Source organism: Agromyces sp. P2_B3 (genome assembly GCF_056404815.1).
On sequence record NZ_JBFUDH010000015.1, the window covers coordinates 1 to 56,297 of the forward strand.

The window sequence follows — 56,297 nt, forward strand, 5'->3', positions numbered from 1 at the left end:
GACCGCCGCCGCGCGCCCCCGCCCGCCGCGCCGCCCGCCCGACCACGCGAGGTGACGCGAATCGACCTTCCCGAGCGCCGGAAGGTCGATTCGCGTCATCTCGACGACGCGCCGACCACGCTGACGGCCGACGATCGCCAGACGCCCGCGCGGGGCGCCCGAATCCCGCGTCAGGCGTCGCGTGCTGGCGCGGGCAGCGACACGTCGAGCAGCGCCGCGGCGACCGACCGGATGAGCGCGGTGACCTCGCCGTGGGTCTTGGTGCCCGCGAGGATGTCCATCACGAGGCCGTCCTCCAGCGCGACGAGCGCCCAGGCCACCTCGGTGACCTGGATGCGCGGATGGAAGACGCCGTCGGCGACGCCGTCGTCGAGGATTCCGACATAGATCTCGACCTGGCGACGGTCGAGGGCGTGGTCGGCGTCGTTGAGCGACTCGTCGCGCAGGCCGGCCGGCCAGAACTCGTAGAGGATGCGCGACTCGTCACCCTCGAGCCCGCCGGTGCTGCCGGCCTCGATGGCGGCCGTGAGCCGCTGAGCCGGAGTACTTGCCTCCGTGACCGCCCGGCTGATGGTGTCGATGAACCGGTCGCTCGCCGCATAGACGAGCTCGCGCACGATCTCGTTGAGCCCCGTGAAGTAGTAGAGCACCGCCGACGGCTCCATGTCTGCGGCGGTCGCGATGGCACGCAGCGTGGTGCCCTCGGCGCCTTCGCGTACGGCCACGTGACGGGCGGCGTCGAGGATGGCGAGGCGACGCTCGGCCTTGCGGTTGGGACGGGGCACCCGTTCATTCTGCCGCGATCGGCGGCGAAGGCGTCCCGCGCACGCCGTTCTCTGAATCACGTACGGAGAACACTTGACGTTCGACCGCCTGATTGTTTGAATGCCATTCAACTGAGTTGTCTGAAGATCGTTCAGACAACGCTCGCAGTCGAAGGAGACTCGATGAGCCCGACACCTCTCGCCCCGGCGGCGTTGCCCACGGCGGGCGCACCCGACAAGGGCCTCCAACGCAACGCGCTCGGCCTCGGCCGCATCGTGGCACTCGGCCTCGCCGCCGTCGCCCCGGCGTACAGCCTCGCGGTCACGCTCGGATACGTGGTCGGGGCCGTCGGTGTGCAGACCCCGGCCGCCTTCCTGCTCGGCTTCGTGCCGATCCTCTTCACCGCGTTCGCGTTCCGCGACCTGAATCGGGCCATGCCCGACTGCGGCGGCGTCTTCGTCTGGATCTCGCGGGCGCTCGGCCCGTTCGCGGGATGGTTCTTCGGGGGATGGGTGCCGCAGGTCGCGACGTTCATCGCCACGGCTGCGCTCGCCGAGGTCGCCACGGTGTACCTCCTCGACGCCGTCGGACTCGGGTTCATCACCGACGATCCCGTCGCGACGATCGCGATCGCGATCGGCCTCATCGCGCTCAGTGCCGCGGTCGCCGTGCGAGGGATCGAGCTCGCGGCCTGGATCCAGTACGCCCTCATCGCGCTGCAGATCGTGGCGATCGGCGGATTCTGCGTGGCCGCGTTCTCGGCGATAGCCGCCGGCACCGCGCCCTCGACCGGCGAGCCGGTGAGCCTCAGCTGGTTCAACCCGCTGGCCGTCGGCGATCCCGCCGGACTCGTCGCGGGCGTCATCCTGTGCCTGTTCATCTACTGGGGCTGGGACGCGCTCATCTCCGTCAACGAGGAGACGACGGAGCGTTCCCGTACGCCGGGTCGTGCCGTGATCATCTCGACGGTCATCCTGCTCGTGCTCTACTGCGGCGCCTCGGTCGCCGCGATCGGCTACGGCGGGGTCGACCTGATCACGTCGGATGCCGCCATCGACGACGTGCTCTCGGTTCTCGGCCCGCTCGCCACGGGCGAGGTCTTCGGGCGGGTGATCACCCTCGCGATCGGGCTGTCCGCGCTCGCGGCGCTCTTCACGGTGGCAGTGAGCACGCCCCGCACCTGGCTCAGCATGGCCACGTACCGCGCCCTTCCCGCGAGCGTCGGCCGGGTGCATCGCGTGCACCGCACCCCCCATATCGCCACCTACTGGTGGGCCGGACTCAGCGTCGCCACGATCGTGGTGCTGACGCTCGTCTCGAGCGACTTCATCGGCCTCGCGATCCTCGCGATCGGCTTGATGGTCGCCGCCTACTACGCCGCCACCGCGATCGCGGCGATCGTCTACTTCGCTCCCGACCTGCGTCGCGGGCCCGGGCCCTTCATCGTCGCCGGTGTCCTGCCCGCGCTCGGCGCCCTGCTCATGATCGTGGCGTTCGTCGTGAGCGCGATCGACATGGCCCGACCCGAGTACGTGGGGGAGTCCGTCCTCGGCGTGGGCACCGTGTTCTGGATCGGCGTGGGCGCCCTGGCGCTCGGCATCATCGTCACGCTCCTGCTCCGGCCCGCGTTCCCCGAGTTCTTCGCCCGACGCGTCATTCCCGTCGGCACGGTTCGAGATCACGACTTCGTGATCGCCGATCCAGCGGATGCCGCGCCCGCCGTTGCAGCGCCCATCGCCGCCGAGACCGACCCGGCCCGCCCCGCAGACCCCACCCGAGAGGAGCGCTGATCGTGCGGACCCTGTCCATCGCCGCCATCCAGACCACCGCGGTCGCGCGCGACCTCGACGCCACGTGGCAGCGGTTCGCCGGCCAGGTGCGCGCCGCGGTCGCCATGCGGCCGCACGTCGACCTGGTCGTCGTGCCCGAGCTGCTGCTCGCGGCGCCCGGCCCGCTGCTCGTCGATGACCCGCAGTTCGACGAGCGGGCCGCGACGAGCATCCCCGGCCCGGTCACCGACCGGCTCGGCGACCTCGCCCGCGAGCTCGGCGTCTGGCTCGTGCCCGGATCCCTCGTCGAGCGAGACGACGAGGGCCGGCTCTTCAACACCGCCGTCGCGATCTCACCCGAGGGCGAGGTCGTCGCCCGCTACCGCAAGCTCTTCCCATGGCGGCCGTACGAGGCGCTGGAGCCGGGCAGTGACTTCGTCACGTTCGACATCCCGGGCAAGGGCCGGGTCGGGCTCGCGATCTGCTTCGACGGCAGCTTCCCCGAGGTGGCGCGGCAGCTGGCGTGGCTCGGCGCCGACGTGATCATCCAGCCCACGCTGACCACCACCCGCGATCGCGAGATGGAGGTCGTGATGTCGCGTGCGAACGCCTTCGCGAATCAGGTCTTCGTCGTCAACCTGAACGGCGCCTCGCCCGCCGGCGTGGGGGCGAGCGTGCTCGTCGACCCCGAGGGCACGATCATGCAGCAGGCCGGCGAGGGCGAGGAGGTGCTGTTCGGGGTGCTCGACCTCGAACGTGTGCGACTCGTGCGGGAGCACGGCACGTTCGGCCTGAACCGTCCCTGGACCCAGCTCGCCGACCAGTGCGCGCTCGTGCGGTACCCGATGTACGGCGGGGCGACCTTCCAGCCCCCGGCCTGGGCGGTCGATCCCATCCCAGCGTGACCGCCACCCCGGCGGCCCCGCCCGCCGGCCCGCGCACGGTGACGCGAATCGACCTTCCCAAGCGCCGGAAGGTCGATTCGCGTCATCTCGGCAGCTAGGTGCCCGGGTACGGCGGGGCGGATGCCGCGTGCGGGGCGGATGCCTCGTGCGAGGCGGATGCCGCGGCGCCGGCGTGCGCGGGGCAGGCGGCGGTGTCGCACGACGCGCACACGACGAGCTGCGTGCGGCACGCGGCATCCGTACAGTTGGCGGTGCGGTTCGTGGCCGCGCCGCACACCGTGCAGGTGCCGATCACCGCGGCGTGGTCGCTGAAGTCGACCGAGCCGCGCCCGTCGAAGACGTAGAGCGAGCCGTCCCACAGGCCGTCGTCGCCGTAGCGCTCGCCGTAGCGCACGATGCCGCCCTCGAGCTGGTAGACCTCGCCGAAGCCGCGGCTCGCCATCAGGCTCGACAGCACCTCGCAGCGGATGCCGCCGGTGCAGTAGGTCACGACGGGGCGCCCCTTGAGCTCGTCGTACTCGCCCGAGTCGAGCAGTCCCACGAAGTCGCGGGTGGTCTCGACGTCGGGCACGACGGCCCCGCGGAAGCGCCCGATCGCCGCCTCGAGCGCGTTGCGTCCGTCGAAGAACACCACGTCGTCGCCGCGTTCGGCCACGAGCTCGTGCAGCGCCTCGGGGGTCAGCCGGGTGCCCCCGCCGACCACGCCCGCGTCGTCGACGCGGAGCTCGCCGGGCGCCCCGAACGAGACGATCTCGTCGCGCACCTTGACGACGAGCTTCGGGAAGTCGAGGCTCGCGCCCGCCTCGTCGAGCCCGGTGCCCTCGCTCCACTTGAAGTCGATGTGCTTGAACGCCGGGTAGTCGCGGGTCTTGCGCACGTAACGCTTGAGGGCGCGCAGCTCGCCGCCGAGCGTGCCGTTCAGGCCGTCCTTCGAGATGAGGATGCGCCCGCGCAGCCCGAGCGACTCGGCGAGGTCGCGCTGCCAGAGGCGCACGGCGTCGGGGTCGGCGAGCGGGGTGAAGACGTAGTAGAGGAGGATCTTGGCGACGGCCACCCCGAGATCATACGGTCGGATGCCGCGAGCCGGCCGAGCGCGGCCGGCACCCCCGACTCTCCGACCCGCCCGTCAAGGGGGTCGCCCCGGCGCGCCCGCCGCATAGGCTGGCGGCGACCGCAGACGACCACTCCCGAGGAGGATCGCGATGCTCGACGTCGACCCGTACCAGGCACTGCAGGGCTTGCGGCCCGTGGACTCGTTCACCGTGACGAGCGCCGACTTCGAGGAGGGCGGGCCGCTCGGCCGCCCCCAGTGGAGTTCGGCCGCGGGTGGCGTCGACCGCTCGCCGCAGCTGTCGTGGTCGGGGTTCCCGGCGGCGACGCGCAGCTTCGCGGTGACGTGCCTCGATCCCGATGCGCCCAGCGGATCGGGCTGGTGGCACTGGTCGCTCGCGAACCTGCCGGCGTCGGTGACGAGCCTCGAGGCCGGTGCGGGCAGCGCCGGCGGCCCGCCGCTGCCCGACGGCGCACTCGTGCTGCGCAACGAGGAGGGCTCGCGCGGGTTCATCGGCGCCGCGCCGCCGCGCGGAACGGGCGTGCACCGCTACCTCTTCGTCGTGCACGCGCTCGATGTGCCGGGCCTCGAGCTCGACGCAGACGCCTCGCCCGCGATCCTCGGCGCCCGGTGCTTCTTCCACGCGATCGCGCGCGGCATCCTCACGGGGACGGCGACGCGCGACTGACCCGGGCCCGACGCGCCTCACGCGCAGCCCGCGCGCCGGGCGCCCCGAGACCCATCGGGTAGCGTGTGTGCATCATGCGCCCGATGCCGTTGGAGCCGAACAGTCGCCGTGTCGCCATCGGCTCCCGCCTGCGCGCCGCCCGCCAGGCCCAGCAGCTCACCATCGACGAGGTCGCGCGCATCACGGGACTGACCAAGGGGTTCCTCTCCCGGGTCGAGCGCGACATGACCTCGCCCAGCGTCTCGTCGTTGATCACCCTGTGCGAGGTGCTGTCCATCTCGGTCGGCTCCCTGTTCGAGGCGCCGGACGTGCAGTTCGTGCCCTCGGGCACCGGCCCGCGCATCAACCTCGGCGGCGTCGACACCGAGGAGCGACTGCTCTCGCCGCGCTCCGAGTCGCGCGTGCAGGTGATCCGGTCGGTGATCGAGCCGGGCGGCCACGGCGGCAAGGAGCTCTACGCGGTCGCCGCCGACGTCGACGTGCTGCACGTGCTGCAGGGCTCGGTCGTCGTGCGATTCTCCGACCAGGACTGGGAGCTCGGCCCCGGCGACAGCATCACCTTCAACGGTCACGAGCCGCACAGCTGGCAGGTCGCCGGCGACGGCGGCGCCGAGGTGATCTGGGTGCTCGTCCCGGCGCTCTGGAGCTCCTGACCGCGAGCCCTGCCGGCTCGAGCGCGAACGAGCCCGACGATGCCGGATGCCGGCTGCCCGCGGCATCCGTCTCGATGCGGTCTTGACGCGCGGGCGCATCGAGGCTATTTTGTGTGCAGTCGTAGTTGCCCCTGTAGCAACAAAAGATTCACAAGAAGCAACAAGCCAAGCAACAAGGAGGTTGCGAGATGACGCAGCCGATCGGTCCCATCGACAGCTCCAAGACGCCGCGCTACGCGGGCCCCGCCGGGTTCGCGCGGCTGCCCCGCCTCGACCAGGTCGACCACGCCGACATCGTCGTCGCCGGCGTGCCGTTCGACAGCGGGGTCTCCTACCGCCCCGGCGCGCGGTTCGGCCCGACGCACATCCGTGAGGCCTCGCGCCTGCTCCGGCCGTACAACCCCGCGCTCGACGTGTCGCCGTTCGAGGTCGCCCAGGTGGCCGACGCGGGCGACATCGTCGCGAACCCGTTCGACATCGGCGAGGCCATCGACGCCATCCAGGCCGCCGCGCTCGACCTGACCGCGAACGGCACGCGCCTCGTCACCCTCGGCGGTGACCACACCATCGCCCTCCCGCTGCTCCGCGCCGCGGCCGAGCGGCACGGGCCGGTCGCCCTGCTGCACTTCGACGCGCACCTCGACACCTGGGACACCTACTTCGGGGCCGAGTACACGCACGGCACGCCGTTCCGCCGGGCGTTCGAGGAGGGCATCATCGACACCGAGGCGCTGAGCCACGTCGGCACCCGCGGCCCCCTCTACGGCAAGAAGGACCTCGAGGACGACCGCCGCTTCGGCTTCGGCATCGTCACGAGCGCCGACGTCTACCGCCAGGGCGTCGACGAGGTCGTCGCGAAGCTCCGCGATCGCATCAGCGACCGCCCCCTCTACATCTCCATCGACGTCGACGTCATGGACCCCGCGCACGCACCCGGCACCGGAACTCCCGAGGCGGGTGGCATCACGAGCCGCGAGCTCCTCGAGATCCTCCGCGGGTTCCGTGGCCTCAACCTCATCGGCGCCGACGTCGTCGAGGTCGCCCCGGCCTACGACCACGCCGAGATCACCGGCGTCGCCGCGTCGCACCTGGCCTACGACCTGGTCTCGCTGCTCGCGATCCGGCACGAGGCGACGGATGCCGCGGGCGGCACGCCCTCGGCCGAGCAGCTCCTGCGCGAGGCATCCGTTGTCTGAGTCGATGATCGACGCGCGCGCGGTCGAGGCGACGGGCACGGCCGAGGCCACGGCCGTCCCCACCGCCACCCCCGACGCCCACGTCCGCAACGGCGGCGACGTCGTGGTCGAGTCGCTGGCCGCGCTCGGCGTCACGCACGTGTTCGGCATCCCGGGCCAGCACGCGCTCGGCCTGTTCGACGCGATCCGCCGCAGCGAGCTCGAGTTCGTGAGCTCGCGCGTCGAGAACAACTCGGCGTTCGGCGCCGACGGCTACGCTCGCGCGACGGGCGAGGTCGGCGTGCTGTTCCTCTCGACCGGCCCGGGCGCGCTCACCGCGCTCGGCGCACTGCAGGAGGCGTACGCCACCGGCGTCCCGGTGCTCGTCATCACGAGCCAGATCCCTCGCCGCGGACTCGGCGGCGCCCGAAAGGGCCTGTTGCACCAGCTCGACGACCAGCAGCAGAGCGCGCGCAACGTCACCAAGTCGACCGCGCTCGTCCGTGAGGCCGCGCACATCCCATCGGCCCTCGCCGACGCATGGTCGCTCGCCCAGGCGGCTCCGGCCGGTCCCACCTGGGTCGAGATCCCCGAGGACGTTCTGCTCGAGCCCACCGACGTGCCGCCGGTGCAGTCGGCGATCACGTCGATCCCCGAGCGGATGCCGCGACCCGAGCTCGTCGATGAGGCCGCCGCGCTGCTCGCGAGCGCCGAGCGCCCGGTCATCCTCGCCGGCGGGGGAGTGCGCCGCTCGCAGGGCGGCCGCGCCGCGCTCGTGCGGCTCGCCGAGGCCCTGGACGCCCCCGTCGTCTCGACCGTCGGCGGCAAGGGCGCGATCCCGTTCGACCACCCGCTGTCGGCGGCATCCTGGATCGAGGACCGCCACACGACCGACCTGCTCGAGCAGGCCGACGTGCTCCTCGCCGTCGGCACCGCCATCGGCGAGGTCACGAGCAACTACTTCACGTTCGCGCCGCGCGGCCGGCTCATCCAGGTCGACGCCGAGGCCCGCGTGCTGGGCTCGAACTTCCCGGGCCTCGGCATCCACGCCGATGCGGCCCTCGCCCTGGCGGCCATCGCCGACCGACTTCCGGCACGGCGCGAGGAGGAGCCCAGAGCCGAGCGACCGGATGCCTCAGCCGGCCGCGGCGCGTCCGGCGCCGAGACCGCGGCACGCCTCCGCGCCGACGTCGAGGCCCGCCTCGCCGCCCAGGATCTCGCACCCGAGCGCACGCTGCTCGCCGACCTCCGCGCCGCCGTGCCCGCCGACGCCCACACCTTCTGGGACATGACGATCGCCGGCTACTGGGCCTGGTCGGCCTGGGATCCCGAGCAGGGCGAGTTCCACTCCGCCCAGGGCTCGGGCGGCCTCGGCTTCGCGTTCCCCGGAGCGCTCGCCGCGGCGATCGGCTCCGGCCGGCGCACACTCGCCGTCTCGGGCGACGGCGGCGCGATGTACTCGATCGCCGAGCTCGCGACCGCCCGCCAGCACGACGCCGACGTGACCTGGCTCATCGTCGACGACGGCGGCTACGGCATCCTCCGCGAGTACATGACGGAGCAGTTCGGCCAGGCCACGGCCACCGAGCTCGCCCGCCCCGACTTCGCCGCGCTCGCCAGGGCGTTCGGCGTGACCGCCCATGAGGCGACCCTCGAGACCGTGGGCGAGACCATCGCCCGCACCTTCCGCGAGCCCGGCCCCGCTGTCGTGGTCGTGCCCGCCGTGTTGCGCATGTTCGCGCCGACACACCTGCAGTAACCCGACGCACCAGCCGACCCTCGACCGAGACCTGACGCAAAGGATCCAACGATGGATATCGCGATCATCATCATCTACCTCGCCGCCATGCTGCTGTTCGGCTGGTGGGGCAAGTCCCGCACCAAGAACTCGAGCGACTTCCTCGTCGCCGGCCGGCGCCTCGGCCCGACGCTCTACACGGGCACCATGGCGGCCGTCGTGCTCGGCGGCGCCTCGACCGTCGGCGGCGTCGGCCTCGGCTACAAGTTCGGCATCTCGGGCATGTGGCTCGTCGTCGCGATCGCCGTCGGCCTCTTCCTCCTCAGCATCCTGTTCGCGAGCCGCATCGCGAAGCTGAAGGTCTACACGGTCGCCCAGATGCTGAAGCTCCGCTACGGCGTGAACGCCACGAGCGCCTCGGGCTTCGTCATGATGGCCTACACGCTGATGCTCTCCGTGACCTCGACGATCGCCTACGCGACGATCTTCAACGTGCTGTTCGACACCGACCGCACGCTCTCGGTGATCATCGGCGGCGTGATCGTGATGCTGTACTCGTCGATCGGCGGCATGTGGTCGATCACCCTGACCGACATGGTGCAGTTCGTCCTGAAGACCATCGGCGTCTTCTTCCTGCTGCTCCCCTTCGCCTGGATCCACGCGGGCGGCTACGAGGGCATCGTCGACCGGCTCGGCGATGCGGCGTTCGACTTCACAGCGATCGGCGTCGACACGATCATCACGTTCTTCGTCATCTACACGTTCGGCATGCTCATCGGCCAGGACATCTGGCAGCGCGTCTTCACGGCGCGCTCGCCGAAGGTCGCGAAGTGGGGCGGCACCGCGGCATCCGTCTACTGCCTGCTGTACGGCGTGGCCGGCGCGCTCATCGGCACCGCCGCCGCCTCGTTCATGCCGGGCATCGAGGCGAAGGACGACGTCTACGCCGCCGTCACCCAGCAGATCCTGCCGATCGGCCTCAGTGGCATCGTGCTCGCGGCCGCCGTCGCCGCGATGATGTCGACCGCCTCGGGTGCGCTCATCGCCACGGCCACGGTCGCCCGCGCCGACGTCATGCCCATCGTGAAGCGGCTCTTCGGTCGCAGCGCAGCGGATGCCGCGGCGAACTCGAATCCCGAGCACGACATCCGCTCGAACCGCCTCTACGTCGTGGTGCTCGGGGTCGCGGTCATCGTCATCGCCGCCATGCTCAACGACGTGGTCGCCGCACTGACGGTCGCCTACGACATCCTGGTCGGCGGTCTCCTCGTCGCCATCCTCGGCGGCTTCGTCTGGAAGCGTGCGACCGGGGCCGGCGCGCTCTGGTCGATGGGGGTCGGCACGGTCGTGACGCTCGGCACGATGTTCGTCGTGCCCGGCGGCGTGATGGCGAACGAGCCGATCTACTTCGGCCTCGCCGCCAGCCTCGCGGCGTACATCATCGCCAGCCTGCTGACCCCGCGCACGCCGGCGTCGGTGCTGCAGATCTGGAACGACCGGCTCGCCGGCCGCGCCGAGCCCGAGGCGGATGCCGCCGAGCCCGACGCCGCGGTCCCCGCAGCGAGCCCCGGCGAGCCCATCGCCGCGACGCGGCCCGCCGCCGAGTAGGCCGGCGGCGGCACCGAGACTGGAACGGCGGATGCCTCGTGGGGGCGAGGCATCCGCCGTTCCGCCTGTCCGAGCGCATGTCTCAGCGCGCGCTGCGGTGCGTGTTCTCCGTCAGTGCTTGTTGCCCGTGAGGGCGAGCACCCCGCCGAGGCCGATCATCATGACGCCGCCGGTCGCGGCGAGGTGCGCCGCACGCTTGGGCGAGCGCGCGAACCAGTCGCGGGCCGCGCTCGCCGCGAGCGCCCAGACCGAGTCGCAGAGCAGCGCGAGCACGATGAACACGACGCCGAGCTCGAAGAGCTGCAGCGGGATCGATCCGGCGGTGAAGTCGACGAACTGGGGCAGCACGGCGACGAAGAAGGCGATGGTCTTGGGGTTGGTGACGCCCACGACGAAGCCCTCGCCGAGCTGGCGCCAGTGCGAACGGGGGGCGACCTCGCCGTTGACGGCGGCCGCGGCATCCGCTCGGTGCCGGATCGCCTGGATGCCGAGGTAGACGAGGTACAGGGCGCCGGCGAACTTGATGATCGTGAAGAGCACCACCGACTGGGCGACGAGCGCGCCGACGCCGAGGGCGACCGCCGCCACCAGCGGGATCATGCCGATGGCGTTGCCGAGCACGCTGAGCAGGCCGCCGAGGCGGCCGAGCGCGAGCGACCGCCCGATCACGAACAGCACGCTCGGACCCGGGATCACGATCAGCACGATCGACGTGAGCACGAACGCCCACAGGTTCTCGAGGGGGACCACCCGTGCATGCTACTCCGCGGGTGCGGCTGCGCCTCGGGCGGGTCCTGCTGCGCGTCGGGCGGGAGCTACTCCTCCTCGGGCGGCGGCGAGATCGCGGCGCCGAGCCGGATGCGCGTGCCGAAGGGATCGGCGATGAGCGAGGTGCGCTCGCCCCACGGCTGGTCGGTCGGTTCCTCCATCACGGATGCCCCGGCGCCGGCGAGCTGGGCCGTCACCCGGTCGACGTCGTCGACGTAGAACCAGAGCAGCACGTTGCCGGGCGGAGGCGGGTTCTCGGACAGCCCGAGGCCGAGCGACGACGAGCCCACCGCCAGCGACGCGTAGACGACCTCGCCGCCTTCCGGCGGAACGGTGAAGGTGTACGTGACGACCCCGCCGAGCGCGTCGCGGTAGAACGCGAGCGCCGCGTCGACGTCGGGCACCTCGAGGATGGGGAACGCGGATTCGATCATGAGGCCTCCTCGACGCGAGGCTACGCCGCGGGTCGGGATGCCGCTACGGTGGCAGTCGTGAGCGACCAGATCTCGGTGACCGTCGTCGACGGGCTCGGCCATGTGACGCTCGATCGACCCCAGGCCCTCAACGCGTTGAGCTACTCGATGATCCGCGAGCTCACCGACGTCTTCGAGTCGTGGCGCCACGACAGCGAGGTCGGCGTGGTCGTGATCGACGGGGCGGGGGAGCGCGGCTTCTCCGCCGGCGGCGACATCCGCGAGCTCTACGGCTACGCCGTCGACGGCAACGCGGGGGAGGCTCGCGAGTTCTTCCGCGCCGAGTACCGACTCGACGCCATGATCGCGCGCTACCCCAAGCCGGTCGTGGCGATCATGGACGGCATCACCATGGGCGGCGGCATCGGCCTCGCGGGGCATGCGGCCATCCGCATCGTGACCGAGCGATCGCGCGTCGCCATGCCCGAGACGCGCATCGGCTTCACACCCGACGTGGGTGGCTCGTGGCTGCTCGCCAAGGCGCCCGGCGAGCTCGGCGTGCACCTCGCCCTCAACTCCCGCACGATGGATGCCGCCGACGCGCTGCACGCCGGCTTCGCCGATTCGTTCGTGCCGTCCGAGCGCCTGCCGCACCTCATCCAGGCCCTCGCCGAGCGCGCCGACCCCGGCAGCCCGGCCGAGATCGTCATGCTGTTCGACGAGACGCCCGGCCCGTCCGCGCTCGCCCTCGCGCGCGACTGGGTCGACGCCTGCTACTCCGCGCCGACGGTGCAGGAGATCATCGCGCGGCTGCGGGCGTTCGCCGAGGGGCGCCAGACGGCGGCGAACCCCGCGGCATCCGCCTACGCAGCGGCGGCCGCCGACGAGCTCGAGACGCTCTCGCCGACGGCGCTCACCGTCACCCTCGAGGCGGTGCGTCGCGCACGCACGCTGCCGAGCCTCGAGGACGCCCTGGAGCAGGAGTTCCGCCTGGTGTCGTGGTTCATCGAGCAGCACGACCTGCGCGAGGGGATCCGCGCCCAGGTCATCGACAAGGACCGTTCGCCGAAGTGGAGCCCGGGCACGCTGGCCGGCGTCGATCCGCACCTCGCGGCCCGGGTCATCGAGGCGCGCGTGCACGAACCCGTCTGGCCCGATCGCCTCACGGCCTGACGCCCGCCGCGCGCCAGCGCCGCCGCCGCCCGAGGGGCGTCCCTCGCACGCCGCCCCCCGATCGGCAACCCCCGCCGCAGTTCGCGCGCCCCGGGCCATCCACAGGCCCCATTCGATACGGTGGGCACGTGAAGACCCACCACCTGCGCACCCACCGAAGCGACGAGAACCTGGTCCGCGAGGGTCAGCTCGCCTGGCAGCTGGCGGGGGTCGCGACCGACCCCGTCGAGCTCGACGACGACGTCGTCGACATGGTCGTGAACCGGGTGATCGACAACGCGGCCGTCGCGGCCGCCTCGCTCGCCCGCAAACCGGTCGTCTCGGCGCGCAGCCAGGCGCTCGCGCATCCGGTCTCGATCGGCGGCGACGGTGCCACGGTCTTCGGCGCGGATGCCGCACGCCGCACGTCGCCCGAGTGGGCCGCCTGGGCCAACGGCGTGGCCGTGCGCGAGCTCGACTTCCACGACACCTTCCTCGCCGCGGAGTACTCGCACCCGGGCGACAACATCCCGCCGATCGTGGCCGTGGCCCAGCACCTCGCCGCCGCCCGCGGCCTCACCGGGCGCGACATCGTGCGCGGCATCGCCACCGGCTACGAGATCCAGATCGACCTCGTGAAGGCCATCTCGCTGCACAAGCACAAGATCGACCACGTCGCGCACCTCGGCCCGTCGGCCGCCGCCGGCATCGGCACCCTGCTCGGGCTCGACCAGGAGACGATCTTCCAGGCCATCGGCCAGGCGCTGCACACCACCACCGCCACCCGGCAGTCCCGCAAGGGCGAGATCTCCACGTGGAAGGCGCACGCCCCCGCCTTCGCCGGCAAGATGGCCGTCGAGGCGGTCGACCGCGCCATGCGTGGCGAGACCAGCCCGGTGCCGATCTACGAGGGCGAAGACGGCGTGATCGCCTGGCTCCTCGACGGGCCGGATGCCTCCTACGAGGTCACCATCCCCGAAGACGGCGAGTCCAAGCGCGCCATCCTCGACTCCTACACGAAGGAGCACTCGGCCGAGTACCAGGCCCAGGCGTGGATCGACCTCGCCCGCAAGCTCCACGACGAGTACCCGCTGATCCTCGACGACCCCGACGGCATCGAGTCGATCACCCTGCACACCTCGCACCACACGCACTACGTGATCGGCTCGGGCGCGAACGACCCGCAGAAGTACGACCCCGACGCCTCCCGCGAGACGCTCGACCACTCGATCCCCTACATCTTCACGGTCGCGCTGCAGGACGGCACCTGGCACCACGCCGACTCGTACTCGCCCGAGCGCGCGCACCGCGACGACACCGTGGCGCTGTGGAAGAAGGTCTCCACGGTCGAGGACCCCGAGTGGACGCGCCGCTACCACTCCAACGACATCGCCGAGAAGGCGTTCGGTGGTCGCGTGGTCATCAAGCTGTCTGACGGAAACGAGATCGTCGACGAGATCGCGGTCGCCGACGCGCATCCGCTCGGAGCCCGGCCCTTCGCCCGCGAGCAGTACGTGCAGAAGTTCCGCACCCTCGCGGAGTGGGTGCTCGAGGAGGCCGAGATCGAGCGGTTCCTCGACCTCGCGCAGCACCTTCCCGAGCTCGGCCCCGACGAGCTCGGCGGCCTCACCATCACCGCGGCGCCGGGCGCGCTCGTCGGCGTCGACATCCCCACGGGGCTGTTCTAGCCATGGCGCGTGCCGACGGCGCGGGGCAGGTCGCGCTCATCACCGGCGCCTCGTCGGGCATCGGCGAGGCCACCGCGGTCGAGCTCGCCCGTCGGGGGTTCGTCGTGTACGGCGCTGCGCGCCGGGTCGACCGCATGGCGGCGCTCGCCGGCCGCGGCGTGCAGGTCATCGAGATGGACGTGACGGATGACGCGTCGATGACGTCGGGCGTCGAGCAGGTGCTGCGCGAGCAGGGCCGCATCGACGTGCTCGTGAACAACGCGGGCTACGGGTCGTACGGCGCCCTCGAGGACGTGCCGCTCGAGGAGGCGCGCCGCCAGTTCGAGGTCAACGTCTTCGGCCTCGCGCGCCTCACCCAGCTCGTGCTCCCGCACCTGCGCGCGCAGCGCAGCGGACGCATCGTGAACGTGTCGTCGATCGGCGGCAAGATGTACGAGCCGCTCGGCGCCTGGTACCACGCCACGAAGTTCGCGGTCGAGGGCCTCAGCGACTCCTTGCGCGTGGAGCTCGAACCCCACGGCGTGCACGTCATCGTCATCGAGCCCGGCGCGATCCGCACCGAGTGGGGCGGCATCTCCGCGGAGAGCGCGCTGACCCGCTCGGGCGACACCGCGTACTCCGCGCAGGCGCAGGCGCTCGCGAGGATCTACGGCGTGGCCGACCGCCCCGGCGTCGGGGCCGACCCGCGCGTCGTCGCGGCGGCGATCGGCAAGGCGGTCACCGCCCGTCGGCCCCGCACCCGCTACGCGGTGCCCACGAGCGCGAAGGCCATCCTGCTCGCGCGTCGGCTCCTCAGCGACCGCGCCTTCGATGCCGTCATCACGCGGGCCTACGGCATGCGCTGACGCCGGTCGAGCGGATGCCGCGCGCGGCGCCTGCTGCGCGGGATCGCCCCGAGCGCGGCATCCCCTGCCTGCGGCATCCGCCCTGCCTGCGGCATCCGTCCTGCCTGCGGCATCCGTCCTGCCTGCGGCATCCGCTCGGCCCTGGGGCATCCGCTCGAAGCTAGGCTGGATCGAAGGAGGCCCACCATGCTCTACGCCCAGACTCCCGCCCACGAGAAGCGCCGGCTCTTCCGCGAGCGCCTCGCCAGCGGGGAGATCATGCGGTTCCCGGGCGCGTTCAACCCGCTCTCGGCGCGGCTGATCGAGCAGAAGGGCTTCGAGGGCGTCTACATCTCGGGCGCGGTGCTCTCGGCCGACCTCGGCCTGCCCGACATCGGCCTGACCACGCTGACCGAGGTGGCAGGCCGGGCGAAGCAGATCGCGCGCATGACCGATCTGCCCGCGATCGTCGACGCCGACACCGGGTTCGGCGAGCCGATGAACGTGGCGCGCACGGTCCAGGAGATGGAGGATGCCGGGCTCGCCGGCCTGCACATCGAGGACCAGGTGAACCCGAAGCGCTGCGGGCACCTCGACGGCAAGCAGGTCGTCGACGAGCACACGGCGCTGCAGCGCATCCGCGCCGCGGTCGACGCCCGCCGAGACGAGAACTTCCTCATCATGGCGCGCACCGACATCCGTGCCGTCGACGGCCTCGACGCCGCCGTCGACCGGGCGAAGAAGCTCGTCGACGCTGGCGCCGACGCGATCTTCCCAGAGGCGATGTCGTCGCTCGAGGAGTTCGCCGCGATCCGCGCCGCCGTCGACGTGCCGCTGCTCGCGAACATGACCGAGTTCGGCAAGAGCGAGCTGTTCACGGTGCGGCAGCTGGCGGACGTCGGCATGAACCTCGTGATCTGGCCCGTGTCGCTGCTGCGCCTCGCGATGGGGGCCGCGGTGCGCGGACTCGACGAGCTCGAGGAGACCGGCTCGCTCAACGGCATGCTCGGGCAGATGCAGCACCGTGCCGACCTCTACGAGCTCATCGACTACGAGGGCTACAACCAGTTCGACACGTCGATCTTCAACTTCCGCGTCGCCCGCTGACCGGCGGCATCCGCCCGCCCGCCTGGCCCCACCCCGCCCGCCCCCCGCCCCGGCACAGTTGAGGACGCGTTCGGGGCCTTCGGACCCTTCCAAATGCCCCGAACGCGTCCTCAATCGGTTGGGAACCACGGCGAGAACGACGGCCGGCCTTCCCAGCCACGCCGATGGAGGTTCTTGGCGACGCGTTCGACGAGTCGGCGCGGCCTTCGGAGGTCGGCGTTCGTGATCTCCATCACGTGGAAGCCGAGCGACTCCAGCTCGGACTCCCGGGTGCGATCGCGTCGCCATTGGACGAGATCCGTGCGGTGATGGTCGCCCTGGTACTCGAGCACCTCGCCGAAGTCACGGAACAGGAGGTCGACCCGCGCGACGAATCGACCGCGGTCGAACACGACCGGGTTCACCGCTGGTCGGGGAAGTCCGCCGAGCACCACGATCGCGCGAAGCTCCGATTCCTTCGGCGACTCGGATGCCCGGTCGACCAGTGAGTGGGCGGCATCGAGCTTGGCGCGCTGGCGGTGATCCGGATACCGCTCGACCGCCCGACGGAGGGCGCCGGTGCTCGCCACTCCCGCGCGAACGGCCCAGTCGGCTGCGGCCACCAACTCGGGCACGGAGAGGCTGGCGGCGAGATCGCACCAGGTGCGGGCGACCGAGGTGACCGGCACGCCGGCCCGGTCGACGACGTCATCCTCGTGGAGGCGGAGGCTTCGACCGCGAACGCCACGACGGCGCAGCGCACGTCCGGGGCCGGGCGTTCCGATGTCCAGTTCCGCGCGGGCTCCCGCACGAGCCCGTGGTGGGAGTGGCATGCCGTGCAGTTCGGCTGCAGTGGGGCCGGAGACGAATGCGTCCTCGCGGCACACGAGGAGCACGGCGCGACAGCGCTCGGCGAGCGGTGCCCCCAGGGGCATCCGGATTCCCCTGATCGATCGATCGAGATCTCGGGATCTGAGGCGGTCGGCGGTCACGCCGGCACCGAGCGCATCGGCGGTGGTGAATCCGCGGGCGGCCAGCGCCGGGGGCAGGGGGGTCGGGCGGCGCACGCACCGATGGTGCCCCTTGGTTCCGATCCATGACGGTGGTCGGCGCGACGCAGCGCCGGCGTGCGCGGCCGGCGCAGCTGTGGAGGGATGGTGCGCGGCATCCGCGCCGAAGAGCGCCGTCCCGGAACCGGTAGGCTGAGGCCCCACCCGCGACGAAGGGGACGCACTTGGAAGAGCGAGAGATCTACAAGGGCCTGGCCGGCGTGCCGGTCGACTACACGGCGGTCTCGAAGGTCAACCCCGAGACCAACTCGCTGCTGTACCGCGGCTACCCGGTGCAGGAGCTCGCGGCATCCGGCACCTTCGAGGAGGTCGCCTACCTGCTCTGGTACGGCGAGCTCCCCGACGACCGCCAGCTCGCCGAGTTCGAGGAGCGCGAGCGCTCGCACCGCGGCCTCGACCACGAGGTCAAGCGCATCATCGACGAGCTGCCCCTCACCGCGCACCCGATGGACGTCGTGCGCACCGCCGTCAGCGTGATCGGCGCGAGCGATCCCGAGACGCCCGACGACTCGCCCGAGGCCAACCTCGACAAGGCGATCCGGCTCTTCGCGAAGCTCCCGTCGATCGTCACCTACGACCAGCGCCGCCGCCACGAGCTCGAGTTCGTCGAGCCGCGCGACGACCTCGGGTACTCCGCGAACTTCCTCTGGCAGGCGTTCGGCGAGGCGCCGGAGCTCGCGGTGGTGACGGCGTTCGACGTGTCGATGATCCTCTACGCCGAGCACTCGTTCAACGCCTCCACCTTCACCGCGCGCGTCATCACGTCGACCCTCGCCGACCTCTACTCCGCGGTCGTCGGCGCCATCGGCGCGCTCAAGGGCCCCTTGCACGGCGGCGCCAACGAGGCGGTCATGCACGCGTTCGACGAGATCGGCATGGGCGAGGGCAGCGCAGAGCGCGCCATCGCCTGGCTCGACGACGCGCTCGCGAACAAGCGCAAGATCATGGGCTTCGGCCACCGCGTCTACAAGAACGGCGACTCGCGCGTGCCGACCATGCGCGACGCGCTCGAGCGCATCGTCGAGCACTACGACCGCCCCGACGTCCTCGCCCTCTACGTGGCCCTCGAGACGGCCATGGGCGAGCGCAAGAACATCAAGCCGAACCTCGACTACCCCTCGGCGCCCGTCTACCACCTCATGGGCTGGGACACCGCGACCTTCACGCCCCTCTTCGTCGCCAGCCGGGTCACCGGGTGGACGGCGCACATCATGGAGCAGGCCGCGTCGAACGCGCTCATCCGCCCGCTGTCGGTGTACGACGGTCCCGACGAGCGGCACGTGCCCGCCAAGGGCTGAACGGATCGCACAACGGCAGCTCGCGGCATCCGCCCGCCCGCTGTGGCGACCCGCCAAGGTGGAGGTTCCGTGCGCGGATCCGGCCTACAGTCGTGGACTATGCACATGTTCTTCCGCACGCTGCTGCACGTGCTGTTCCTGTCCCGTCGGAAGCCCGACCTCGGTCACTACGACGTCGCGCGCACGAACTTCATCACGCTGCCGACCGACCTCGACATCAACCGGCACATGAACAACGGCGTGTACTTCTCGATCATGGATGTCGCGCGCTTCGACATGCTCGTGCGCAACGGCGTGTGGGGGGCGTTCCGCGCGAAGGGCTGGTACCCCGTCGTCGCGAGCGAGACGATCACGTTCCGCAAGTCGCTGAGCCTCTGGCAGCGGTTCACGATCGAGTCGAAGCTCGTCGGCTACGACGACAAGGCCGTCTACATGGAGCAGCGCTTCGTGCGTCCGGGTCCCGACGGCGAGGCCGAGGTCTACGCGCAGGGGTTCATCCGGGCGCGCTTCCTGCGCAAGACGGGCGGCACCGTGCCGGTGGCCGAGCTCATCGCCGAGTTCGGCGCGATCGAGGGTCAGGGAATTCCCGAGTGGATCGAACGGTGGGGCGCGGATGTCGCACTGCCGGCGACGAAGGCCAAGGCCCCGTCGCTCTGGTGAACTAGGAGCGTGCCTTCGCGGGCACGACCACTTCCTTGATGATGAGGAGGATGCCGGCCGCCACCGGGATCGCGACGAGCGCGCCGGGCAGGCCGGCGAGCGTACCGCCGGCGAGCGCCGCGATCAGCACGATCGATCCGGGCACCTGCACGGCCTTCGACATGACCTTGGGCGTGAGGATGTACGCCTCGACCTGCATGTAGACGAGCATCGCGACGAGCACGATGAGGGCCGAGAGCGGCGACACGAACAGCGCGAGCACGGTCATGACGATCGTGGTCAGCACGGTGCCGATGAGCGGGATGAGGGTGATGAAGAATGCCGCCACCGCGATGACGAGGGCGAACGGCACCTGCGCGATGACCAGCACGATGAGGCTGAACGTGGCGTTGAAGAACGCGAGGATCACCATGCCGCTGAGGTAGCGGCCGACGTTCTGCATGATGCGCTCGGCGTAGCCCACGACCCGCTCACGATGCGACGCCGAGATGAGCGTGTAGATCGCCGTCTTCGAGGAGTCGAGCGTGGCGGTGAAGTAGATCGTCAGGATGAAGATGAAGAACCCGGTCGAGATGCCGCCCACGATCGCGAGGCCGACGTTGAGCGCGCCGCCGCCGACGGTCGCCCAGGTCTTCGGGTCGCTGATCAGCCCGACGAACCAGGTGTAGACCGAGGCGAGCACGCCGCCCGAGCCCGACGACGCCTCCTTGAACCAGTCCTGTGCCCGCAGGTCGGCGAGCATCGACGGGATCTGGTCGATGAAGGTGGCGGCCTGGCCGACGACGAGCGGCACCACGATCCACAGCATGCCGGCGATCACGAGGATGAAGAGGATGATCACGGTCAGAATCGCGCCGCCGCGCTTCATCCCGTGTCGCTGGAACCACCGCACGAGCGGGTCGAGCCCGAGCGTGATGAAGGTCGCCGCGAACACCGAGAAGAGCACGCCCGAGAGGTTCAGCAGCGTCCACGCGAGGGCGAGCCCGAGCAGCACCCCGATCGTGGCGATGAACGCCCAGACCAGCGGGCGATTCGCCATCATGTTCGCGGCGCGCTCCCGGCCGGTGGGGCCCGTGCTCTGGTCGCGGGCGCGCCGCTCGATGCTCTTCACGGCGTCAGTCTAGGGGCGCGGATGCCGCGGGCCGCCGAAGCGCGCACGAGCGCCGTCGCGGCATCCGCAGGCCGTCGTCGCGGCATCCGATCGCCGTCGGCTCGCCCTCGTCCGCGCGAGGCCGCGCTCAGCCGTGCGTCTCGGCCGGGACGTGCAGCCCCTTGTAGTGATCGGCGAACGCCGGGTAGTACGTCTCCCAGTCGGGCAGGGGCCGGCCGGCCTTGGCGGCCATGAGCCGGTCGAGGTAGTAGTCCCAGCCGGGGCCCATCGTCGCGGCATCCGCGGTGTTGGGAAGCCGCTGGCCGAAGGTGAGCGTCGTCATGCCGGCGGCCTCGCGGAGGTGCGCGAAGACGCGGATGCCGGTCGGGGCGGGCCCCGAGTCGGCGAGGAAGCGGTGCGGCGGGGCGCACTCGAGGATGCTCACGTTCTGCCACTCGGCGCCGTCGCCCTCGAAGGTCATCTGGAAGCGGACGCCGCCGGTCTCGGGCCGCCCGGTGTAGGTGCCGATCCACGCACGCATGGCGTTGGGATTGGTGAGGGCGTACCAGACCTCCTCGATGGGAGCGTGGAAGAGGCGGTCGAACTGGAGGTAGAGCCCGTCGGGCTTCAACGTGTAGTGGCCGGTCGGTTTCGCGGTCATGGCGCCCCCTGCTCGTCGTGGATCTCAGGCTAAACCCGGCGTGCGGCAAACCACTAGAGTTGCGCCATGGGATCAAGTGGGGGCGCCAAGCGCAAGCCGAATCATCCGTCGGGCGGGCAGTCGTCGAGCACGCGTCAGGCGACGACGACCGCGCAGCATGAGGAGGGCCTGAACATCACCGAGGGCAAGTCGGGCCTCTGGGGCTTCCTCGCCGGTGTCTTCGTCTTCGCGCTGATCGCCGTGCCGCTGTCGGCCTCGTTCGCGTTCGCGACGCATCCCAGCACCCAGCAGCTCTTCGCCGGCCGCCTCGACGAGATGTCACCGGGCGGCTACATCGCGTTCTGGTGGGTCGTCACGATCTTCCTCGTGGCGCTGCCGTTCCTGGTGGGCTACGCCATCGCCCGGCTCTCGGGCCGCTCGGTCGCGATCGTCGGCGGCATCATCGCACTGTTCGTCATCGCGATCCTCGTCATGGGGCAGATGTTCATCTTCTGATCGCCCCTCCGGCCGACTTCCCTGACCCGCCTGCGCTCTGCGCCGGCGGGTCAGTCCGTCTCGGCCTCGAGCACGGCCATGGCGGCGTTGTGTCCGCCGATGCCGCTGACGGCGCCGCCGCGCACGGCGCCCGAGCCGCAGAGCAGGATGCGCGGATGCCCCGTCGCCACGCCCCATCGCTCGGCCGGCGTGGTGAGCGGCGCGCCGTCCTCGGCCCACGGCCACGACAGCGGTCCGTGGAAGATGTTGCCGCCGGGCATGCGGAGCGCCTCCTCGAGGTCGAGGGTGGTCTTCGTCTCGATGCAGGGGCGGCCGGCGGCATCCGTCGCGATCACGTCGGCGATCGGCTCGGCGAGCACCGAGTCGAGCGAGGCGAGCACGGCGGCCTGCAGGCGATCGCGCAGCTCGTCGTTGGAGAACCGCTCGAGCAGCCGATGCGGCACGTGCAGGCCGAACACGGTGAGGGTGTGGGCGCCCGACGCCGCGAGCTCGGGTGACAGGATCGAGGGGTCGCTCAGCGTGTGGCAGTAGACCTCGCAGGGGAGGGGCGAGGGGATGCCGCCGCGCGACGCCGTGGCGAAGGCCGAGTCGAGCTGCGACTCGAGCTCGTTGATGTGGAACGTGCCCGCGAACGCGGCCTCGGGCGCGACCTCGGGGTCACGGAGGCGGGGCAGCCGGGTCAGCAGGAGGTTGACCTTGACCTGCGCGCCCTCGGGCTCGGCGAGGCGGCGCAGCCGCTCCCGCACGACGGGCGGCACCGGCAGCGGGTCGTTCGGGCGGAACGCCGGCTGGTCGCGGGGGGCGATCGTGGCGGCGCGCGCTGCGTCGGCGGCGGCGGCCTCCGAGCGGCGCGCCGCGGCATCCGTCGCCCCCGCAGCGAGCAGGCGATCGAGCACGACGGGCGCGACGTTGGCGAGGAGCACCTCGGCCTCGACGACGTGCTCGGCGCCGTCGAGCGAGTAGCGGACCCGGCCGTCGGGCTCGACCGCGAGCACCTCGGCGCCGGTCACGAGCTCCGCGCCGGCCGCACGGGCTGCCCGGGCCAGCTCGCCCGTGACCGTGCCCATGCCGCCGATCGGCACGTCCCAGTCACCCGTGCCGCCGCCGATGACGTGGTACAGGAAGCACCGGTTGGCGTCGAGCGACGGGTCGTCGAGGTCGGTGAACGTGCCGATGAGGCCGTCGGTCGCGACGACGCCGCGCACGAGATCGCTCGAGAACCGCTCGTCGATGGCGCGGCCGAGGGGCTGCTCGATCAGGGCCTGCCAGGCGTGGTCGTCGCCGACCAGTTCGCGGGCCTCGGCGCGGGTGAGCAGCGGCTCGGTGAGCGTCGGGAAGAGGCGTTCGGCGATCCGGCCGGTCTGGCCGTAGAAGGCGTTCCACGCGTCGCCATCGGCTGCGGCGCCGACTCGGGCGAACGCGGCAGCGGATGCCTCGGGCGTCGCCTCGCGGTCGACGAGCAGGCCGCGCGACGGCTCGGCCGGATCGGGCGTGTACGAGGAGTAGCGGCGCCGCACGAGCCGGACGTCGAGGCCGAGGTCGTCGATGATGCGCTGCGGCAGCAGGCTCACGAGGTAGGAGTAGCGGGAGAGCCGTGCGTCGACCCCGTCGAACGCCTGCGCCGACACGGCGGCGCCGCCGAGGTGGTCGTCGCGCTCGAGGAGCAGCACGGAGCGTCCGGCGCGGGCGAGGTAGGCGGCGGCGGTGAGGCCGTTGTGTCCGCCGCCGAGGATCACGACGTCGTGGGGCATCCCACGAGCGTACGTGATGGCGCGAAGGCGAGCGGATGCGGCATCCGCTCGCCCTTCGGCCGATCGAGTGGGCGATGTTGGCGGCACCTTCGCGGAGAACCAGCCAACATCGCCCACTCGTGCAACTCGACGCGGGTGCCCGGCGCGGCTGCCCCGGGCGCGGCCCCAGCGCGCGCCCGGGTCAGGCGGCCCGGCGCATCGCCCGCACGCCGAGTCCGAGGCCGACCGCGCAGGTTGCGACCGCGGCGATCACTGCGCCGAGCACGGCCGGGGCGCCGAAGTCGCCGGCGAGGAGCGCCCGCTCGCCGGCGACGAGGTAGCTGAGCGGGTTGACCGCGGCGGCGACCTTCATCCAGTCTGGGCCGTCGTCGAGCGGCAGCAGCATGCCCGACAGGATCATCAGCGGGAAGAGCAGCGTCTGGTGCACCATCCAGAACATCCAGTCGCGGTTGCGGCAGGCGAGGGCGAGCCGGTAGCTGAGGGCGCCGAAGCCGACGCCGAAGACGGCGAGCACGACGAGGCCCGCGACGAGGCCCGGCACGTCGAGCGAGAAGCCGAACGGCACCGCGACGAGCACCACGATGGTGCCCTGGATCACGAGCGGCACGACCTCCTTGAGGGCCCGGCCGACGAGCAGGGCGCTCCGCGACAGCGGCGCGACCAGGGTGCGCTCGTGCGAGCCTGTCTGCATCTCGAACAACAGGTTCGCACCGGTCGACGCCGTGCCGAACAGCGCGACCATGACGAGGATGCCCGGCACGAACCACTGCAGCGTGCCGGCGACGTCACCGCCCGACGCGCCGATGAGCAGCGGCCCGAACAGCCCGAGGAACACGAGCGGCTGCACGAGCGAGAAGATCACGCTGAAGGGGTCGCGCACGAGTGGCCGCGATTCGCGCGCGAACACCGTGGCGGTGTCGTGCACGAAGCCGGTCGGGCGAGCGGATGCCGCGGGGCGGCCGTTCTCGGTGGCGACGGTGGATGCGGCGGGGCTGATGGTGTTCATGAGCGGTTCCTTTCGGATCTGAGTTGAGTGCGCGCCGAAAAGCAGGAACATCTGCGCGACGTGCCGGCTGCGCCGGGGGTTCCGGATGTCGCAACGGCGTGTCTTCCTACATTTCGGTGGGTGGTGCTGGGGTCAGGCGGCGGCGGCGGCGGGCTCGGCGGATGCGGCGGCGGGCTCGGCGGATGCGGCGGCGGGCGCCGCGGCGGCGGCCTCCTCGCGGAGGCTCCGGCCCGTGAGCGCGAGGAACACGTCGTCGAGCGTGGGCTGGCGGTGGGTGGCGGCGACGACCTCGAGGCCGGCATCGGCGAGCTCCCGGATCCAACGGGGGAGTGCCCGGTCGCCGTCCGAGACCGTCGCCGTCACGACCGTGCGATCGGTCCCGGCCGTGCCGTCGACCGACCCGCCGATCCGCGCGGCGGCGGCCGCGGCATCCGTCGCCGAGGCGAAGGCGAGCGTCACCCGGTCGCCGGCGAGCGACTCCTTGAGCGCCCACGCCGTGTCGTCGGCGATGACCGCGCCGTGGTCCATGACCATGACGCGCTCGGCGAGCTGGTCGGCCTCGTCGAGGTAGTGCGTGGTGAGGAAGATCGTGGTGCCCGTCGTGCGACGGAGGTCGACGATGTGCTCCCAGAGGTTGGCCCGGCTGTGCGGGTCGAGCCCCGTCGACGGCTCGTCGAGGAAGAGCAGTTCGGGGCGGTGGATGAGGCCGAGGGCGATGTCGAGTCGGCGCTTCTGGCCGCCCGAGAGCGACTGGACCTGCCGGTTCGCCACCTGGCCGAGCTCGAGGGACTCCACGAGTTCGGCGGCGCGGGCGCGGCTCTCACGGCGACCGAGCCCGTAGAACGCGCCCTGCGCGTGCAGCTCGTCGCGCACCCGCTGCGTGTGCCCGCCCGAACTGCCCTGGCCGACGTAGCCGATGCGGCGGCGCACGCCGGCGGGGTCGCGGCGGATGTCGCAGCCGGCGACCGTGGCCTCGCCCGCGGTCGGCGGGAGCAGCGTCGTGAGCATGCGAAGCGTCGTCGACTTTCCGGCGCCGTTCGGGCCGAGGAAGGCGACGAGCTCTCCGGCTCCGACGGAGAGGTCGACGGAGCGGACGGCCTCGACGACCTGCCCCTTGGAGCGGAACGTCTTCGTGAGGCCTCGGGCGGTGATCATCTCGTTCGTTCGGTTGTGGTTCGTCATGAGGCCAGTCTTCCGAGATATCCGGTCACTTTCTGTCCGCATGAAAGCCATACTTGGAACATGGCCGCCACCACCTCGAGGACGCTCGAACTCCTCTCCCTGCTGCAGAGCCACCGGCACTGGCCGGCCCAGGAACTCGTGGACCGCCTCGGCGTCTCGGACCGCACGCTGCGGCGCGACGTGGAGCGCCTGCGCGAGCTGGGCTACGGCATCGAGTCGATGCGGGGGAGCGCGGGCGGCTACCGTCTGGAGGCCGGCACCGGGTTGCCGCCACTGCTCCTCACCGACGACGAGGGCGTCGCGATCGCCGTCGGCCTGCGCTCGCAGGCGACGGCCGGGCTGCGCGGGGCCGAGCACACCACGCTCAGCGCGCTGGCGAAGATCGAGCAGGTGCTGCCGCCCGCCCTGCGCCGACGCATCGACGCGCTGCAGTCGCACGCCACCGTGGGCGCGGGCACGCGCGAGTCATCCGGCCGCCCGGCGCCCGAGATCGACACCGAGCTGCTCGGGCTGCTCGCGCTCGGGTGCCGTGACTCCGAGCGACTGCGATTCAACTACACGGATGCCGCGGGCGAGTCGACCTCGCGCGTCGTCGAGCCCTACCGGCTCGTGCCCGTGGCCCGGCGCTGGTACCTGCTCGCGTGGGATCGCCAGCGCGAGGACTGGCGCACCTTCCGGCTCGACCGCATCAGCGACGTGTTCCAGACGAGGGTGCGGTTCGAGCCGCGGCCGATGACCGACGAGGCGGCGCGCCGGCGGGTGGAGACCGCCCTGCGGTACCGCGACCGCAGCGTGCGTGCGCGCGTGATCGTCGACCTGCCGCGAGCAGAGCTGATGGAGCACCTCGGGCCGTATGGCCGCGACGTGGTGGCCGACGGTCCCGCCCGGTGCGTCTGGCCGCTCGAGGCGGAGGGGCCCCAGGCCCTCGCGATGGCGCTCGTCTGGCTGCCGCCGGGGGCGGGCTATCGCGTGGAGGGGCCGCCCGACCTGCTCGACTTCCTCACGGCGCACAGCGCCCGGCTCGTCGCCGCGGTCGAACCGACCGCCTGAGCCCCCATCGGGGTTGCGGATGCCGGTGATGCGGCGTTCCCTTGGCGCATGGATATCGCATTCGTGGCCGGCTTCGGCCCCATCGGCACCGCCGACTCCTCGTCGGCCGACTTCTGGCGCGGCGCGCTCGGCATCCCGTTCAGCGAGGACGAGGGGTACTTCCACACCGAGGAGTTGCCGGGCGTCAACGCGTTCGCGATCTGGCCGCTCAGCCAGGCGGCCCAGGCCACGTTCGGCACGACCGAGTGGCCGACCGATCGTCCCGTGCCGCAGGCGTGGATCGAGTTCGACGTCGAGACGCCTGCGGCCGTCGGCGAGGCGGTCGAGGAACTGCGGTCGAGCGGGCACGAGATCCTCATCGGCGCGCACGAGGAGCCGTGGGGGCAGACGACCTCGCGCCTCCTGAGCCCCGAGGGCCTCCTCGTGGGCGTGAGCTACACGCCCTGGATGCACGAGCCGGCAGAGGTGGGCAATGCCGTGCTCGGCTACGACCCGGAGGTCGATGCGTTCGGCGCCGGAGGGCCGGGACCGGTGTAGCCCGCGCCGCGGCGGGCCGGCCAGGCCTACCCGTCGGCGCGTTCGAGGGTGCCGACCTTGCGGCCGGCCGGGCCGTACACGGTCATCGTCGACCCGTCCACCTTCGCGGTGTCGAGCCCGGCGAGCCACGTGTCGACGTCGGCGCACATCATCATGGTGGACGCCACGTTCGAGAACGTCACCGTGTCGCCCTCCTGCGTCCACCCGCCGTTGAGCTGGTTGCAGCCGTCGGTGCCGGTGAGCGTGCCGTCCTTCGCGAGCACGAGCGACGGCTGCGTGGAGTCGTCCACATCGCCCCACTCGCCCACGGCGCTCTCGCTGCTCGAGCCCTTGGCGCTCGCCGAGGCCGAGGCGCTCGCGCTGCCGCCGCCCGCGGCGACGACCCCGGCGCAGCCGGACAGCGCGAGCGCCGCCGCGAGGAGGATGGTTCCGGCCAGGGTGGTGGTGCGCAGCATCCGTCGCATGCGGCACATCGTACGCCCGGGGCGCTCAGCGTCCCGCGGGAATCGCCGACGCGCGGGCGGCACGGGCGAGGGCGTCGCGACAGGCCACGACGCCGGGCCGTTCGGCGGCGGCGAGCCTCGTCGAGCTGAAGACCTCGCGCTCGGGATGTCCCGGCAGGTCGACGAGCTCGACGCTCGGCGCCTCACCCGCCCAGACGAGGTCGGGCAGCAGCCCGACGGCGTTGCCCGATCTGATGAGCCGGATGTGCGCCATGAGGTCGGCCGTCTCGAAGCGCACGTCGGGCTCGAAGCCCGCCTCCCGGCAGAGCTGCTCGGCCCATTCGCGCGACGCCGTGCCCTGGGGCTCGAGCACCCACGGGAGGCGCGCCGCCGCTTCGAGCGCCGTGCCCGCGGCATCCGCTGACCTGGTGGACGCGTCGGCGGGAATCGACCCGCTCATTTCCGGCGTGCGCGTCCAGGAGGTGCGTCCGCGAGCGGACGACGGATGCGGCGGCAGGGCGAGCCGGATCGCGTCGGAGGCGAGGTGCACCCGATCGAGGTCGTCGCGGTGCGCACGCGTGTGACCCGGGTACTGCTCGGCGATGACCAGGTCGAAGTCGCGCGCCGAGACCTCGAAGAGACCGGCGTCGGGCTCGCGCTCGGTGACCTCCACCCGCAGCGCGGGATGCTCGGCGCGGAGGAGGGTGAGCGCCTGCGGCACCATGGCGTGCGCGGCGGACTGGAACACGGCGATGCGCACCGTGCCGCCGACGGCGGTGAGCGAGCGCGCGACATCCGCCTCGGCCTCCTCCAGCCGGTCGAGCACGGCCCGGGCGTGGCCGACGAGCAGCTGGGCCTGCGGGGTCAGCTGCACGCGCCGGCCGACCTGCTCGAGCAGCGGCACGCCGGCCTCCTTCTCGAGCTGGCTGAGCTGCTGCGAGACCGACGAGGGGCTGTACGAGAGGGCGTCGGCCACGGCGGCCAGGGTGCCGCGCTGGCTGAGCTCCACGAGCAGTCGCAGCCGTCGAACGTCGAGCATGCCTTGGGCCTCCGTCTCCTCAGAAATCATTCGGCTTTACCGAATAGTATCCGTCAGATTCATTCGCTGTACTGAACGGATGCCGCGTCGCATACTGAACGCGACAGGCGCGCGCACCCGCCCGGCGCGCCCGAAGCAAAGGACACTAGCCTCGTGACCATGTCGAACGCCGCCACGGATCTGACGCCGAGCACCGACCACGTCGTCGCCCTCGTACGCCGCTGGCTCACCGAGAGCGCCGACCACCCCGTCGATCCCGCCGCCGAGCGGCTGGCCGGCGTGCTGAAGGACCCCAACGGACTCGCCTTCACCGTCGGCTTCGTCGACGGCGTGATGCGCCCCGAAGACCTGGGCGTCGCCGGCCGCAACCTCGAGCACGTCGCGAAGCTCACCCCGAAGTTCCTGCCGTGGTACCTGCGCGGCGCCGTGCGCCTCGGCGGCTTCGTCGCGCCCGCGTTCCCGTGGCTCGTCATCCCCATCGCCCGCCGCGTGCTGCGCGCCATGGTCGGGCACCTCGTGCTCGACGCGACCCCGGCCAAGCTCGGCCCGGCGATCGCGAAGCTCCGCGAATCGGGCAACCGCCTGAACCTCAACCTCCTCGGCGAGGCCGTGCTCGGCGAGGACGAGGCCGACCGTCGCCTGCGCGGCACCTACGAGTTCCTCGCCCGCGACGACGTCGACTACGTGTCGATCAAGGTGTCGAGCGTCGTCAGCCAGCTCTCGATGTGGTCGTTCGACGAGGCCGTCGCCAAGGTCGTCGCCAAGCTCACCCCGCTCTACGAGCTGGCCGCCAAGAGTGCGACTCCGAAGTTCATCAACCTCGACATGGAGGAGTACCGCGACCTCGACCTGACGATCGCGGTGTTCACCACCCTGCTCGACCAGCCGCAGTTGCGCGGCCTCGAGGCCGGCATCGTGCTGCAGACCTACCTGCCCGACGCGCTCGGGGCGATGCAGGAGCTCACCGCGTGGGCCACCGCCCGCCGCCAGGCCGGTGGCGCGCCGATCAAGGTGCGCGTCGTGAAGGGCGCCAACCTCGCCATGGAGCACGTCGACGCGGCGATCCACGACTGGCCCGTCGCCACCTATGCGACCAAGCAGGACTCCGACACCAACTACAAGCGCGTGCTGCACTGGTCCATGACGCCCGAGCACACCGACGCGGTGAAGCTCGGCATCGCCGGCCACAACCTCTTCGACGTCGCGCACGCGTGGCTCACCGCCCGCGAGCGGCACGTCGAGTCGCGCGTCGAGTTCGAGATGCTCCTCGGCATGGCCACCGGCCAGGCGGAGGCGGTGCGCCGCGACGTCGGCAACCTCCTCCTCTACACGCCCGTCGTGAACCCCAGCGAGTTCGACGTGGCGATCGCCTACCTGATCCGCCGCCTCGAGGAGAACGCGAGCCAGGACAACTTCATGTCCGCCGTGTTCGAGCTCGCGAACGACCGCGGCCTGTTCCAGCGCGAGCAGGACCGCTACCTCCGCTCGCTCGCCGCGCTCGAGGCGGACGACGGCCGCACGCCCGCGCCGAACCGCACCCAGAACCGACGTACCGAGTGGACCGACGAGGCGCTCGCGGCGGCCATGGCGGTTCCGGATGCCCCGGCGCCCGGTACCGAGCACGAGGACGCGTCGCTCACCAGCACCGTGCTCGAGATCACGCGGGGCTCGGGCGGGCTCGATCTCGTCGCGCCGACGGATGCCGCGGCATCCGCTGCCCAGGCGACGCCCGCCGGACCCGGGGTCACCCCCGGCTTCCGCAACGAGCCCGACACCGACCCCGCCCTCGCCGCCAACCGCGAGTGGGGCCGCCGCATCCTGGCGCGGGTGCCCGAGTCGCGCCTCGGCCTCGACACCATCGCCGGCGCGCGCATCGACGACGGGGCCGCGCTCGAGCGCGTCATCCAGACCGCCGCCGACCGCGGCCGTGCGTGGGGGGAGCTGCCCGGCGCCGAGCGCGCCGCCGTGCTACACCGCGCGGGCATCGCGCTCGCCGCGAACCGGGACCGCCTCATCGAGGTCATGGCGGCCGAGACGGGCAAGACGATCGCCGAGGCCGACCCCGAGATCAGCGAGGCCATCGACTTCGCCCACTACTACGCCGAGCGGGCCCGCGAGCTCGACCACGTGCAGGGCGCCGTGTTCGTGCCGCCGAAGCTCACCGTGGTCACCCCGCCGTGGAATTTCCCCGTGGCCATTCCCGCGGGCGGCGTGCTCGCCGCGCTCGCCGCCGGCTCGGGCGTCGTCATCAAGCCCGCGAAGCTCGCCCAGCGCTCGGGTGCAGTCATGGTCGAGGCGCTGTGGGAGGCGGGCGTGCCCCGCGACCTGCTCGCCCTCGTCGACATCGGCGAACGCGAGCTCGGGCGGCAGCTCGTCGCCCACCCCGCGGTCGACCGCGTGATCCTGACGGGCGCGTACGAGACCGCGCAGCTGTTCCGCTCGTTCCGCCCCGACCTGCCGCTGCTCGCCGAGACCAGCGGCAAGAACGCGATCATCGTGACGCCTTCGGCCGACCTCGACCTCGCGGCATCCGACGTCGTGAAGAGCGCGTTCGGCCACGCCGGCCAGAAGTGCTCGGCCGCGTCGCTCGTGATCCTGGTCGGGTCGGTGGCCAAGTCGGAGCGGTTCCGCCGCCAGCTCGTCGACGCCGCGACCTCGCTGCGCGTCGGCTACCCCGAGCACCCGCAGAGCCAGATGGGACCGATCATCGAGCCCGCGAACGGCAAGCTGCTGCACGCGCTCACCCAGCTCGGCATCGGTGAGGAATGGCTCGTCGAGCCGAAGCAGCTCGACGCCACGGGCCGCCTCTGGTCGCCGGGCATCCGCGCTGACGTCGCCCCAGGCTCGTACTTCCACCTGACCGAGTTCTTCGGCCCGGTGCTCGGCGTCATGCACGCGAAGGACCTCGACGAGGCCATCCGCCTGCAGAACGCCGTCGACTACGGCCTCACCGCGGGCCTGCACTCGCTCGACTCCGACGAGGTCGCCACCTGGCTCGACAAGGTCGAGGCCGGCAACCTCTACGTCAACCGCGGCATCACCGGCGCCATCGTGCAGCGCCAGCCCTTCGGCGGCTGGAAGCGCTCGGCCGTCGGCGCCGGGGCGAAGGCGGGCGGACCGAACTACCTGTTCGGCCTCGGCGAGTGGATGCCCGAGCACGGCGCCTCCTCGACCACCCTGCACCTGCGCGGCCTCGAGAAGCGGGTCTCGGAGCTCATCGAGGCGTCGCAGTCGGCGCTCGACTACGAGTCGTTCGACCTGCTTCGCCGCTCGGCCCTCTCGGACGAGGTCGCCTGGGCCGAGGAGTACGGCGCGGTGAAGGACGTCTCGGGCGTCGGCGTCGAGCGGAACCTGTTCCGCTACCGCCCGCTACCCGTCGCCGTGCGCATCGGCGAGGCGGCGACCCTCGGCGAGGGGCTGCGCGTCATCGCCGCGGGCCTGCTCGCCAAGGCGCCGCTCACCGTGTCGACCGCGGTCGAGCTGCCGAAGGCCGTGCGCACCATCCTCGGGTCCCGCGACATCCGCGTCGTCCGCGAGGGCGACGGCGAATGGCTCGCCGGCGTCGGGAAGCAGGGCGTCGGGGCATCCCGGGTGCGCCTCGTGGGCGGTGACGCGTCAGCGCTCGCACGGGCGCTCGGCGGCACTCCGGATGTCGCGGTGTGGTCGCATCCCGTGACGCCGTCGGGCCGGGTCGAGCTGCTGCCGTTCCTGCACGAGCAGGCGATCTCGATCACGAACCACCGGTTCGGCAACCCGACGACGATCTCCGACGGCGTGATCTAGCAGGCGGTCCACCGCGCCGGAATCCCCGGGTCGCGCCGGAATCCACGATGAACGGGAATCTGCCGCGAATCGGGGATTCCGCTGCGCGTGGTGCGCCGCTCGGGTCAGCGCCCGCGGTTGAGGCGGCGCACCGGCCGCGGGGCGCGGCCCCCGAGGAACGACTCGCCGGGCGAGACGAGGAACCCGTTGCGGAGCGCCTCGCGCCCGATGAGCATGCGGAAGCCCATCTCGTCGCGGTTGGTGAGCGTGATCTCGGCGCTCATCATGCGGCCGTGCAGCGTCACGTCCATGAGCACGACGACGCGCTCCTCGGTGTGACCCGACGAGCTGCGCACCGTTCGACGGTCGTGCACGGGGCACTCGACGACCACGGCGTCCTCGTCGCTGTCCTGCCACGGCCGCACGCCGAAGCGCACCGCATCGGCGCCGTCGTCGCGCCGGAACTCCTCGACGTCGAACGCGTGCAGCGACGAGGTGCGCGCACCGGTGTCGATCTTGGCCTTGATCCAGGGGACGCCCGCGCCGGGCAGGGTCACCCATTCGCGCCATCCGACGATGGTGCTTGAATAGGGGGGCTCTGTCACTCGACCATCTTCTCAGGGGCTCAACGATGAAACTTGCGATCCTCTCGCGCGCCCCGCAGGCGTACTCCACGCAGCGGCTGCGCACCGCCGCCCAGCAGCGCGGCCACGACGTGAAGGTGCTCAACACGCTGCGTTTCGGCATCGACCTGTCGGGCACCGAGCCCGACCTGCAATACCGCGGCCGGCGGCTGAGCGACTACGACGCCATCCTGCCGCGCATCGGCAACTCGATCACCTACTTCGGCACCGCCGTGGTGCGCCAGTTCGAGCAGATGGACGTCTATACGCCCAACACCGCGAACGGCATCACCAACGCGCGCGACAAGCTCCGCGCCAACCAGATCCTCTCGCGGCACAACATCGGCATGCCCGCGACCGCCTTCGTGCGCAACCGCGCCGACGTGCGCCCTGCGATCGAGCAGGTCGGCGGCGCGCCCGTCGTCATCAAGCTGCTCGAGGGCACGCAGGGCATCGGCGTCATCCTGGCGCCCGAGGTGAAGGTCGCCGAGGCCATCATCGAGACCCTGCACTCCACGAAGCAGAACGTGTTGATCCAGCGATTCATCAAGGAGAGCCGTGGCCGCGACATCCGTGCCCTCGTGGTCGGCGACCGCGTCGTCGCGGCCATGCGGCGGGTGGCCAGCGGCGATGAGTTCCGCTCGAACGTGCACCGCGGCGGCACCGTCGAGCCGGTCGAGCTCGCGCCCGAGTACGAGCAGGCGGCGGTGCGCTCGGCGCAGATCATGGGACTGAAGGTGGCGGGCGTCGACATGCTCGAGGGCAACGAGGGGCCGCTCGTCATGGAGGTCAACTCGTCGCCGGGCCTGCAGGGCATCGAGACGGCCACCAAGCTCGACGTGGCGGGCGCCATCATCGACTACATCGCGAACCAGGTGGCGTTCCCCGAGATCGACGTGCGCCAGCGGCTCACCGTCTCGACCGGGTACGGCGTCGCCGAGCTCCTCGTGCACGGCAACGCCGACCTCGTCGGCACGACCCTCGGCGAGTCGGGCCTGTGGGAGCGCGACATCACGGTGCTCACGCTCCACCGCGGCACGACCGTCATCCCCAACCCGCGCAAGGGCGTGGTGCTCGAGGGCGAGGACCGGCTGCTCTGCTTCGGGCGCCTCGAGGAGATGCGCTCGATGATCCCCGAACGGCGCCGACGTCGCGCGAAGGTGCGCAAGCTTCCGAAGGAGCCGATCCCCGAGGCGAGCTGACGGCTCGGGCGAGCGGATGCCGCGAACGAGCGGACGCCGCGGGCGAGCGCAGCGGAGCCGAGCGGATGCCGCGTGCCCGCGCCCGTCGTCGAGCGGCCGCTGCGCGAGGTAACGTCGTGCGGTGCGCATCGCGATCGTCGGGGGAGTGCTGCTGGCGGTCGGGGCCGTGGCGGCGCTCGCCGGCGTGCTCACGCCCGAGGCGATCGCCGAGCTCGCCGCGCGCGTGCTGCCGATCCTCGGGTTCGTGGTGGCGGTCACCGTCGTGGCGGAGCTCGCCGCCGAGGCCGGCCTCTTCCGGGTGATCGCCGAGCGGCTCGCGTCGCTCGCCAGGGGTCATGCGATCGTGCTCTGGCTGCTCGTGCTGGTGCTCGCGACGGCCTCGACGATCTTCCTCTCGCTCGACACCACGGCCGTGCTGCTCACACCGGTCGTCGTGGCGCTCGCGGCGCACGCGCGCATCTCGCCGATCCCGTTCGCGCTCACCACGGTGTGGATCGCGAACACGGGCTCCCTGCTGCTGCCCGTCTCGAACCTGACGAACCTGCTCGCCGCGGAGCAGCTCGACCTGCATCCGGTGCAGTTCGCCGCGCTGGCCGCCGCGCCCGCGGCGGTGGCGACCGCCGTCACCGCCGTCGTCATCTTCGCGACGCGGCCGCGACAACTGCTCGCCCGGTTCGAGCCAGAGACGGCGAGCCCACCCGACGACCGCGTGCTCTTCTGGGTCGCCGTGGCCACGCTCGCGCTGCTCGTGCCGCTGCTCGTCTCGGGTGTCGAGGTCTGGATCCCCGCGACCGTCGCCGCCGTCGTGCTCGTGATCGCGTTCGCCCTGCGGCGCCCGTCGGTGCTGCGGTTCCAGCTCGTGCCCTGGCAGCTCGTGGTGTTCGCGTCGGGACTCTTCCTCGCGGTCGAGGCGCTGCACGCGGTTCGAGCGACCGACGTGCTCGCCGTCATCGCGGGCACGGGGGATTCGCCGCTCGACCTGCTGCGCCTCGCGGGCGCGGGCGCGGTGTCGGCGAACCTCGCGAACAACCTGCCGGCCTACCTGGCGCTCGAGCCGTTCGCCGATGACCCCGTGCGGCTGATGGCGTTGCTCATCGGGGTGAACGCCGGGGCCATCATCACCCCTTGGGGCTCGCTCGCGACGCTGCTCTGGCATTCGCGCCTGGTGTCGACCGGCGTCGAGATCTCGTGGCCGAAGTTCATGCTGCTGGGACTCGTCGCCGCACCGCTGGTCGTCGTGTCGGCGACGCTCGCGCTCGCCGCGACAGCTTGAACCGGCCGCGCGTCAGCGCTCGGCGCGGAGGGCCGTCGTGACGAGCGCGATCGCCTCGCCCTCGCCGAGGCCGAGGTGCTGCACCCGATCGGCGTAGGCCATGGCAGCGAGCTGCGCCTCGCGCGTCGCGGGGTCGCCCGTCGCTGAGACGAACGTGCCCGCGCGGCCCCGGCCCTCGAGCACGTGGTCGTCCTCGAGGGCGCGGTAGGCCTTCGCCACGGTGTTCACGGCGAGGTCGAGCTCCGCCGCGAGGGCGCGAACGGTCGGCATCCGCGCGCCGGGTGCGAGGGACCCGTCGGAGACCGCGTCGACGACCTGGCGGCGCAGCTGCTCGAAGGGCGGGGCGGATGCGGCGGGGTCGATCGACAGCTTCATGCGCGCTGCTCCGCGCCCGCGGCATCCGTCATCGTCAGTCCCGGTTGCGGTTCACGAGGCGCGACAGCACGATCGCGCTGCGCGTGTGGTCGACGTTGGGGGCGATGCGCACGCGTTCGAGGGCGTCTTCGAGGGAGGTGATGTCGCGGGCGCGCATGTGCACGATCGCGTCGGCGCTGCCCGTGACCGTGCCGGCGTAGACCACCTCGGGCACTCCCTGGAGGATGCGCTGCAGTTCGTCGGGTGCGACCGTGCCGCGGCAGAACAGCTCGACGTAGGCCTCGGTGCTCATGCCGTCGACGGTCGGATCGACCTGGATGGTGAACGACCGGATGACGCCGTCGGCGACGAGGCGGTCGACCCGCCGCTTGACCGCTGAGGCGGAGAGCCCCACGGAGGACCCGATGTCGCCGTAGCCCGCTCGCGCGTTCTGGCGGAGCAGGTCGAGGATGGCGCGATCGAGGTTGTCCATGCCGGGAGTCTACGCTGATTCGTTGCGTTGTCACAGTGGTGGACGCAGGTTTCCTGCGTGCGGGGCAACGCTTTCCATGCGCTGCCTAGGCTCGATGCATGACCTCTGCTTCTCCCGTTCGCCTCGGACTCCAGCTGCAACCCCAGCACGCCCACTATCCCGCCATGCGCGACGCGGTGCTTCGCGCCGAGGACCTCGGCGTCGATATCGTCTTCAACTGGGACCACTTCTTCCCGCTCACCGGCGACCGCGACGGGCTGCACTTCGAGGCCTGGACCATGCTCGGCGCGTGGGCCGAGCAGACCGAGCGCATGGAGTTCGGCACGCTCGTGAGCTGCAACTCCTACCGGAACGCCGACCTGCAGGCCGACATGGCCCGTACGCTCGACCACATCAGCGCGAAGGGCGGCGAGGGCCGGTTCATCTTCGGCACCGGGTCGGGCTGGTTCGAGCGCGACTACGACGAGTACGGCTACGACTTCGGCACCCCCGGCACGCGCCTGAACGCGCTCGCCGCTGCGCTGCCCCGCATCGAGGAGCGGTGGACGAAGCTGAACCCGCCGCCCACCCGCAAGATCCCCGTGATGATCGGCGGCAAGGGCGAGCAGAAGACCCTGAAGATCGTGGCCCGGCACGCCGACATCTGGCACTCGTTCGTGTCGCCCGCCGACCTGCCGCACAAGCTGAGCGTGCTCGCGCAGTGGGGCGAGGAGGTCGGGCGCGACGTGTCGGAGATCACCGTGTCGAACGAGCTCACCCGCGGCCGGGTCGACGTCGAGTACGCCGACGCCCTGTACGACGCCGGCGTGCGCCTCTTCACGCTCGGCCTCAGCGGGCCCGATTACGACTTCTCGACCGTGCCGGAGTGGCTCGCCTGGCGCGACGCCAAGAACGGCTAGCGGATGCCGCTACTGCGGCTCCTGGATGTAGCCGAGCAGCCCGACGCGCACTGAGCCGTCGGGGTACCAGATCACGGCAGTCGAGGTGGCATCAACGCCGCTCACGGCGACCCGGAGCCCCTCGGGAGGGAAACGGCCATCATCCGTGCATGCGCCGTTGAAGCCGGGGTCGGGTGTCGGAACGAGCAGGCAGAGATCGTCGCCGTCGCGTGCGGCGAAGATCTCGACCCCGTCAAGCCCGACGAAGAGCAGCCGGGTCTCGACCGGGCCCGCTCCGAAGTCGATGGGACCGCCTTGGCCGTCGAGCTCGGGGACGTCCGCCGGCGTGGCCGGCCGGGCGAAGACCTCCGCGGCGGAGGTCTCGAGCGCGACCGGCTTCGCGGCGAGCACGTCGGCCTGCAGCAACGGCTCGGGGTTCACCGTCGGTGCGGTGACGGGAACACCCGTCTCGGCGCTTCCCGTGAGCCGGTCGAGCTGAGTGCCGGCGACCACGCCGAGCACGAGGGCTGCCGCGCCGACGATGACGCCGACGCGCACCGCCATGCGCCGGCCGGCCGCGTCAGCGGTGGCGTCGGCCGGTTCATCGCCGGATGCCGCAGCGCCCACGCTCTCGTCGGGCCGCGGATCCGCGTCCGCTCCGCCGACCTCCGCACTCGCGGCCTCGAACTCGGCCTCGCGCAGTGTCCGCAGTTCGTCGGCGGCGCGCCGGCGTTCCTCCTCGGTCGACCCGGCACCGAACGCGATGCGCTCCAGCCGTGCGATGTCGTCGACCTGCATCGGGCTCACCCCCGGGGAACCGTGACCTGCACGCTGCCGTCGGCGTGCCAGGTCGCCGAGAGCAGCCCGACGCCCTCGACGTAGAGCGAGCTGTCCAGGCTGCCGTGCTCGAAGATGCCCCCGTTCGTGCACGACGCGCCGCTCGCGCCCACGGGGTGCGTGATGACGACGCAGGCGTCCTTCGTGGGGTCGGGCGACGCCATCGCCCCGTAGACGGCGACGCCGTCGGGCGTCGAGGTGAGCAGCCGAAGCGTCGCGGGGTCGTACCGGTGCCGCGGAAGCGCGACGGCCGGCACGTCGGTGGCGGCGGCCGGTCGGTCGAACACCTCGTATGCCGTCGAGGCGACGACCGGGACGGAGGTGACCTCGCCCATCGGGAGCGTGATCGAAGCGGCACCGCCGAGGGCGGCGTCGGCGGCCGAGGGCTCCGAGACGGTCGTGCGTGCACCCGCCTGCCACCCCACCGCGACGCCCACGACGAGTGCGGCGGCGCCCACCGCGATCGCCCACTTCAGCGACCTCGCGGCCGGCGTGACCGACGCGGCGTGGGCCACGGCGACGGTACCCGTGGTCACCGGAGGCACCGCGACGAAGCGCGTCGAGGCCGGGCCCGCGGCATCCGCTCGCTCGGCCTCGTCAGCGGCACGTGCCAGCTCGCACCGCACCGCCTCGAGCTCCGCCAGCGCCGCCGTGCGCTCGACTTCGCTCGCAACGGCGCCGTAGGCCGTGCGCTGCAGTCGGCGCATCCGCTCGTCGTGGTCGGGATCGTCCAAGAGCGGCCTCCGTCGGTCAGGGCCCGCCGGGAATCGGGCCCTGCAACAGGATGGACCACCGGTGGTGGCGTCGGCAAGGGGTTCCACGCGCACGGTCGCGGCTCCGCCGCGGCATCCGCGCACGAAACTGGCGGAAGCGGTGCGAACGAGCACGAAGATTGCGCACGACGCCGGGAAGTGCGAGCGCTCGGAGCCGCACACTGGGAGTGGCGTCCTGATGGCGGCGCGACCCGAAGCGCCGCCATCAGGGTTCGAAAGAGCGACCTGGTCCGCCGGCATTGCGAGCACGTGGATGTCGCGGGGCGCGGAGCGCCGTGGCATCCGCTGACCCATCGAGGAGTGAGATGTCGACCATGACCATGACCGACGAGCAGCCGGGCACCCGGCCCGAGCGCCGCCCCACGGGGCGGAGCGTGCTCATGTGCCGCCCCGAGCACTTCACCGTCGTGTACCGGATCAACCCGTGGATGAACCCGGCCCAGCCCACCGACACGAGCCTCGCCGTGCAGCAGTGGCAGGTGCTCTACGACACCTACCTGCAACTCGGGTACGACGTGCAGCTCATCGACCCGATCGACGGCCTCCCCGACATGGTCTATGCGGCGAACGGCGGCTTCGTCATCGACAACGTCGCCTACGGCGCGAAGTTCACGCACCCCGAGCGTCAGCCCGAGGGGCCTGCGTACATGGACTGGTTCCGGGCGGCGGGGTTCGACGTGCGGGAGCCCAAGGAGGTGAACGAGGGCGAGGGCGACTTCCTGCTCGTCGGCGAGACGATCCTGGCCGGCACGGGATTCCGCAGCGACTCCCTCTCGCACCAGGAGCTCGGGCGCATCTACGGCCGCGAGGTCGTGACGCTTCGGCTCGTCGACCCGAGCTTCTACCACCTCGACACCGCGATCGCCGTGCTCGACCCGACCCCCGGGCAGGAGCACATCGCCTACCTGCCGACCGCATTCGACGCGGAGTCGCTCGCGGTGCTGCAGGCGCGCTACCCCGACGCGATCATCGTGAACGAGACGGATGCCGCGGTGCTGGGCCTCAATTCGTTCAGCGACGGCTACCACGTGGTGATCGCGTCGCGTGCGACGGACTTCGAGCGGCAGTTGCGCGAGCACGGCTACGACCCGATCGGCGTCGACCTCTCGGAGCTGCTGCTCGGCGGCGGCGGCGTGAAGTGCTGCACCCTGGAGCTGCGCCGATGACCACGACGACCGACCGCACCGCTGCGGCCATCCACGACGAGGAGCTGCACGCGGCCCACAACTACCACCCGCTGCCGGTGGTCGTGGCATCCGGTGAGGGAGCCTGGGTGACGGATGTCGAGGGGCGGCGCTATCTCGACTGCCTCGCCGCCTACTCGGCCGTGAACTTCGGTCACGGCAACCCCGTGCTCGTCGCCGCGGCGCGCGAGCAGCTCGACCGCATCACGCTCACGAGCCGCGCGTTCCACAATGACCGGCTCGGCACCTTCGTGACCGAGCTCGCCGCGCTCTGCGGCAAGGACCTGGTGCTGCCGATGAACACCGGCGCCGAGGCCGTCGAGTCGGGCATCAAGGTGGCGCGCGCCTGGGGCTACCGGGTGAAGGGCGTGGCGCCGGATGCCGCGAACATCGTCGTCATGGCCGGAAACTTCCATGGGCGCACCACGACGATCGTCTCGTTCAGCGACGACCCCGATGCGCGCGACGACTTCGGGCCGTTCACGCCGGGCTTCCGGATGGTGCCCTACGGCGACGCGGCCGCGGTCGAGGCGGCGATCGACGAGAACACCGTCGCGGTGCTGGTCGAGCCGATCCAGGGCGAGGCCGGCGTCGTGGTGCCGCCTGCCGAGTTCCTGCCCGCGCTGCGCACGCTGACACGGGAGCGGAACGTGCTGCTCATCGCCGACGAGATCCAGTCGGGGCTCGGCCGGGTCGGCGCGACGTTCGCGTGCGACCTCGTCGGCGTGGTGCCCGACCTCTACCTGCTCGGCAAGGCGCTCGGCGGCGGCATCGTGCCCGTCTCCGCGGTGGTCGGCGATCGCGAGGTGCTCGGGGTGCTCCAGCCCGGTCAGCACGGCTCGACGTTCGGCGGCAACCCGCTGGCCGCTGCCGTGGGCACCGAGGTCGTGCGCATGCTCGCGTCGGGCGAGCCGCAGGACCGCGCTCGCGTGCTCGGCGCGCAGCTCCACGACCGGCTCGCCCGGCTCGTGGGCCACGGCGTCGTCGCCGTGCGTGGGGCCGGGCTGTGGGCCGGCATCGACATCGATCCCCGCATCGGCAGCGGCCGCGCGGTGTGCGAGGCGCTCATGCGCCGGGGCGTGCTCGCGAAGGACACGCACGGGTCGACCATCCGGCTCGCGCCGCCCATCGTCGTGGAGTCGTCCGACCTCGACTGGGCGGTCGACCAGCTCGAGGCGGTGCTCGGCGAGGACCTCAGTCCTCGGTGACCGTGATCGCGCCGTTGGAGGTGCGCAGGTCGAGGGTGTGCTCACCGTCGGGGTCGTTCGCGATCCCGATGCGCTCGCGGCCGTTCGACGTCTCGGACGTGACGCGGTAGGAACCGCCTGCAGGCACCTCGACGTCGATGGCGCCGTTCGACGTGCGCGCCTCGACGTCCTGCGCGACGCCGAGCTCCAGGTCGATCGCGCCGTTCGACGTGGTCGCGCGCACGCCCGAGCCCTGCAGGTCGCTGCCCTCGATGCGCCCGTTCGACGTCTCGGCCTCGACGGTGCCCGTCACGTCGTCGAGCTCGATGCGGCCGTTGCTCGTCTGCACGTCGACCTCGCCCACGTGTTCGAGCGTGATCGCGCCGTTCGAGGTCGAACCCTCGACGTCGACGCCCTCGGCCACGTCGATCTCGTAGGCCACGCTGCAGTTCCGGCCGCAGCCGCGCAGCTCGAGGGTGTCGCCCGACACCTCGTGCGTCTCCTCGATCGTGCGTTCGGCGCCGCGGTACGACACCGTGCGATGGACCACCGTCTCCGTCGCGTCGGCGTCGCCGCGCACCTCGACCGATCCCGACGAGTCGACGAGCTCGATGGTGCGGATGTCGCCCGTCACCGTGGTCTCGTCGCTGACGCGATGCGGTGGCGCGAGCAGCGCGCATCCGCCGAGGGCGACCACGACCGTCGCGGTCGTCGCGAGGACCAGCGCCACCCGCGCGAACCTGCTCATGGTGTTCCTCCCGACGTGGGGGCCTCGACGCCGTCGCGGCATCCGCTCGTCTCGCGCCGACCATACCGCCGTCCCGCCGGGGCCGCCAGCGACGCGCGTCGACCGGCCGAGGCCCGGAGGAAGGCTCGCGGTACGATGACGCGGGACCGTCGAACACGCGACGGGGCTGTTCGGTCTGGGGTGCATGATGGCGAAGAGCAAGAAGGAGAAGGCGGCCGCGAAGGCCCTCGATGCGGCGAAGGATGCGGTCGCCACGGCGAAGCGCCGCGCCGCGAAGGCCGGCAAGGCCGCCCGGAAGAAGGCGGCGAAGGTCGAGAAGAAGCTCGCGGCGGTCGTCGAGCAGACGCGGGCGACGAAGCTGCGGCGTGAAGCGACGGAAGCCGCCGAGCGCGCCACCACCGCCATGGAGTCGAAGGACTCGGGCGCGCCGGCGCCCGCCCTGGTCGCTCCGCGCGCCGGCACGCCGGCGACCCCACCCGCGGCCCCACCCGCGGCCGCGCCGGCGGCTGCGCCGAAGGTCGAGGCGGCGCCGAAGGTCGCCGCTGCGCCGAAGCCCGTGAAGGTCGCTGCTGCGCCCAAGGTCGCCGCTGCGCCGAAGCCGGTGAAGGTCGCGGCTGCCTCGAAGCCGGTGAAGGCCGCAGCGGCCGTGAAGACGACGCAGGCGAAGACGACTCCGGCGAAGCGCGCGGCGCCGAAGGCCGCACCGGCGGCGAAGTCGACGGCCGCGAAGGCGGCGCCGGCCGCGAAGTCGGCTCCTGCGGCGCCGGCCGCCTCGTCCGACCTCGCTGCGAAGAACATCGTCGAGCTGCGACGCCTCGCGCGCGAGCGCGGCGTGACCGGATACTCCCGGTTCACGAAGGCGCAACTGGTCGTTTCCCTCGGCGGCTGAGGCTTGGGATGCCGGGCGCGAGCCAAGATCGTGACCCGCCCGGCATCCGTTTCGAGCAGGAGGCCACGTGACCGCTGACGCCGCTGGGGTCCTCGACCGCTCGAGCTTCGCGCCCCCGGCGCGAACGCTGATCGACGTGCTGCGCGAGACGACGCATCGCCACCCCGACGCCTCAGCGCTCGAGGACGCGGACGGAGCCCTCAGTTATCGGGAGCTCATGGCGCGCGTGGTGCGCACGGCGGCGCGGCTACACGCTGCGGGCGTCCGTCGCGGCGACCGGATCGGCATCCGGATGCCGTCGGGGTCGCGCGAGCTCTACATCGCGATCCTGGGGGCGATGGCGGCGGGTGCGGCGTACGTGCCGGTCGACGCCGACGACCCCGAGGAGCGCGCGCAGCTCGTGTTCGGCGAGGCCGGCGTGCGGGGCGTGATCACGCGCGGCGGCGTGCTCGCCGGCGCACCGGGTGCACCGGGCGCACCCCCTGCGTCGAGTGAGGCGGGCGACGCCAGGGCTGCACCGGATGCCGCACCGCCGGCCCTCTTCGACGGCGCCCCGCCGCACCCCAGCACGCACGCGATGCCGATCGCGTCGCCCCCACAGCTCGACGATGACGCGTGGATCATCTTCACCTCGGGGTCGACGGGGACGCCGAAGGGCGTTGCGGTGACGCACCGTTCCGCGGCGGCATTCGTCGATGCCGAGGCCCGGCTGTTCCTGCAGCCCGCCCCGATCGGACCGGGCGATCGCGTGCTCGCCGGCCTGTCGGTCGCGTTCGACGCCTCGTGCGAGGAGATGTGGCTGGCCTGGCGCCACGGGGCCTGCCTCGTGCCTGCGCCCCGCAGCCTCGTGCGCAGCGGCATGGACCTCGGCCCGTGGATGGTCGCGCACGGCATCACGGTCGTCTCGACCGTGCCAACGCTGGCCGCGCTGTGGCCCGTCGAGGCGATCGAGAACGTGCGCCTGCTGATCTTCGGGGGCGAGGCGGTGCCGCCCGAGCTCGCCGCACGGCTCGTCTCGCCCGATCGGGAGGTGTGGAACACGTACGGCCCCACCGAGGCGACCGTGGTCGCGTGCGCCGCGCTCCTCGACGGGATCGGGCCGGTGCGGATCGGCCTGCCGCTCGACGGGTGGGCGCTCGCCGTGGTGGACGCCGAGGGGCGGCCCGTCGGCGACGGCGAGGTCGGCGAGCTCATCATCGGCGGGGTCGGGCTGGCGCGCTACCTCGACCCCGAGAAGGACGCCGCCAAGTACTCCGCCATGCCGACCCTGGGCTGGGAGCGGGCGTACCGGTCGGGCGACCTCGTGACGTTCGACCCCGGCGGCCTGCTCTTCCAGGGGCGCGCCGACGACCAGGTCAAGGTCGGCGGCCGTCGCATCGAGCTCGGCGAGATCGAGTCGGCGCTGCAGGCACTGCCCGGCGTCTCGGGCGCCGCGGCGGCGGTGCGCCGCACCGAAGCGGGCAACCAGGTGCTCGTGGGCTACCTCGCCGTGACCGACGGGTTCGACGCCGCGGCGGCCAGGGCTCGGCTCACCGCGGAGCTGCCGGCCGCCCTCGTCCCGCTCCTCGCCGTCGTCGACGACCTGCCGACGCGCACGTCGGGCAAGGTCGACCGCGCCGCACTGCCGTGGCCGCTTCCGGGTGTCGAGCCGGATGCCGCGGGGCTCGAGGCATCCGCCGCCTGGCTCGCCGAGCAGTGGCAGGCGGTGCTGGGCGTGCCCGTCTCCGACGCCGGAGCGAGCTTCTTCGACCTCGGCGGCGGATCGCTCGCCGCGGCGCAACTCGTCAGCCGGATCCGCACGCGCGACCCCGACTTCACCGTGGCCGACATCTACGACCATCCGAGGCTCGGCGCGATGGCCGACGAGGTCGACGCGCGCGCTCCCGACCGCGACGCAGGTGCCGCGTCGTTCCGCCAGCCGGTGCCGACGCCGCGCGGGACGCAGTGGCTGCAGACCCTCGTGGGCGTGCCGCTGTTCATCCTGAGCGGGGCGCGCTGGTTGCTCTACCTCCTCACGGCGACCGCGATCCTCGACGCGATCAGCCCCGACTTCGGCGCGCTGCCGACCGTGCCGCTGTGGCTCCTGCTCCTCGGCCTGGCGATCTTCGCCACGCCGTTCGGGCGCATGGGCATCGCCGTGGCCTGCGCCCGGCTCCTGCTCGCCGGCCTCGAGCCCGGCGACTACCCTCGAGGCGGCTCCGTGCACCTGCGCATGTGGCTCGCCGACCAGATCGCCCACCAGGTCGACGCGGTCGGGCTCTCGGGCGCGCCCTGGGTGACCAACTACGCGCGGGCGCTCGGCGCCCGCATCGGGCAGGACGTCGACCTGCACACCCTCCCGCCGGTCACGGGCATGCTCACCATCGGCGACGGTGCGGCCGTGGAGCCGGAGGTCGACCTCGCCGGCACCTGGATCGACGGCGACGTCGTGCGCATCGGGCGAATGCGGATCGGCGCCGGATCGACCGTCGGCGCGCGGAGCACGCTGCTGCCAGGCGCCCGCATCGGCCGGGGCGCCGAGATCGCGCCGGGATCCGCCGTGTTCGGTCGCGTGCCGTCGGGTCAGCGCTGGGCGGGTTCGCCGGCCGAGCGGATCGGACCCGCCGAGCTGACGAGCGACGTCCCGCCGAGGCCGCGGCGGTGGCTGCTCGCCTACGGCCTCTCCTCGCTCTTCCTGGCCCTCCTGCCGATCGCGGCGTTCGCGACGGGCGGCGCCCTCATCGCCATGGGCATCGCGGGCTCGTCCACGCTCGCCGAGGCGGCCCTCCGGGCGCTCGCCTGGCTCGTGCCGGCGACGCTCGTCGCGGGGGTGGTGTTCGCCGGACTGGTGGTCGTCTCGGTGCGGCTGCTTGCGATCGGGCTGCATGAGGGGCGGCATCCGGTGCGCAGCCGGGTGGGGTGGCAGGCGTGGACCACCGAGCGACTGATGGACGCCTCGCGCACGATCCTCTTCCCGCTGTACTCGAGCCTGTTCACCCCCGTGTGGCTGCGCATGCTCGGGGCTGAGGTCGGTCGGGGGGTCGAGGCGTCGACCGTGCTGCTCATCCCGTCGATGGCGACCATCGACGATCACGCCTTCCTCGCCGACGACACCATGGTCGCCTCCTACGAGCTGCAGCGCGGGTGGATGCGCCTCGAGCGCGCCCGCATCGGCAAGCGCGCGTTCCTCGGCAACTCGGGCATCGCCTCCGCGGGGCACCGACTCGCCAAGGATGCGCTCGTCGCGGTGCTGTCGGTCGCCCCGGCCAAGTCGAAGGCCGGGACGTCGTGGCTCGGCTCGCCCCCCGTGCGACTGCGGCGTGCGGCGCTGGAGGGCGACGAGAGCCGCACCTACCGGCCGCCGCGGCGCCTGCGCGTGGCCCGCACGCTCTGGGAGCTCTGCCGGATCATCCCCGTGTTCGTCACCTGCGCGATCGGGCTCGGCGTGCTCTTCACCCTCGGGCTGCTCACCCTGGCGTGGGGCGCGTTCGCAGCACTGCTCCTCAGCGGGGTGGTCATGCTCGTGGCCGGCGGCGTGGCCGCGCTCGTGTCGACCGTCGCGAAGTGGGTGTTCGTGGGGCGCATCCGACCGGGGGAGCATCCGCTCTGGTCGAGCTTCGTGTGGCGCACCGAGGTGTCGGACACGTTCGTCGAGATGGTGGCGGCGCCGTGGTTCGCCCGCGCCGCGGGCGGCACCCCGGCGCTCGCCGCCTGGCTGCGCACGCTCGGCGCTCGCATCGGCCGTGGCGTGTGGTGCGACAGCTACTGGTTGCCCGAGGCCGACCTGGTGACGCTGGGCGACGGGTCCACGGTGAACCGCGGCTGCGTGGTGCAGACGCACCTGTTCCATGATCGAATCATGAGCATGGACCGGGTCACGATCGAGCCGGGCGCCACGCTCGGGCCCCACAGCGTCATCCTGCCCGCGGCGCGCATCGGCGCCCATGCGACCGTCGGCCCCGCCTCGCTCGTGATGCGAGGCGAGGAGGTGCCGGTCGGCAGTCGATGGAGCGGCAACCCCATCGGCCCGTGGCGGGCCGTGCGCATCGCCGACTACCGGGCGCAGGTGCGCTGATGCACGCCTCGGAGATCGGCGCCGACACGGCGGGCGACGCGTACCTGCCGCAGAGCGGCAACGGGGGCTACCGCACCGTGTCGATCGCGCTCTCGCTGCGCTACCGCATCGCCCGCAACCGCCTCGACGGCACGGCCGAGCTGCTCCTGCACTCGAGCCAGCGGCTGGCGCGGTTCAGCCTCGACCTCGTCGGCCTCTCGGTGTCGGCCGTGCGGGTCGAGGGGCGCCGCGCCGACTTCCGGCAGGTGCAGGGCAAGCTGCGGATCACGCCGGAGCGGCCGATCGAGGCCCGCACCGAGTTCCTCGTCGTCGTCGAGTACGGCGGAGCCCCGAAGCCGCGGCGCACGCGAGCCTGGGGCGCGATCGGCTGGGAGGAGCTCGACGACGGGGTGCTCGTGGCGTCGCAGCCGTCGGGTGCGCCGACGTGGTTCCCGTGCAACGACCACCCGTTCGACAAGGCGAGCTACCGCATCCGCGTCGAGACGGATGCCGCGTACACCGTCGTGGCCAACGGCGAGCTCGAGGACCACCGGGTCGTCAGCGGCCAGGGGGTCTGGGTCTACGTGCAGCGCGAGCCGACGGCGAGCTACCTCGTGATGCTGCAGATCGGGCGGTACGTCACGCAGCGGCTCGTGTTCGACGGGGCCGAGGGCGCCGTGTACTTCCCCCGGCCGCTGGAGCGACGCGTCGCCGCCGACTTCGCGCCGGTGCCCCGCATGCTCGCGACGTTCGAGGCGGCGTTCGGCCCGTACCCGTTCGAGCGCTACGCCGTCGTCGTGACGGCCGACGCCCTCGAGATCCCACTCGAGGCGCAGGGGCTCGCGGTCTTCGGCGCGAACCACATCGACGGCCACGGCGGCGAGGAGCGGCTGATCGCCCACGAGCTCGCCCACCAGTGGTTCGGCAACAGCGTCGGCCTCGCCCGCTGGCAGGACATCTGGCTCAACGAGGGGTTCTGCTGCTACGCCGAATGGCTGTGGGCGGATGCCTCGGGCGCGGCCCCGATCGACCGGATCGCGCGCGACCACCACGCCCGCCTCTCGCGGCTGCCCGAAGACCTGCTCATCGGCGACCCGGGCGCCGCTCGCATGTTCGACGACCGCCTCTACAAGCGCGGCGCCCTCACCCTGCACGCCCTGCGGCTCCTCGTCGGCGACGACGCCTTCTTCGCGGTGCTCCGCGAGTGGACGACGCGGCACCGGCACACGACGGCCACCACCGCCGACTTCATCGCGCTCGTCTCCGAACTCACGGGGCGTCCGGTCGGCACCTTCTTCGAGACCTGGCTCCACCGTCCCGAACTCCCGCCCCTGCCGCCGGGAGCGCGCCTCAGCCCGGCGGTGGAACCGGACCCACCGCGACGCTGACGAGACACCCGGCGATCCGCCGATCGATCAGGCGATAGGGCGTCGGCTCGCCGGCGATGCGCGCGATGGTCCCGTGCGCGACGACCGAGGCGGGATCCTCCCGCAGGCCGCGTCCGTCGGCCTTGAGCACCGCCTCGGCGCGCACCCAGCGGCGCACCACCGTGCGAGGTGAGCCGCCGAGGACGGCGGCGAGGTCCGCGCGCCGTGCGCGATCGTCGCCGTGCGCCGCGGAGGGACGCTCCACGTCGACGCCGACGGGGACGCCGGCGGGTGCGAGCGCCGCGATCACGAGCCCCGGGCAGGACGCGAGGCTGACCTCGGGCGGCGGGCCCGCGGCATCCGGCCAGCGCAGCCGCGGTCGCCCGTGCTCGGCCCCGCAGCGATCGCACACGGCCGTGACGGTCACGTCCTCGGCGCGGACCCCGCCCGCCGCGGCGGCGAGGTCGCGCGCGAGCAGGCGCCCCAGCAGGAAGCGGTCACGCCGTCCGGGCGCGACGATGCTCGCCGCGCGCTCGCGCTCGGCCGGCCCGAGCAGCCGCTCCGCGCGTGCGCGGTCGAACGAGCCGGGATCGCCCCACGCGAGGCGCACGATCCCGATCGTGGTCGTCCCAGCCGGCATGGCGCCAGTCCACCATCGCCGCCGCCACCGGGGCAAGCGGGTTGTTCGTGCTCGCGGCATCCGCTCGGGGAGGAGTACCCTTCCCCCCATGGGCAGCGTCATCGAACCTGCCCCGGGGGAGCACGAGCCAGGCCAGCCGGTCGTCACCGACGACGCCGAGCGCGACACCTCGGGGGACCACGGATTCTTCGGGCAGCCACGGCCGCTCGTGCACATCTTCGGCGTGGAGATGTGGGAGCGGTTCAGCTTCTACGGCATGCAGGGGATCCTGCTGCTGTACCTGTACTACTCGCTCTCCGACGGCGGTCTCGGCGTCGACCAGGCCGTCGCCGCGGGCATCGTCGGGGCGTACGGCGGGGCGGTCTACCTCTCCACGATCCTCGGCGCGTGGATCGCCGACCGGCTGCTCGGCTCCGAGCGGGTGCTCTTCTACAGCGCCATCGTGATCATGGGCGGCCACATCGCGCTCGCCGCGCTGCCCGGGTTCCTGGGCGTCGGGGTGGGTCTCGTGCTCGTCGCGTTCGGCTCGGGCGGGCTCAAGGCGAACGCGACGAGCGTGGTCGGCACGCTCTACTCCGAGCACGACCCGAGGCGCGACGCCGGGTTCTCGCTGTTCTACCTCGGCATCAACCTCGGCGCGTTCCTCGGCCCGCTGATCACCGGCCTCGTGCAGGACACGTGGGGATTCCACTGGGGCTTCGCCGTCGCCGCGATCGGCATGGCCATCGGCCTCACCCAGTACGCGTTCGGACGCAAGGGGCTGCCGGCCGTGGCATCCGTGGTGCCGAACCCGCTGCCGCGCTCGCGGCGGGGCCTCATGATCGGCGTCGCCGTCGCGGGGATCCTGCTCATCGTCGTGCTCGTGCTGACCGGCCTGCTGAACGCCGGCAACATCGCGACCTGGGTGGTCGGCGCCACGATCGTCGCCACGATCTCGTACTTCGTGGTCATCCTGCGCAGCCACCGCATCACCTCGGTCGAGCGCAGCCGCGTCTTCGCGTTCATCCCGCTCTTCATCGCGAGCGTCGCATTCTGGTCGCTCTACCAGCAGCAGTTCACCGTGCTCACGATCTACGCCGACGAGCAGCTCGACCGGAGCATCTTCGGCTGGGTGATGCCGGTGCCGTGGGTGCAGTCGATCAACCCGATCTTCATCATCGTGCTGTCGGGCGTGTTCGCCGCGATGTGGACGAAGCTCGGCGAGCGCCAGCCGTCGACACCCGTGAAGTTCGCGCTCGGCACCGTGCTGATGGGCCTCGCCTTCCTGCTGTTCCTCCCGTTCGCCGACGGCGGCCCGAGCTCCACGCCACTGCTCTGGATGGTGCTCATCCTGCTCGTGTTCACCGTGGCCGAGTTGCTGCTCTCGCCCGTCGGGCTGTCGGTCGCCACGAAGCTCGCGCCGGGGGTGTTCCACACCCAGATGGTCGCGCTGTTCTTCCTCTCGGTGGCGCTCGGCACGTCGATCGCGGGCGTGCTCGCGCAGCTCTACACGGTCGTGAACCAGACGACGTACTTCGCGGTGCTCGGCGGCATCGCGGTCGTGCTCGGCGCGGCGCTCTGGTTCGGCCGCAAGCCGGTGCTGCGGCTCATGGCCGGCGTGCGCTGACGCTCGGTGCGCTGACGCTCCCTGCCGCACTCCACGCACGGCGTGGGCGGTTACGATAGCGCGGACACGCCTGCGCGAGTGAGGGAGCGAATGGCCGGCACACTCGTCGTGATACCGACCTACAACGAGCGCGAGAACCTCGCCGACATGGTGGCCCGGGTGCGCGCGGCGGTGCCCGCGGCATCCGTGCTCGTCGTCGACGACTCGTCGCCCGACGGCACCGGCGAGCTCGCCGACGAGCTCGCCGCGGCAGACGCGGCGGTGGCCGTGCTGCACCGCACCTCGAAGGACGGCCTGGGCGCGGCCTACCTGGCGGCCTTCGGCTGGGCGCTCGAGCGCGGCTACGACCCCATCGTGCAGCTCGACGCCGACGGCTCGCACCTGCCCGAGCAGCTGCCCCGCCTGCTCGGGGCGCTCGAGCGCGCGGATGCCGCGGGCCGGCGTCCCGACCTCGTGATCGGCTCGCGGTGGGTGCCGGGCGGCTCCATCGAGAACTGGCCGCGTCACCGGGAGCTGCTGTCGAAGTGGGGGAGCGCCTACGCCCGCATGGTGCTGCGGCTCGACACCCGTGACGCGACCGCGGGCTACCGGGCGTTCCGCGCGGCCGGACTGCGCCGCATCCGCCTCGAGGACGTGCACACTCGCGGCTACGGCTTCCAGGTCGACATGCTCTGGCACGCGCGGGAGGTCGGGCTCACCGTCGTGGAGGTGCCGGTCACGTTCGTCGAGCGCGTGCGCGGCCACTCGAAGATGAGCCCGGCGATCGTGCTCGAGGCGATGGTGCGGGTCACCGTCTGGGGCGTGCGGTCGCTGTTCGGCCCACGGCGCCCGAAGGCGTCGGCGGCCGACGGCAGCGGGTCGGCAGCCGGCCACACCCGGGCCTGACCGCCGTTCGCCGCCGTGCGGCGTCGCTTCCCGGAGGAACGGTCGGGTCGTGGCGACGATCGGTCGGGTGAGAGCGGATGCCGCGCGCGAGGCTGGGATGCGAACCTGAAGGAGTCCCATGTCAACGAACACGCTGTCGACGCCGGTGCAGCCGGCGCCCGCCACGGTCGGCCGCCTGCCCCGGACGGCGTGGCTCGCCGTGGTCTCGCTCGGGCTCGGCATCTTCACGCTCGTGACGAGCGAGTTCCTGCCCGCCAGCCTGCTGTCTCCGATCGCGGCCGACCTCGGCATCTCGGAGGGCGCGGCGGGCCAGCTGGTCACCGCGACGAGCATCAGCGGCATCATCGGCGGCCCGCTCATCGTGTCGGCCCTGCCTCGCGTCGACCGACGGTGGGTGATGACGGGGCTCACGACCCTCGCGATCCTGTCGAACGTGCTCGTCGCCCTCTCGCCGGCGTTCGGCCTGATGCTCGCGTCGCGGCTGCTGCTCGGCCTCGCGCTGTCGGGCTTCTGGGCGATGTCGCTCGCGGTCACCGCGCAGCTCGTGCCGGCCGACCGGCTCGGACGTGCCATGACGATCGTGAACGCGGGGGTCTCGCTCGCCACGATCGCCGCCGTGCCCGCCGGCGCGTACTTCGGCGAGCTGCTCGGGTGGCGCGCGGTGTTCCTCCTCGCCGCGGCGGCCGGGCTCGTGACGCTCGCCGCGCAGCTGGCCACGCTGCCGTCCATCCCGCCGAGCGGCGCTCCCGGATTCCGCACGCTGCTGCAGACCGCGCGGATGCCCGTCGTCGCCACCGGCATCCTCGCCATCGTGCTCATCGCCGGCGGCCACTTCATGGGCTTCACCTACCTGCGCCCGGCGTTCGAGGGCGTCAGCGGCCTCACGCCCGAGCTCCTCGCGCTCCTGCTCCTCGTCTACGGCGTCGCCAGCTTCGTGGGCAACGCCGTCGCCGGTCCGCTCGCCGATCGTCGCCTGCCCGTGCTGGTGATCGCGGCGCCCGTCGCGATCGGCGTGGGCACGGTGGTGTTCGCCCTGCTCGGCTCCAGCCTCCCGCTCGCCTTCGTCACCGTGTTCGTCTGGGGCGTCGGGTTCGGCGCGGTGCCCACGATGGTGCAGACGTGGATGGCGCACGTAGCGCCCGCACGGCTCGAGAGCGCCGGCGGACTGGTGGTCGCGGCATTCCAGATCGCCATCACGATCGGCGCGGCCGTCGGCGGCCTGCTCATCGACTCCGTGGGCGTGCAGTGGGCCTTCCTCGGCGGCGGCCTCGCCGCGGTGATCGGCGCGGCCGTGCTGAGCTCCGCTCGCCGGCGCGTGTAGGGGGCGCTGCCCGAGCGGCCCCGGCGCTCGACCTTCGACCGCCCGGCCTCGCTCGTATGCTGGGATCGCGGGGCAGCGAAGCGGAGGAGATCGTCGTGGCGGTACAGTCGGCACCGGAGATCACGGTCGGCCGGGTCATGGCCGACCTCGCCGCCCTCGAGGATCCGAAGATCCGGGCGGTGAACGAGCGCCACGGCGACGACCACGGCGTCAACCTCACCAAGCTGCGGGCGGTGGCCAAGCGCCTCGGCACGCAGCCCGAGCTCGCCGCCGAGCTCTGGGCGACCGAGGACACGCCCGCCCGTCTCGTCGCCATCCTGATCGGCCGGCCCAAGGCGTACACGGCGGCCGAGCTCGACGGCATGCTCCGCGACGCACGCGTGCCCAAGGTGCACGACTGGCTCATCGGCTACGTGGTCAAGAAGAACCCCCACGTCGAAGAGCTCCGCGTCGCCTGGTTCGCCGACCCCGATCCGGTCGTCGCGAGCGCCGGATGGACGCTGACGAGCGACCGCGTCGCGAAGAGCCCGGACGGGCTCGACCTGCCCGGCCTGCTCGACGTCATCGAGGCGCGCATGAAGGACGCACCCGACCGCCTGCAGTGGGCCATGAACGAGTGCCTCGCCGCCATCGGCATCCACCACCCCGAGTACCGCGCCCGGGCGATCGGCATCGGCGAGCGGCTCGAGGTGCTCAAGGACTACCCCACGCCGCCCGGCTGCACGTCACCGTTCGCGCCGATCTGGATCGCCGAGATCGTGCGCCGCCAGGACCTCGGTTCGGCGCGGGCCTAGGCGACCGTCGCCACGGCGCCGCGACGCCACCGGCTCGGCGCAATGCCCGCGTGGCGTCGGAACGCACGGCTGAACCCCGCGTCGCTCTCGTAGCCCAGCCGGTACGCGATGTCGGTCACCGGAACGCCGGCACGCAGCATCCGCTCGGCGTGCTCCATGCGCACCCGGGTGAGGTAGCGCGCCGGGGTGTCGCCGACCGCGTCGCGGAACTGCTCCGCGAACTGCGAACGGGAGGCCCGTGCGAGCCGTGCCAGCGACTCGACCGTCCACGGCGAGCCGGGGTCGTCATGGATCGCCGCGATCGCCCGGCCGAGATGCGGGTCGGCCGGCGCGGCGAGCCAGTCCCGGGCGTCGCCGCAGCCGCGTTCCAGCCAGATGCGCACGGCGGCGGAGGCCACGACGTCGGCCAGCCGCTCGATCACCGAGCCGCTGCCGGGGCGGTCGGCCGACGCCTCGCGGTGCATCGTCTCGAGGAGGGAGGCGAAGATCGGCTCGTCGACGCGGAACCCGCACGTGAACAGCACCTCGGGCATCACCCGAGGGTCGATGGCGTCGGCGCCCTCGAGGGCGAGCGCCCCGCTCAGCAGCCGCGTCTCCCGTTCGGCGTGCACGTCGACGCCGCCGCCGTGCGGGAGCAGCACGAAGTCACCGGCCTGCATGCGGAGCGGTTCGACACCGGTGCGGCGGAGCTCCACGGCACCGGTCGCGACGTAGTGGAATCGGATGCCGCGGCCGCCGTCGTGCCGCGCCGAGCCCGCGTCGAGCACCTCGTGCCCGAACTCGCGGACCCTCCAGTGCAGGCGGCGCAGCACCGCGTCGATCCCGTGCTGGGGATCGACGAACCCGACGGGCACCGGCCCGGCGTCGGTCGCACTCATGAGTGGTGCAAGCGTGCCGGCCGGGGAATCATTCCCCCGCGTCAGCCGACGACGGGAGTACCGCGTCAGCCGGCGAGCAGCAGAGGTTGTGCGATGAGGCGGTCGCGGGCGCGACGGCGCGCCCCGAGGAACCCCGCGTCGGGCCCGACCCGCGCGGCGATGATGCTGGGGATCGGCTCGAGCGCGCCACCCCCGATGGTCGGGCGGTTCGAGCGGTAGGCGGTGTCGATGTCGCCGACGAACTGCGACCAGTACCCGCCGACGACGACGATCGCCGGGTCGAGGGTCGGCACCACGAGCTGCAGTGCGCGGCCGATCCACAGCGCCGCGTCGAGCCACGACCAGCGCGCGCGGTCCTCGGCCGCGGCGATGCGGGCGGCGAGCTCCTCGAGGGCGGCGGTGTGACCATGCTTCGCGGCGAAGGCGTCGAGGCCGGCCCGCTCGAGCACGATGCCCGGCGCCGCGACCGTGGCGAGGCATCCGCGCTGCCCGCACTCGCAGCGCACGCCGCCCTGCACCACCGGCAGGTGGCCGAACGAGGCGGCGAGCCCGTGCGCGCCGACCAAGGCGCGTCCGCCCGAGACGGCCGCCGCCGTCACGCCGGTGTCGCCCTCGAGGTAGAGCACATCGTGCACGCCCGGCAGCTCCGCGTATTCGGCCGCGGCCGCGGCGACCGCGGCCGGCTCCACGCTGAGCGGCAGGAGCAGCCGCGACTCCATCGCCACGAGCGCCGGCGTGCGGGCGCGCAGCTCGCCGAGCACGTCGACCGGTTCGGCGCCGAGGCGGGCGTCGGTGATCACGACGGGCGGCGCGCCGGCCACCGCGCCCTCGACGAGCACGGTGACGTCCGCGATCGGATGCTGGGCCCGCTCCGCCCGGGCCAGTGCCCGTGCGAGGGCGAGGCTGAGCGCGTCGAGTGCGACCGCGGCGTCCGATCGTGCGTCGTCGGGCTCGGCGTCGATCGGCACCGCGAAGCGCGCGAGCTCCTCGCCCGAGAGGGCCGCGATCGTCGCGACCGCCTCGTCGGGCCGCAGCAGCGTGGTGACGATCACGTGGTCGGCGGCGGAGAGCGAGAGCGGCGTGGCCCGGCCGTCGCCCGACGGGTCGTGCTCGGCCGGGCGCAGCACGCCGGCATCGATGAGCCGTGCCGCGAGCCCGGCGATGGCGCCGCGGCCGAGGCCGGTGGCCGTGGCGAGCTCGCTTCGGGTCGCCGGCCCGTGGACCACGAGGTGCTCGAGGAGGAGGGCGGAGTGTTCGGGCTGGGCGGCCAATGGGCCGCCGGTGGTTGGAACGGATGTCTCGCCGACGTTCGTCATGCTCGCAAGCATGGTCGGCGTGTCGCTCCGGGTCACGTACCCCGTTCGGGGCACGCGCCCCGAACGGTCAGCGATCGACGAGCGGGCGGGCGCCGGCGAACGCGTCGGCGGACACCACGGACGGCACGTCGTAGACCCGGGCGGCGGGCGCGGCATCGGTGACCCTCGGCCAGCCGGGATCGCCCTGCGCGACGAACGCGACCGCGGCGGAGTGGACCTCGTCGGCGAGCGCCTGCGGCGGCGCGTCCCCGCCGATCGCCGAGACGCGGTCGGCGCCGAGGCAGTCGAAGAAGAAGGGCACGTCGACGCAGTGCACCGCACGGCCGAAGTTCGGCGACCGCCAGGAGAAGCGGTAGAGCCAGGTCGGCGCGCCGCCCCGCGCGGTGGCGACGCGCAGCACGAGGGTTCGGAACATCCGGTCGGTGATGTACCGGCCGAGGACCGCGGCCGTGCCGAGCCGGCGCACGTCGGCGTTCGCACCGAGGTAGGCCGCGCGCTCGGCCCTGGCGAGCCCCACCTTGCCGAGGAGGAAGCCCGCGGGCACCCAGCGGAGCTTGTCCTTCGCGCCGTCGAGGATCATCGAGAACTCGTCGTCGGTGGCGCCGAGCACGAGCGGCTTGTCGGCGCCGATACCCGAGGCGATCGCGTCGATGGTGCGGCGCGGGATGAGCTCGCCGTCGATCACCGGC

51 protein-coding genes (1 of these 51 running past the window's edge) are annotated in these 56,297 nt (G+C 72.3%); 29 read left to right on the plus strand and 22 right to left on the minus strand.

Annotated features, from left to right (window positions below; all coding sequences use genetic code 11):
- Positions 1-170: 170 nt before the first annotated feature.
- Positions 171-785: a TetR/AcrR family transcriptional regulator gene (locus AC1DZA_RS16715; RefSeq protein WP_476762691.1), complete on the minus strand. Its 615-nt coding sequence runs from the start codon at positions 783-785 to the stop codon at positions 171-173.
- Positions 786-947: 162 nt separating this feature from the next.
- Here AC1DZA_RS16715 and AC1DZA_RS16720 point away from each other — a divergent pair, with 162 nt between their 5' ends.
- Both AC1DZA_RS16720 and AC1DZA_RS16725 read left to right on the plus strand, forming a co-directional pair.
- A complete protein-coding gene (locus AC1DZA_RS16720; RefSeq protein WP_476773589.1) occupies positions 948-2,555 on the plus strand; it encodes an APC family permease in 1,608 nt (535 codons plus the stop codon).
- A 2-nt stretch (positions 2,556-2,557) separates the two neighbouring features.
- Positions 2,558-3,439 (plus strand): carbon-nitrogen hydrolase family protein, encoded by an 882-nt coding sequence (locus tag AC1DZA_RS16725; RefSeq protein WP_476773590.1) that lies wholly within the window; start codon positions 2,558-2,560, stop codon positions 3,437-3,439.
- Between the two features lie 94 nt (positions 3,440-3,533).
- Here the strand turns inward: AC1DZA_RS16725 and trhO are convergent, their stop codons facing one another.
- Entirely contained in the window at positions 3,534-4,493 is a 960-nt protein-coding gene (gene trhO / locus AC1DZA_RS16730; protein WP_476773591.1) for an oxygen-dependent tRNA uridine(34) hydroxylase TrhO, read from the minus strand.
- Between the two features lie 148 nt (positions 4,494-4,641).
- Here trhO and AC1DZA_RS16735 point away from each other — a divergent pair, with 148 nt between their 5' ends.
- The 5 genes from AC1DZA_RS16735 to AC1DZA_RS16755 all read left to right on the plus strand — a co-directional run bounded on the left by AC1DZA_RS16735 (position 4,642) and on the right by AC1DZA_RS16755 (position 10,352).
- Positions 4,642-5,178 (plus strand): YbhB/YbcL family Raf kinase inhibitor-like protein, encoded by a 537-nt coding sequence (locus AC1DZA_RS16735; RefSeq protein ID WP_309975320.1) that lies wholly within the window; start codon positions 4,642-4,644, stop codon positions 5,176-5,178.
- A 74-nt stretch (positions 5,179-5,252) separates the two neighbouring features.
- Positions 5,253-5,831, plus strand: a complete 579-nt coding sequence (locus AC1DZA_RS16740) for a helix-turn-helix domain-containing protein (RefSeq protein WP_309975318.1) — start codon at positions 5,253-5,255, stop codon at positions 5,829-5,831.
- A 188-nt stretch (positions 5,832-6,019) separates the two neighbouring features.
- The gene (speB, locus tag AC1DZA_RS16745) at positions 6,020-7,027 is read left to right on the plus strand and encodes an agmatinase (RefSeq protein WP_476773592.1); all 1,008 of its coding nucleotides are present in this window, start codon (positions 6,020-6,022) and stop codon (positions 7,025-7,027) included.
- 4 nt (positions 7,028-7,031) lie between these two features.
- Positions 7,032-8,765, plus strand: coding sequence for a thiamine pyrophosphate-binding protein (locus AC1DZA_RS16750; RefSeq protein ID WP_476773593.1), 1,734 nt, complete (start codon positions 7,032-7,034; stop codon positions 8,763-8,765).
- A 51-nt stretch (positions 8,766-8,816) separates the two neighbouring features.
- Positions 8,817-10,352 (plus strand): sodium:solute symporter family protein, encoded by a 1,536-nt coding sequence (locus tag AC1DZA_RS16755; protein ID WP_476773594.1) that lies wholly within the window; start codon positions 8,817-8,819, stop codon positions 10,350-10,352.
- A 111-nt stretch (positions 10,353-10,463) separates the two neighbouring features.
- Here the strand turns inward: AC1DZA_RS16755 and AC1DZA_RS16760 are convergent, their stop codons facing one another.
- Positions 10,464-11,102, minus strand: coding sequence for a LysE family translocator (locus AC1DZA_RS16760; RefSeq protein WP_476762808.1), 639 nt, complete (start codon positions 11,100-11,102; stop codon positions 10,464-10,466).
- Between the two features lie 65 nt (positions 11,103-11,167).
- Positions 11,168-11,554, minus strand: coding sequence for a VOC family protein (locus tag AC1DZA_RS16765; RefSeq protein WP_476773595.1), 387 nt, complete (start codon positions 11,552-11,554; stop codon positions 11,168-11,170).
- 57 nt (positions 11,555-11,611) lie between these two features.
- Here AC1DZA_RS16765 and AC1DZA_RS16770 point away from each other — a divergent pair, with 57 nt between their 5' ends.
- The 4 genes from AC1DZA_RS16770 (at position 11,612) to prpB (ending at position 16,304) form a co-directional block, all read left to right on the plus strand.
- Entirely contained in the window at positions 11,612-12,706 is a 1,095-nt protein-coding gene (locus tag AC1DZA_RS16770) for an enoyl-CoA hydratase/isomerase family protein (protein WP_476773596.1), read from the plus strand.
- 128 nt (positions 12,707-12,834) lie between these two features.
- Entirely contained in the window at positions 12,835-14,373 is a 1,539-nt protein-coding gene (locus AC1DZA_RS16775; RefSeq protein ID WP_476773597.1) for an MmgE/PrpD family protein, read from the plus strand.
- 2 nt (positions 14,374-14,375) lie between these two features.
- Positions 14,376-15,218 (plus strand): oxidoreductase, encoded by an 843-nt coding sequence (locus AC1DZA_RS16780; RefSeq protein ID WP_476773598.1) that lies wholly within the window; start codon positions 14,376-14,378, stop codon positions 15,216-15,218.
- A gap of 186 nt (positions 15,219-15,404) precedes the next feature.
- Positions 15,405-16,304 carry a methylisocitrate lyase gene (gene prpB, locus AC1DZA_RS16785; protein ID WP_476762466.1) on the plus strand — a complete coding sequence of 300 codons (900 nt, stop codon included), beginning with the start codon at positions 15,405-15,407 and terminating at the stop codon, positions 16,302-16,304.
- A gap of 110 nt (positions 16,305-16,414) precedes the next feature.
- Here prpB and AC1DZA_RS16790 read toward each other — a convergent pair whose 3' ends face one another.
- Positions 16,415-17,218: a hypothetical protein gene (locus AC1DZA_RS16790; protein ID WP_476773599.1), complete on the minus strand. Its 804-nt coding sequence runs from the start codon at positions 17,216-17,218 to the stop codon at positions 16,415-16,417.
- 299 nt (positions 17,219-17,517) lie between these two features.
- Here AC1DZA_RS16790 and AC1DZA_RS16795 point away from each other — a divergent pair, with 299 nt between their 5' ends.
- Complete coding sequence (locus tag AC1DZA_RS16795) at positions 17,518-18,651, plus strand: bifunctional 2-methylcitrate synthase/citrate synthase (RefSeq protein ID WP_476773600.1); 1,134 nt, start codon at positions 17,518-17,520, stop codon at positions 18,649-18,651.
- 105 nt (positions 18,652-18,756) lie between these two features.
- On the plus strand, positions 18,757-19,311 hold the full coding sequence (locus tag AC1DZA_RS16800) for an acyl-CoA thioesterase (RefSeq protein WP_476773601.1): 555 nt from the start codon (positions 18,757-18,759) through the stop codon (positions 19,309-19,311).
- A gap of 1 nt (position 19,312) precedes the next feature.
- On the opposite strand, the gene AC1DZA_RS16805 is transcribed toward AC1DZA_RS16800, so the two are convergent.
- Both AC1DZA_RS16805 and AC1DZA_RS16810 read right to left on the minus strand, forming a co-directional pair.
- On the minus strand, positions 19,313-20,422 hold the full coding sequence (locus AC1DZA_RS16805; RefSeq protein WP_476773602.1) for an AI-2E family transporter: 1,110 nt from the start codon (positions 20,420-20,422) through the stop codon (positions 19,313-19,315).
- A 127-nt stretch (positions 20,423-20,549) separates the two neighbouring features.
- On the minus strand, positions 20,550-21,062 hold the full coding sequence (locus tag AC1DZA_RS16810) for an SRPBCC domain-containing protein (RefSeq protein ID WP_476762461.1): 513 nt from the start codon (positions 21,060-21,062) through the stop codon (positions 20,550-20,552).
- A 66-nt stretch (positions 21,063-21,128) separates the two neighbouring features.
- On the opposite strand from AC1DZA_RS16810, the gene AC1DZA_RS16815 reads away from it, so the two are divergent.
- Positions 21,129-21,557 (plus strand): hypothetical protein, encoded by a 429-nt coding sequence (locus AC1DZA_RS16815; RefSeq protein ID WP_476762460.1) that lies wholly within the window; start codon positions 21,129-21,131, stop codon positions 21,555-21,557.
- 50 nt (positions 21,558-21,607) lie between these two features.
- On the opposite strand, the gene AC1DZA_RS16820 is transcribed toward AC1DZA_RS16815, so the two are convergent.
- The 3 genes from AC1DZA_RS16820 to AC1DZA_RS16830 form a co-directional block, all read right to left on the minus strand.
- Positions 21,608-23,308, minus strand: a complete 1,701-nt coding sequence (locus tag AC1DZA_RS16820) for a phytoene desaturase family protein (protein WP_476773603.1) — start codon at positions 23,306-23,308, stop codon at positions 21,608-21,610.
- A gap of 181 nt (positions 23,309-23,489) precedes the next feature.
- Complete coding sequence (locus tag AC1DZA_RS16825; protein WP_476773604.1) at positions 23,490-24,314, minus strand: ABC transporter permease; 825 nt, start codon at positions 24,312-24,314, stop codon at positions 23,490-23,492.
- Positions 24,315-24,446: 132 nt separating this feature from the next.
- Entirely contained in the window at positions 24,447-25,496 is a 1,050-nt protein-coding gene (locus AC1DZA_RS16830) for an ATP-binding cassette domain-containing protein (protein ID WP_476773605.1), read from the minus strand.
- A 60-nt stretch (positions 25,497-25,556) separates the two neighbouring features.
- Here AC1DZA_RS16830 and AC1DZA_RS16835 point away from each other — a divergent pair, with 60 nt between their 5' ends.
- Positions 25,557-26,546: a helix-turn-helix transcriptional regulator gene (locus AC1DZA_RS16835; RefSeq protein ID WP_476773606.1), complete on the plus strand. Its 990-nt coding sequence runs from the start codon at positions 25,557-25,559 to the stop codon at positions 26,544-26,546.
- A 48-nt stretch (positions 26,547-26,594) separates the two neighbouring features.
- A complete protein-coding gene (locus tag AC1DZA_RS16840; protein ID WP_476763392.1) occupies positions 26,595-27,083 on the plus strand; it encodes a VOC family protein in 489 nt (162 codons plus the stop codon).
- A 26-nt stretch (positions 27,084-27,109) separates the two neighbouring features.
- Here the strand turns inward: AC1DZA_RS16840 and AC1DZA_RS16845 are convergent, their stop codons facing one another.
- Both AC1DZA_RS16845 and AC1DZA_RS16850 read right to left on the minus strand, forming a co-directional pair.
- A complete protein-coding gene (locus AC1DZA_RS16845) occupies positions 27,110-27,547 on the minus strand; it encodes an META domain-containing protein (protein WP_476773607.1) in 438 nt (145 codons plus the stop codon).
- 25 nt (positions 27,548-27,572) lie between these two features.
- Positions 27,573-28,565, minus strand: coding sequence for a LysR family transcriptional regulator (locus AC1DZA_RS16850; protein WP_476773608.1), 993 nt, complete (start codon positions 28,563-28,565; stop codon positions 27,573-27,575).
- A gap of 159 nt (positions 28,566-28,724) precedes the next feature.
- Here AC1DZA_RS16850 and AC1DZA_RS16855 point away from each other — a divergent pair, with 159 nt between their 5' ends.
- The gene (locus AC1DZA_RS16855) at positions 28,725-32,348 is read left to right on the plus strand and encodes a proline dehydrogenase family protein (protein WP_476773609.1); all 3,624 of its coding nucleotides are present in this window, start codon (positions 28,725-28,727) and stop codon (positions 32,346-32,348) included.
- Positions 32,349-32,452: 104 nt separating this feature from the next.
- Here the strand turns inward: AC1DZA_RS16855 and AC1DZA_RS16860 are convergent, their stop codons facing one another.
- Positions 32,453-32,932, minus strand: a complete 480-nt coding sequence (locus AC1DZA_RS16860; RefSeq protein ID WP_309975278.1) for an ATP-dependent zinc protease family protein — start codon at positions 32,930-32,932, stop codon at positions 32,453-32,455.
- 26 nt (positions 32,933-32,958) lie between these two features.
- Between AC1DZA_RS16860 and AC1DZA_RS16865 the strand changes: the two genes are divergently transcribed.
- Together AC1DZA_RS16865 and AC1DZA_RS16870 are read left to right on the plus strand one after the other, a co-directional pair.
- Entirely contained in the window at positions 32,959-34,152 is a 1,194-nt protein-coding gene (locus tag AC1DZA_RS16865) for a RimK family alpha-L-glutamate ligase (RefSeq protein WP_476763606.1), read from the plus strand.
- Positions 34,153-34,273: 121 nt separating this feature from the next.
- The gene (locus AC1DZA_RS16870; protein WP_476773610.1) at positions 34,274-35,425 is read left to right on the plus strand and encodes an SLC13 family permease; all 1,152 of its coding nucleotides are present in this window, start codon (positions 34,274-34,276) and stop codon (positions 35,423-35,425) included.
- A gap of 12 nt (positions 35,426-35,437) precedes the next feature.
- On the opposite strand, the gene AC1DZA_RS16875 is transcribed toward AC1DZA_RS16870, so the two are convergent.
- Entirely contained in the window at positions 35,438-35,800 is a 363-nt protein-coding gene (locus AC1DZA_RS16875) for a GntR family transcriptional regulator (RefSeq protein ID WP_476773611.1), read from the minus strand.
- Between the two features lie 34 nt (positions 35,801-35,834).
- On the minus strand, positions 35,835-36,272 hold the full coding sequence (locus AC1DZA_RS16880) for an Lrp/AsnC family transcriptional regulator (protein ID WP_148732865.1): 438 nt from the start codon (positions 36,270-36,272) through the stop codon (positions 35,835-35,837).
- A 98-nt stretch (positions 36,273-36,370) separates the two neighbouring features.
- On the opposite strand from AC1DZA_RS16880, the gene AC1DZA_RS16885 reads away from it, so the two are divergent.
- Positions 36,371-37,171, plus strand: a complete 801-nt coding sequence (locus AC1DZA_RS16885; protein ID WP_476773612.1) for an LLM class F420-dependent oxidoreductase — start codon at positions 36,371-36,373, stop codon at positions 37,169-37,171.
- Positions 37,172-37,180: 9 nt separating this feature from the next.
- On the opposite strand, the gene AC1DZA_RS16890 is transcribed toward AC1DZA_RS16885, so the two are convergent.
- Positions 37,181-37,948: a hypothetical protein gene (locus tag AC1DZA_RS16890; RefSeq protein ID WP_476773613.1), complete on the minus strand. Its 768-nt coding sequence runs from the start codon at positions 37,946-37,948 to the stop codon at positions 37,181-37,183.
- A gap of 5 nt (positions 37,949-37,953) precedes the next feature.
- The gene (locus tag AC1DZA_RS16895) at positions 37,954-38,721 is read right to left on the minus strand and encodes a hypothetical protein (protein WP_476773614.1); all 768 of its coding nucleotides are present in this window, start codon (positions 38,719-38,721) and stop codon (positions 37,954-37,956) included.
- 353 nt (positions 38,722-39,074) lie between these two features.
- Between AC1DZA_RS16895 and ddaH the strand changes: the two genes are divergently transcribed.
- Positions 39,075-39,926, plus strand: a complete 852-nt coding sequence (gene ddaH / locus AC1DZA_RS16900; RefSeq protein WP_476773635.1) for a dimethylargininase — start codon at positions 39,075-39,077, stop codon at positions 39,924-39,926.
- Positions 39,923-41,152 carry an ornithine--oxo-acid transaminase gene (gene rocD, locus AC1DZA_RS16905; protein ID WP_476773615.1) on the plus strand — a complete coding sequence of 410 codons (1,230 nt, stop codon included), beginning with the start codon at positions 39,923-39,925 and terminating at the stop codon, positions 41,150-41,152. Before ddaH ends, rocD begins: the two co-directional genes overlap by 4 nt.
- Here rocD and AC1DZA_RS16910 read toward each other — a convergent pair.
- Positions 41,139-41,879, minus strand: coding sequence for a DUF4097 family beta strand repeat-containing protein (locus AC1DZA_RS16910; protein WP_476773616.1), 741 nt, complete (start codon positions 41,877-41,879; stop codon positions 41,139-41,141). The two genes, rocD and AC1DZA_RS16910, sit on opposite strands and share 14 nt — an antisense overlap.
- Before the next feature lie 187 nt (positions 41,880-42,066).
- Between AC1DZA_RS16910 and AC1DZA_RS16915 the strand changes: the two genes are divergently transcribed.
- From AC1DZA_RS16915 to AC1DZA_RS16925, 3 genes are all read left to right on the plus strand, one after another.
- A complete protein-coding gene (locus AC1DZA_RS16915) occupies positions 42,067-42,768 on the plus strand; it encodes a Rho termination factor N-terminal domain-containing protein (protein WP_476773617.1) in 702 nt (233 codons plus the stop codon).
- A 67-nt stretch (positions 42,769-42,835) separates the two neighbouring features.
- Positions 42,836-46,822: a Pls/PosA family non-ribosomal peptide synthetase gene (locus AC1DZA_RS16920; RefSeq protein WP_476773618.1), complete on the plus strand. Its 3,987-nt coding sequence runs from the start codon at positions 42,836-42,838 to the stop codon at positions 46,820-46,822.
- Entirely contained in the window at positions 46,822-48,189 is a 1,368-nt protein-coding gene (locus AC1DZA_RS16925; RefSeq protein ID WP_476773619.1) for a M1 family metallopeptidase, read from the plus strand. Before AC1DZA_RS16920 ends, AC1DZA_RS16925 begins: the two co-directional genes overlap by 1 nt.
- On the opposite strand, the gene AC1DZA_RS16930 is transcribed toward AC1DZA_RS16925, so the two are convergent.
- Positions 48,152-48,808 (minus strand): 4'-phosphopantetheinyl transferase family protein, encoded by a 657-nt coding sequence (locus tag AC1DZA_RS16930; protein ID WP_476773620.1) that lies wholly within the window; start codon positions 48,806-48,808, stop codon positions 48,152-48,154. The genes AC1DZA_RS16925 and AC1DZA_RS16930 overlap by 38 nt on opposite strands.
- Before the next feature lie 88 nt (positions 48,809-48,896).
- Between AC1DZA_RS16930 and AC1DZA_RS16935 the strand changes: the two genes are divergently transcribed.
- The 4 genes from AC1DZA_RS16935 to AC1DZA_RS16950 all read left to right on the plus strand — a co-directional run bounded on the left by AC1DZA_RS16935 (position 48,897) and on the right by AC1DZA_RS16950 (position 53,414).
- A complete protein-coding gene (locus AC1DZA_RS16935) occupies positions 48,897-50,414 on the plus strand; it encodes a peptide MFS transporter (RefSeq protein WP_476773621.1) in 1,518 nt (505 codons plus the stop codon).
- A 90-nt stretch (positions 50,415-50,504) separates the two neighbouring features.
- On the plus strand, positions 50,505-51,299 hold the full coding sequence (locus tag AC1DZA_RS16940) for a polyprenol monophosphomannose synthase (RefSeq protein ID WP_476761744.1): 795 nt from the start codon (positions 50,505-50,507) through the stop codon (positions 51,297-51,299).
- Positions 51,300-51,417: 118 nt separating this feature from the next.
- Positions 51,418-52,620 carry an MFS transporter gene (locus tag AC1DZA_RS16945; RefSeq protein ID WP_476773622.1) on the plus strand — a complete coding sequence of 401 codons (1,203 nt, stop codon included), beginning with the start codon at positions 51,418-51,420 and terminating at the stop codon, positions 52,618-52,620.
- 137 nt (positions 52,621-52,757) lie between these two features.
- The gene (locus AC1DZA_RS16950) at positions 52,758-53,414 is read left to right on the plus strand and encodes a DNA alkylation repair protein (protein ID WP_476773636.1); all 657 of its coding nucleotides are present in this window, start codon (positions 52,758-52,760) and stop codon (positions 53,412-53,414) included.
- Here the strand turns inward: AC1DZA_RS16950 and AC1DZA_RS16955 are convergent.
- From AC1DZA_RS16955 to AC1DZA_RS16965, 3 genes are all read right to left on the minus strand, one after another.
- Entirely contained in the window at positions 53,411-54,292 is an 882-nt protein-coding gene (locus AC1DZA_RS16955) for a helix-turn-helix transcriptional regulator (RefSeq protein WP_476773623.1), read from the minus strand. The genes AC1DZA_RS16950 and AC1DZA_RS16955 overlap by 4 nt on opposite strands.
- Positions 54,293-54,357: 65 nt before the next feature.
- Positions 54,358-55,608, minus strand: coding sequence for an ROK family transcriptional regulator (locus AC1DZA_RS16960; protein ID WP_476773624.1), 1,251 nt, complete (start codon positions 55,606-55,608; stop codon positions 54,358-54,360).
- 67 nt (positions 55,609-55,675) lie between these two features.
- On the minus strand, positions 55,676-56,297 hold the end of the coding sequence (locus tag AC1DZA_RS16965) for a carboxylesterase/lipase family protein (RefSeq protein ID WP_476773625.1). It continues 878 nt past the right edge of the window; 622 of the gene's 1,500 nt are visible here — the last part of the coding sequence; the start codon falls outside the window, past its right edge; its stop codon occupies positions 55,676-55,678.

Excerpts from the sequence above, each read along its gene's own strand:
- AC1DZA_RS16945 (WP_476773622.1), top strand. The coding sequence starts at position 51,418 with ATGTCAACGAACACGCTGTCGACGCCGGTGCAGCCGGCGCCCGCCACG.
- AC1DZA_RS16755 (WP_476773594.1), top strand. The coding sequence starts at position 8,817 with ATGGATATCGCGATCATCATCATCTACCTCGCCGCCATGCTGCTGTTC.
- AC1DZA_RS16720 (WP_476773589.1), top strand. The coding sequence starts at position 948 with ATGAGCCCGACACCTCTCGCCCCGGCGGCGTTGCCCACGGCGGGCGCA.
- AC1DZA_RS16925 (WP_476773619.1), top strand. The coding sequence starts at position 46,822 with ATGCACGCCTCGGAGATCGGCGCCGACACGGCGGGCGACGCGTACCTG.
- AC1DZA_RS16865 (WP_476763606.1), top strand. The coding sequence starts at position 32,959 with ATGAAACTTGCGATCCTCTCGCGCGCCCCGCAGGCGTACTCCACGCAG.
- AC1DZA_RS16810 (WP_476762461.1), bottom strand. The coding sequence starts at position 21,062 with ATGACCGCGAAACCGACCGGCCACTACACGTTGAAGCCCGACGGGCTC.
- AC1DZA_RS16875 (WP_476773611.1), bottom strand. The coding sequence starts at position 35,800 with ATGAAGCTGTCGATCGACCCCGCCGCATCCGCCCCGCCCTTCGAGCAG.
- AC1DZA_RS16850 (WP_476773608.1), bottom strand. The coding sequence starts at position 28,565 with ATGCTCGACGTTCGACGGCTGCGACTGCTCGTGGAGCTCAGCCAGCGC.
- AC1DZA_RS16820 (WP_476773603.1), bottom strand. The coding sequence starts at position 23,308 with ATGCCCCACGACGTCGTGATCCTCGGCGGCGGACACAACGGCCTCACC.
- AC1DZA_RS16845 (WP_476773607.1), bottom strand. The coding sequence starts at position 27,547 with ATGCGACGGATGCTGCGCACCACCACCCTGGCCGGAACCATCCTCCTC.
- AC1DZA_RS16960 (WP_476773624.1), bottom strand. The coding sequence starts at position 55,608 with ATGACGAACGTCGGCGAGACATCCGTTCCAACCACCGGCGGCCCATTG.
- AC1DZA_RS16765 (WP_476773595.1), bottom strand. The coding sequence starts at position 11,554 with ATGATCGAATCCGCGTTCCCCATCCTCGAGGTGCCCGACGTCGACGCG.
- AC1DZA_RS16950 (WP_476773636.1), top strand. The coding sequence starts at position 52,758 with ATGGCCGACCTCGCCGCCCTCGAGGATCCGAAGATCCGGGCGGTGAAC.
- AC1DZA_RS16885 (WP_476773612.1), top strand. The coding sequence starts at position 36,371 with ATGACCTCTGCTTCTCCCGTTCGCCTCGGACTCCAGCTGCAACCCCAG.
- AC1DZA_RS16955 (WP_476773623.1), bottom strand. The coding sequence starts at position 54,292 with ATGAGTGCGACCGACGCCGGGCCGGTGCCCGTCGGGTTCGTCGATCCC.
- AC1DZA_RS16930 (WP_476773620.1), bottom strand. The coding sequence starts at position 48,808 with ATGCCGGCTGGGACGACCACGATCGGGATCGTGCGCCTCGCGTGGGGC.
- AC1DZA_RS16915 (WP_476773617.1), top strand. The coding sequence starts at position 42,067 with ATGGCGAAGAGCAAGAAGGAGAAGGCGGCCGCGAAGGCCCTCGATGCG.
- AC1DZA_RS16910 (WP_476773616.1), bottom strand. The coding sequence starts at position 41,879 with ATGAGCAGGTTCGCGCGGGTGGCGCTGGTCCTCGCGACGACCGCGACG.
- AC1DZA_RS16735 (WP_309975320.1), top strand. The coding sequence starts at position 4,642 with ATGCTCGACGTCGACCCGTACCAGGCACTGCAGGGCTTGCGGCCCGTG.
- speB (WP_476773592.1), top strand. The coding sequence starts at position 6,020 with ATGACGCAGCCGATCGGTCCCATCGACAGCTCCAAGACGCCGCGCTAC.
- AC1DZA_RS16750 (WP_476773593.1), top strand. The coding sequence starts at position 7,032 with ATGATCGACGCGCGCGCGGTCGAGGCGACGGGCACGGCCGAGGCCACG.
- AC1DZA_RS16780 (WP_476773598.1), top strand. The coding sequence starts at position 14,376 with ATGGCGCGTGCCGACGGCGCGGGGCAGGTCGCGCTCATCACCGGCGCC.
- AC1DZA_RS16880 (WP_148732865.1), bottom strand. The coding sequence starts at position 36,272 with ATGGACAACCTCGATCGCGCCATCCTCGACCTGCTCCGCCAGAACGCG.
- AC1DZA_RS16855 (WP_476773609.1), top strand. The coding sequence starts at position 28,725 with ATGTCGAACGCCGCCACGGATCTGACGCCGAGCACCGACCACGTCGTC.
- AC1DZA_RS16940 (WP_476761744.1), top strand. The coding sequence starts at position 50,505 with ATGGCCGGCACACTCGTCGTGATACCGACCTACAACGAGCGCGAGAAC.
- AC1DZA_RS16835 (WP_476773606.1), top strand. The coding sequence starts at position 25,557 with ATGGCCGCCACCACCTCGAGGACGCTCGAACTCCTCTCCCTGCTGCAG.
- AC1DZA_RS16890 (WP_476773613.1), bottom strand. The coding sequence starts at position 37,948 with ATGCAGGTCGACGACATCGCACGGCTGGAGCGCATCGCGTTCGGTGCC.
- AC1DZA_RS16800 (WP_476773601.1), top strand. The coding sequence starts at position 18,757 with ATGTTCTTCCGCACGCTGCTGCACGTGCTGTTCCTGTCCCGTCGGAAG.
- AC1DZA_RS16840 (WP_476763392.1), top strand. The coding sequence starts at position 26,595 with ATGGATATCGCATTCGTGGCCGGCTTCGGCCCCATCGGCACCGCCGAC.
- AC1DZA_RS16740 (WP_309975318.1), top strand. The coding sequence starts at position 5,253 with ATGCGCCCGATGCCGTTGGAGCCGAACAGTCGCCGTGTCGCCATCGGC.
- ddaH (WP_476773635.1), top strand. The coding sequence starts at position 39,075 with ATGACCATGACCGACGAGCAGCCGGGCACCCGGCCCGAGCGCCGCCCC.
- AC1DZA_RS16935 (WP_476773621.1), top strand. The coding sequence starts at position 48,897 with ATGGGCAGCGTCATCGAACCTGCCCCGGGGGAGCACGAGCCAGGCCAG.
- rocD (WP_476773615.1), top strand. The coding sequence starts at position 39,923 with ATGACCACGACGACCGACCGCACCGCTGCGGCCATCCACGACGAGGAG.
- AC1DZA_RS16825 (WP_476773604.1), bottom strand. The coding sequence starts at position 24,314 with ATGAACACCATCAGCCCCGCCGCATCCACCGTCGCCACCGAGAACGGC.
- AC1DZA_RS16830 (WP_476773605.1), bottom strand. The coding sequence starts at position 25,496 with ATGACGAACCACAACCGAACGAACGAGATGATCACCGCCCGAGGCCTC.
- AC1DZA_RS16790 (WP_476773599.1), bottom strand. The coding sequence starts at position 17,218 with ATGCCCCTGGGGGCACCGCTCGCCGAGCGCTGTCGCGCCGTGCTCCTC.
- AC1DZA_RS16815 (WP_476762460.1), top strand. The coding sequence starts at position 21,129 with ATGGGATCAAGTGGGGGCGCCAAGCGCAAGCCGAATCATCCGTCGGGC.
- prpB (WP_476762466.1), top strand. The coding sequence starts at position 15,405 with ATGCTCTACGCCCAGACTCCCGCCCACGAGAAGCGCCGGCTCTTCCGC.